The sequence below is a fragment of the Nocardia sp. AB354 genome (assembly GCF_049538315.1).
In the GTDB taxonomy this organism is placed as follows: Bacteria; Actinomycetota; Actinomycetes; order Mycobacteriales; family Mycobacteriaceae; genus Nocardia; species Nocardia nova.
Genome location: NZ_JBMVFU010000007.1, coordinates 230687 through 288357, shown reverse-complemented (window position 1 = coordinate 288357; position 57671 = coordinate 230687). Strand labels below are relative to the sequence as shown.

The window sequence follows — 57671 nt, the reverse complement described above, 5'->3', positions numbered from 1 at the left end:
AGGCGCCGGACGGGTTCGGCGCAGGCGCGGTGCTGTATTTCCACGGCGGCGGTTTCGTCGCCGGAGGCTTGCACACACACCGTCGCCTGGTCGCTGAATTGTCGCGGGCCACGGGGTTGCCGGTCGTGCAGGTGCGCTACCGCTATCTGCCCGAGGCCACGGTTCCGGAGTCGGTGCGCGACTGCCTGGCTGCCTACCGGTGGCTCCTCGACCACGGCGTCGGTAGCGAATCGGTCGTCTTCGCCGGGGATTCGGCAGGCGGATTCCTCGCGCTGAGCACCGCGCTCGGGGTCGCCGGCGAGCAATTGCCGGCCCCGGCGGCGGTGGTCGCGCTGAGCCCGTGGCTCGACCTCGACCTCACCGCCAAACTCGCACACCACAATGCGATGACCGAGGCATATCTGCCCACCGCGGCATTCACGCGCATCGCCGAACTCGGCTGTGCCCGCGACGGCCGCGTCGATACAGCGCTGTCGCCGGTCAACGGCGACCTCCGCGTCCTGCCCCCGACCATGCTGGCCGCCTGCGACGACGAGTTCCTGCGCCTGGATTCCGAAGTCATGGCCGCCGGCCTCGACGCGGCAGGTGTGCCGTGCGAGCTGCACATCTGGTACGGCCAGATCCACGCCTTCCCGGTGGTGTTCCCGTACCTGCCCGAAAGCAGGCAACTCACCGCGGAAATCGCCCGCTTCATCCGCGAGCACGTCCGGACCGCAGCCTCCTCGGCAGCGGCCTGACACTTCAGAAAGGAATCTCGATGACTACTGGAACCTCATCCCGCCGCAGCTCCGGCGCTGCCCGCAGACAACCGACATCGCTGCTCGGGGAGCTGCGTGAACTGGCCGGTTCGGCACCGGCACGCGCCGCCGCGGCGTGCTGGGACTATCTGCGAGGGGCGGCCGACACCGACGACCGTGAGCTGTTGGCAGCTCTGTTCGCCCAAGGCACGGCTCCACAGTTGGACGGCGACTACGAGGGGATGATCGCGGGCAAGTTGTTCGGGATTCCGGAAGCGGCTCTGCTCAATCCGGTAGTCGCCGTCGAACCCGGGTGGGTGGGCAAGAGTTTCGACGCTGCCACCGCGACCGGGTACAACCGCCTGAACCGTATCGCCTACCTCGCGTTACGGGCCGCGGTGCCGCGGTACAGCGGCTGGGTCCGGACGAGTGCGGTCTACCAGGGTTTCCGCTTCGGCTATCGCGTAGAACGTGCTTCGCTCGCACCGTTCGTTCAGGTCGCGGCGGTCACCTACACCGACCCAGCGCTCGGCAACCCCCGTTCGAGGATCGTGCCCATCGAACGAGTTCGCGATGAACTCGTCGAACTGGTGCCCGGGGTGTATCTGGGCCGCGCACTGATGGGTTCGCGAACCGGCGAGATCCGGGTCATCGGCTATTTCGCGCTGCGCGCACCGCTGCGGGAGACGAACCGATGATGCGACTGGACGGGACGGTCGCCTGCGTCACCGGCGGGGCACGCGGAATCGGCCGCGCCACCGCCATCGCGCTCGCCGCGCGCGGCGCCCAGGTCTGGATCGGCGATATCGACCTTCCCGTGGCCGAGGCGACCGCCGCCGAGATCGGCGGACACGCCGCCCAACTCGACGTCACCGATCCGGGCAGCTTCGCCGAATTCTTGAACGCAGCCACCGAAACCGGTCCCGTCGACGTACTGGTCAACAACGCGGGCATCATGCGCCTGGCACCCTTCCTCGAGCTGGACCTGGCCGGGCACCACCGCGAGATCGCCATCAATGTCGGCGGGGTGATCAATGGCATGAGTCTGGCTTTGCCGGGAATGGTCGCGCGCGGACGCGGCCACATCGTCAATGTCGCGTCCATGGCCGCCAAGGTCACTACCCCGGGCGCGGCGGTCTACTGCGCCTCGAAATTCGCCGTCGGCGCGCTGTCCCGCGCGGTCCGCGCCGAACTCGACGGCACCGGCGTCACCGTCACCACCGTGATGCCCGCCGCCGTGCACACCGAACTGACATCGGGGGTGAACCTGAAACTGCAACCCACCTTGCACCCCGCGGAAGTGGGCGAGGCGATCGCCGATACCGTTCGCCACCGGCGTGCCGAAGTGACGATCCCACGATGGCTCGCTCCGATGGGCACCGTCGAACAGGGTATTCCCGAGACGGCTCTGCGCGCGGTCAAGCGCCAATTCGTCGGTCGCGAACCCGGCCGGTACGACCAGCAGCGGCGCCGCGCCTACCTGAACCGCATCGACAGTTGATTTCCGCGGTCGGTGCGGACCCCCGATGCCGCACCGACCACCTGCAATCGCCTTCGTACCCACCACCGAAACTCTTACCGGAGAATCATGTCCGAGCCTTACCGCGGCCGCGTCGCCGTCGTCACCGGCGCCGCATCAGGAATGGGTCGCAGCCTCGCAATCGAACTCGCCCGCCGCGGCGCACACCTGGCATTGTGCGACCTCGACGCCGAAGAGCTCGCCGAAACCGCTGCCCGATGCTTCGCCTACAACGCCCGAGTGGAGACAGCCGTCCTCGACGTCGCCGAATACGAACAGATGCTGCGGTTTGCCGAGACCGTCCTCGCGCGGTTCGGGGCCGTGCACGACGTATTCAACAACGCCGGAATCGGTTTCGTCGGTGCCGTCGAGAACAGCGATATCAAAGATCTGTCCCGCGTCCTCGATGTCGACTACTGGGGTGTCGTGCACGGCACCAAGGCGTTCCTGCCACACCTGATCGCCTCCGGCGACGGCCGCATCGCCAACACCTCGAGCGTCTTCGGCCTGTTCGCCGCTCCCACTCAAAGTGCCTACAACGCGGCCAAATTCGCTGTTCGAGGTTTCACCGAATCGCTACGCCAGGAAATGCTCACCGCCGGACATCCCGTCACCGTGTCCAGCGTGCACCCCGGCGGCGTTCGCACCGCCATCGCGACGAAGGCCACCGGCACCAACCCCGAGGAGCTGCAGCACCTCGTCCAGCTGTTCGACCGCCTCGCTCGCACCACCCCCGAGAAGGCGGCCCGCGTCATCCTGGACGGAACGGCCAAGGGCAAGGCCAAGATCCTCGTCGGCGCCGACGCCCACGTGAGCGACCTCCTCGTCCGCATCCTCGGCTCGTCCTACCAGCGAATTCTTGCCACCCTAGCCACCCGCTACTTCGAGCCCACCCGGCCCACATCGCTGAGCTGATCGGAAGCCCGGACAGACCTCGAGTTCGTGGCTGTGCCACGCCCGGTGCCGGCTCATGCCACGTTCACCGTGGTTCCGGTGATGTCGAATTCGATGCCGACAACCCCGGCAAGAGTCGAGGGCGGCCCTGAACCTCTGGTCAGGACCGCCCTCTGTAGTAGCGGGGACCGGATTTGAACCTGCGACCTCTGGGTTATGAGCCAACCAAGGACGGTCCCGGCTGCGTCCTCACGTGCCATGAAATCCCAATCTGCGCAGGTCAACGGCGGTACAACCGGCCACCCTGTTTGTCCTATCCCGCCGCGTCCAGACTGATCACATCCCGTCGTGATGCCGAATCTGATGCCAAATTACCCGCAGTGACCAGCGGTTTCGGCAACATGGGGAAGATATCGGCGACCACTACATCCACGACATCAACCGGCTTACGCACACGCCGACGCTGATGCATATGCGGCGGGCGGTTCATCCTGCACCATCGACGGGTTCGACGCTGTGTGGCCGATTCGGTCGCTCGCACAACCTCGCGTCACCAGCCCGTCCCCACGCACGGGTTCACATCCCAAGCCCCCAGGCACAGTTCACAGTCCAAACCGATTCAGTTTGGTCGAGGTCAGGGTTCCAGCGCTACGCCGATCTCGTGGTCGGTGACCGAGTCCAGGGCGCGGTTGGGACCGATCAGCCCGTCCGGGCCGCGGCCGTCGAGTTGGTCGACGGTCCTGGCGATGGCGTAGGAGCGACGGCTGTTGGCCGGGCCGATGGAACGCTTCCGCGGCGGTGCGCAGAGTGCGCGGTGACGTGCGGAGCCAGGTCACCGCGGCGGCCATCGGTTCCCTTGTTTCCAGCTTGCCCCGGACAGCGGGACCGCTTCGTGTGGGCGGCGGCGGTCCGCCGCAGGTCGCCTCTCACGCTCCCCCGGATAACAGCCCGTTCTCCGGGGTAACAACTCAACGGCGGACGTCGCAGAGTAGGAGTCAGTTTTCGACGTCGTGTCAAGCGGCTTGCGGGGTTCCGCTGGCTCGTCGCCCAGTGGCCCTCATCGGTCGGCCGAGCTCGATCGTCCGATCTCGCCGAAGTCGATCCCGCCGTCGCGTTAGAGCGATTTGGCGGTTCGCGGGGCGGCTATGAGGACGAGGCGGTGGTGTTCCAGCGCGCGCGGGCGGCGGCGAACAGGTCCACGCACACCGTCACGAGGTCGGCGGGGTCGTCATGGCAACCGTCCATCATCCAGTCGACCAGCAGGTGGTTAACGCCGCCGACCAGTGCGGTCGCGGTCAATCGCTGGCCTCGCGTCAGCGAGAGAGGGCTCTCTGTCGCCCAGATGGCCATCACGGTGTCGACGAAATCGCGCAGAACCCGATGGCGACGCTGTTCCATGTCCGGTGAAACCCCGACGACCTCGATGAGCACTACCCGCGCGCGGCGCGGATCGCTGGTCAGATAGCGGATGAAGGCTTCGAGTCCGGCTGAGGTGAGTGCATCGAGATCGGGATCGGCCTGCTCGAGTGCGGCGATGGTCTCCGCGCGCATCGCCTCGGCCAGGTTGTCGTAGAGGGCGGCCAGGCAGAACTCCTGATTGGAGAACGACTCGTAGAAGTACCGCTCGGTGACGCCGGCGCCGCGGCAGATCTGCTTGATCGAGGCGGCCGCGTAGCCGGTCGTGCCGTACTGCTCCAAAGCGGATTCGAGGATGGCCGCACGGCGCTGACGCACTCGCTCCTCCGGAGCGACACCGGAGTACTTCCGGCCGGAGGGCTTCGGGTCGGAGGGTCCCGGGCGGGTCATTTGGGGCCTTTCCTTCCTGCCGACGAAGTGCAATACTAGCCGAACTAATTCTGACAATCACGATTGCCCAACATTGATCGCTGTGTCGCACCGATGCAGGGAAGGCATCAGACAATGACGGAAACAACGCCGGCCGGGCGCATCGTGGCCGTCACCGGCGGCGCGCAGGGCATCGGGCGCGAGATCGCGCGCCGGCTCGCCGAGGCCGGTGCCCGGGTAGCGATCGGCGACCGCGATATCCGGGCAGCCGAGGCCACCGCGCAGGCCCTACCGGGGCAGGTGCATGCGTTCACTCTCGATGTGACCGACACCGGGTCGTTCCGCCGGTTTCTCGCCGAAGTCACCGTCTTGTGGGGTCCACTCGACGTGTTGGTCAACAATGCCGGTGTCATGTGGGTCGGGGCGTTCGACGACGAGCCGGAGACCGCGACCGAGCGCATGCTCGCGGTGAACCTGCACGGCGTGATCCGCGGCGTGCGCTTGGTCGCGCCGCTGATGCGCGAGCGCGGCCGCGGTCACATCGTCACCATCGCCTCGGCCGCCTCCAAACTGGCCCCGCCCGGGGAATCCACCTACGCCGCGACCAAACACGCCGTCCTGGGCTACCTCACCGGCGTGCGCGAGGAGTTGCGCGGCAGCGGCGTCGAGATCTCGGTGATCATGCCCGGCGTCGTGGACACCGAACTCGCGATCGGCACCGACAGCGGCGCGACCTCGCCGTTGCGGCCCGGCGACGTCGCCGCCGCCGTCGTCGAGGTCTTGCGCCGCCCACGTTTCGAGGTCACCCTCCCGGCCTCGATCGGCCTGCTGGTCCGCATCACCGCTCTGCTACCGCAGTCGATCCGAGACCAGGTATTGCGCCGCACGGTGCCCAACCAAGTCGAAGCAACACGGGATTCGAACACCCGCGCAGGCTATGAAAACCGTGCCCTGACCGAGACCACCGCCCCGAAGGAGTCCTGGTGACCAACATCGAATCCGCCACCGTTCGCCCGATCCCGGAGTTCTCCGGCGTCCACGACATCTGGCCCCGGGGCCGGCGGCTCGACGCCGTTCGCGCGGCGGCGCTCAGCTACCGGGAACGATTTCTGCGCCAGGGGCAGGTAAAAGCGGTCAAGAGTTTCGACATCGCCGCCGCGCCCTATCCGGCGCAGTACGCGTTCCAGAACTACTCGGTCAACCTCAATCCCTTCATCTCGATCATCAACCGCATGTTCGTGATTCAGTTCGAGGGTTTCGACGGCGAACTCAAGACCCTGGTGTGGGAACCCACCGTAGCCGCCGGGTCCGCGGAAGCCCCGTTCTACGGCCAGTTGCAGCGCTTCAGCCGGCGCCTCGGCCTGGAATCGCTGTTCGTCAAGTACTACAACGACCCCGATCAGGTGCTGCCGCGCCTGGGGTTGACCAACGATGACGTGGACTACATCAGCTTCGACCACCTCCACGTCCAGGACCCACGCATGATCGTGGGCAGCAGCGAGCCCATCGAAGGCGAGACCGAACCGCGCAAGCCCCTGTTCCCCAACGCCAAACTGCTCGTGCACCGCCGGGAACTGGGCACCTTCGAGTCCATGCACCCCATGCAATGGGCCTGGTACGTCGACGGCGGCATGAACGGGGTGCCCGCCGAACGGCTCGAAGTCTTCGACGGCGATGTCGAACTCGGGGTCGGGGTCAGCCTGCTGTGGACACCCGGCCACACCGACGGCAACCATTCCCTGGTCGTCAACACGCCCGACGGGGTGTGGGTGTCGTCGGAGAACGGGATGGCCGCCGACAGCTGGCAACCCGAACTGTCGAAGATCCCCGGCGTGCGCCGCACCGCCCAGTTCTACGGCCGCGAGGTCGTACTCAACGCCAACACCCTCGAAGACTCCCTCGACCAGTACGACTCGATGGTGAAGGAGAAGACCCTCGCCAGCCCATCGCCGCGCAACCCGCAGTGGCGCCAGATCATCCCGTCCTCCGAATGCGCGAACTGGAAGCGACAGTGGCCGGTCGTACCGACCTTCAGCCACGGCGGCCTGGACTACGGCACCATCACCGTCCCCACTCGGTAACCCAGGCTCGAACTGCTGGCTGCACCGGAGACCGGACTCCCCGCCCGCACCCGCACACCGCCGGTGCGGGCGGGGATTCGTCCGCACCCTGATCTCGAGGAACCCCATGAACACACCCGATCCGGTCAGCGCCTCGCCCCGCCCGACCGAATCCGGCACACCGCACGCGGCAAGCGATCGCTGCGATGATCCTGTGACCACGGTGCCGCGCTCCTTCGCCGCGCGGCTGACCATCTGGGCGTCGCGAATCTTCGTGCGGCCCACACTATGGCTACTGCCGCTGCATAAACCGCTCGGTGTGCTCGGCTACCGCTTCACGCAGGTCGTGGCCTGTCGGATGTGGTTCGCTCCGATACTGCCACCCATGAGAGTCGATGCCGCAGGACCCAGGGGCCGGACCATCGGAGAATGGGTCGGCGGGCAGGCAGAGCCCGGCGCCCGGGTGATCTACTACATCCACGGCAGCGGATACATCAGCTGCAGAACCTGGACCCACCGCGGCCTGATATCGGAACTATCACGGCGACTGCGCCGACCCGTCTTCGCCGTGCGCTATAGGCGAGCACCGCAATACCGCTTCCCCGCCGCCCACGACGACATTCTCAACGGCTACCTGTGGCTGATCGACCAAGGACACACAGCCGGCGACATCATCGTGATGGGCGATTCGGCCGGCGGCCACCTCGCCCTGGGCTTGTGTACCCAACTTCGCGAACTCGGAGTCGACCAGCCTGCGGCGTTGATCGGATTCTCCAGCCTCGTGGACCCGACCTGGCAGCTCGCGGCGGCCCACAACGCGCACGTGTGGGACCAGTTCGTCTCCGCGCGCACCGGTCGACGGATCACCCAAACCTATTTCGTGGACACCGATTTCAGTGATCCGCGCCTGGATGTCCTCGCCGCGGTCGGACCCGACCTGCCGCCGATGCTGTTGCAGGCGGGCGGCAGCGAAATTCTCTGCTCGGACTCGCAGCACTATGCCGCGGCACTGCGCGCGGCGGGCGGGCGGTGCGAACTCGAACTGTGGTCCGGGATGTTCCATGTGTTCCAGATGGCATACCCACGGCTGTCGGAGGCACGAAGCGCACTCGACAGCGTCGAACGGTTCGTCGAGAACATCGACGCGAACAACGCCCCGAGCGGCTGACGGTCCACCCCGCCACGTGGCCCGACCGACCCCCCACGCGCAACCACACCAGCACCCAGACAACCCGGGGCCGACCCGCCCCGGAGTTGTCCGAGTGGATATCGCAACGCGATCCGAATCACGATTCCGCCGGTCAAGCGCATTTCCACCGAACCTCCATGGTTCAACGCTCCGCATGGGATTCGGCACCGCATTAGATGCATTGACGTATCGAATACACCGACGTATCGTACGGCGAACGTGATCGGCCTCACTTTCCATGGTGAAAGGGCCTCGGCTTCCACCGATCACGCTCGACCGTTGGAACCAAGGACAAGGACATGCCGTCGATGACCAGTTCTCCCGAATCTGTCCGGCCGTCATCGGAATTTTCCTCGAGAAATCGAAATCCGCTGCGATGGAACGGTATTGACCGTCGAGTGGCACGGATGACGACGATCGCGCTCACGTGCACCGCTGTCCTCGGTGTGGTGGGGACGACGGGAGCGTCGGCAGAACCGGTGATGTCCGGTCCGCTGCCGGTGACCTTCGACGTGGGCACCGGGATCGTTCCATTCTTTCTGCCCGAGCAGGTTCCGGCCGGTGCGAACGACCCGGACTGCAAACCCAGTGCCGCACATCCGAATCCGGTTGTCCTGATCAACGGAACCTTTGTCAACCAGGCCGCGAACTGGCAGGCGGGCGCGCCGTTCCTACGCAACAACGGCTACTGCGTGCACACCTTCAACTACGGCAAGCCGACCTGGATCTCCGAGATTCCGGTGCAGTCGGTAGCCGATATCCGTGACAGCGCACGCGAACTCGCCGCGGAGGTCGACAAGGTGCGCGCACAGACCCACGCTGCCAAGGTCGACCTCGTCGGCGCCTCCCTCGGCGGCGGTGTGCTATCGCATTACTACATCAATTTCCTCGGCGGGGATCGGGTCGTCGACAAACTCATCGGACTCGGCCCGGCCAATCACGGCACCACTGTCGACGGGGCCGTCTTCCTCCGCAAGTCGTTCCCGCCGCTGGGCAAGCTCAGCTTCGACCTGCTGGGCGCACTGCTACCCGCCGCGACGCAGCAGGCGCTCGGTTCCGAACTGATGACTCAGACCTATGCGGGCGGCGACACCCGGCCCGGCGTCGACTACACCACCATCGTCACCGAGTACGACGAGGTGACCACTCCGTACACCAACCAGTTCCTCAATGGACCCAACGTCCACAACATCCTCCTGCAGGACGGCTGCGACCTGGACTTCACCGATCACGCCAGTCTCAGCTACAGCGAACGCACCTGGCGTTTCGTTCTCAACGCTCTCGACCCGGACCACACCACACCGGTTCCGTGCGTTCCGGAAGGGTTCCTGTTCCCCGGCCTCAACTGACAGCGCTGTTCCAGCCGAATCAGAGCCCGCCACCGAACGGCACGCGGTGGCGGGCTCGGCCATGTCCCGCACCTTTTCGATCGAGAGCCCCTGCGCGCCGGCGCCAGTCGGTCGTGCGCGTCAGCTCGATCGGTCGGACTCGACGGAGTACGACAGCACGACCCGCAGGAACAGATCGGCTCGGCGTTCGAGGTTGGCGGGGTCGCCGGGCTCCATCAGGCACTGCGTCATCGTGCCGTCGTGGACGGCGATCAGGGCCCGGCCGAGGGGCTCACGATCGGTGACGGAACGGCCGACGCGTTCGAGCAAGGTTTCGATCACCGGCAGCAGGGCCGCGACGATGGACTCCTCCCGTGCGACCATGACCTGCCGCAGTTCCGGATTCCGCAACGCGTGCGCAGTGAACTCGAGACTGATCCGAAACCACTTGTCGTCAGTAGGAACCGCTGCCAGGAAGTGGTCGACGACCTGTCGCACACCGCGAACATCGGTGACCGGTTCACGGTCGAGGACAGCGGTCACATCGGCGAGCAATTGGGCCGATCGTTCGGCCCACATGATGAGAAACAGCTCGTCCATGGAGCCGAACTGGGAATAGAACGCGCCCCGGGTGTAGCCGGCGCGTTCACAGATCTGTTCCGGCTTCGTCCGGCCGAGGCCCTGTTCGGCGAATACCTCGTAGGCGGCCTGCAGCATGCGTTGCCGAGTTTCTGCGCGGCGCTTGGTGACTCGCCGTCCGGACGCCCGTGCGGACGAGCCGGATGCCTCGGCCGCAGTCGACGCTGCCACTGCATGCCCCTTTCGCGGATCGGTGCGTTCGCGCTGTAGGTTACCGGCCCCAGGGACCGCCTCGGCGAACCGGACTCGCAACCGCATCGGCCAAACGTGATGCCAAACCGAACGAAAAACGGCCCCGGAACCATGGTTCCGGGGCCGTTTCCCCTAGTAGCGGGGACAGGATTTGAACCTGCGACCTCTGGGTTATGAGCCCAGCGAGCTACCGAGCTGCTCCACCCCGCGTCGGGTAGGGACAACCCTACGCAACCGCACGGGAAACACCAAAACGGCTGGTGACAGAGGTCGGAGACTACGCGTGAGCCGCTTCAGCGGCCTGCCCACTTGCGAAACAGCCGACGCGACGAGCCGTCCTGGGCGGATGCCGGATGGCCGGCGCACCATTGGTCGGCCGGAACGGCGGCCCGGACCCGAGCGACGTGCCGACCGCAACCGGACCACGTCGTCTTGCCGCACACCCTGCACCGAACGGGACTACACATACCGAGGACCTTTTCCGTTCGTGATCACGCCGGGCCGTCGCCGGCATCGACGGCATCGGCGAACTCGCAGAACGCTTCATAGGCGCGAGCACCGTAGATCGTTGCCGGGCCGCCGTGCATGAGGAAGGTAACGCCGATGGCCTCCGCCGCCTCCTGGCGCGTGGCCCCGGCGCGCGCGGCGGCTTGCCCGTGCGAGGCGATGCAACCGTCACAGCCCTCGACCACGCCGATGGCGAGCGCGATCAGTTCCTTCGTCTTGCGATCGATGGCACCCGGTGCGAACGCGGCTTTGCTGAGTTCGCCGAAACCCTTGTACACCTCGGGGATCGCGTGACGTAACGCGCGATGCTGCGGCGAGAGCTCTTGGAGCACGGCGGCGCCGTGGCGGGACGGGCGCTCACTGAGTACGGACATCCGGCATTCCTTTCATCAGCTGTGGTCCGTCGCGGGCGGGGCGGGAGAACCACGTAGGTGCTATCCCCCCGGGGGGATATGAGACAACCATAGCATCCCCCCGGGGGGATATGATTCATGGGCACGGTCCGCGACGGGCCGGACGAGACGCTGGAGGAACAGATGCAATTCGAACCGGACGAGGTGAAGGCCGTGATCACTCGCATGAAGCGCGCACACGGCCACCTGGCGACCGTCATCCGCATGATGGAAGACGGTGCGGAGTGCGAGGATGTGCTCACTCAGCTCGCCGCGGTCAACAAAGCGCTGAGCCGCAGCGGTTACGCCCTGGTGGCGACCGGTCTTCAGCACTGCCTGACCAACGGCAGCCCGGACGGCGCCGACATGAAGAAGATGGAGAAGCTGTTCCTCTCGCTGGCGTGACGTCACGGCACCTCCCAGGCGAATCCGTTGCGAGCGCGGTGAATTCGGAGGCGTAGCAGTCGGTGTAGGCTTTCGGCCCGTGGGTAATAGCTGGCTGCGTCGTCTGTCCCCCGCTCCGGAGAACGGATCGCATGCCGTGGTCTGCTTTCCACATGCCGGCGGATCCGCCATCTCGTACGGGCCGCTGGTCAAACGCCTGCGATCGGAATACGACGTCCTCGCCGTCCAGTACCCCGGGCGGCAGGACCGACGCCGCGAGCCACTCGTCGACACCATTTCCGGGCTCGTCGACGGGCTGTTCACCGAATTGACCGAGACACTCGCCGACGCCTCGAGTTTCTCCCTGTTCGGCCACAGCATGGGATCCGCGGTGGCATTCGAAACCTGCCGGCGCCTCGAACGCGAAACCGACGCGCGCCCGGCGCTGCTGTTCGCCTCGGGACGCCGCGCTCCGTCACAACAGGGCACCGAGGTGATGCACACGCTGAGCGATCGTGAGCTGGCCGATCATCTCCTGAACTACGGCGGCACCCCGGCGGCCCTGCTCGAGGATCCGGAAATGCGCGACATGATCCTGACCGTCACCCGAAACGACTACCGGGCCATCGAAACCTACGCCTGCGCCCCCGGGGCGACCGTCGCATGTCCCATCGTCGCACTGGCAGGTGATCGCGACGCCGATGCGAGTCTCGCCGATCTCGAGGTCTGGCGCTCGCACACCACCGGAAGTTTCTCCGCCCGAACATTTCCCGGCGGCCATTTCTTTCTCGACGCCAATGGCGATGCGGTCGCGCGGTTGATTTCCGAGCACAGTTCGCGAGCGCTGTCGAGTTAGCCGGGAACGACCGGGCGGGCGTATTCGCCCACCCGGTCGCCGCCCTCAGTGCGCGAGCCAGTCCTCGATCGCCTCGGCGACCTCCGCCGCGCCGTCCTCCAGGATCGTGAAGTGATCGGCCGCCACCGGCACGACGGAATGCGTCGCGTCCCACGGCCGGGTCTGCCAGTCCGCACGTTCCGAGGAGCCGTCCAGGAACGATCGCGCACACTGGACGAACAGCGTCGGCGTGTCGACCGACCCCGGCACCAGCTCGTGCAGCAACTGCACGTAACGGCCCATTCCGGTGAGCCGGGCCTGATCGAAACGACCGAACGTGGCCTCGTGGGACACCATGTGTTCGGCCATCTCTCGCAGCAGCCATTCCGCACCCGCGTGCGCCGGATAGGTGTCCAGCATGACCACGCCGGCGGGCGCCGGACCGCCGGCCGCCTCCAGATACTCGGTGACGAGGTAGGCCAGCAGACCCCCCGAGGAATGCCCGAGCAGCACGAACGGCTCACCCTGCGCGGCCTCGAGCACGCCGCGTGCCAGCGCCGCCAGCGCGGCGACCGGCGTCGCCGGTAGCGGCTCTCCCGCACCGAAACCGATCAGCGGCAGTGCCAGGACATCGCGGCCGGTGCGCAGCTGCGACGCGATCCGGGCGTACTGGTGCGCACCGCCGGTGGCCAGCGGCGGATTGAGGCAGATGATCCGCGGCAGGGCCGAGCCCGCGGCCAGGCGCGCGGGCGTCGGCAACTGTTCCGGTTGCTCGTCCGCGGTGAACTGGTCCCGCAGTTCCGCCACCGCTCGCAGCAGGGCGAAGCCCTTACCGGCCTGACCGTTCGTGACCGCGCTGCGGAACATCCCGTACAGCGAATCATCCTGGACCGCTTGGCTGTTGGTTTGTTGTGGCGCGGCGCCGAGCTCCTCGCGAAGATGCCGGGCCAGTACCGCGGGCGTCTTGTGGTCGAAGATCGCCGCCGTGGACAGCGTCAGTCCGGTGGATGCGTTGAGGGCGCCGCGCAACTCCATGGCGGCCAGCGAGTCGAAGCCCGATTCGAGGAAATCTCGCTCCGGGTCGAGCGCCTCGGTGCTGCCGTGCCCGAGCAGCCGGGCGGCGTGCTCGAGGATGTGCGTCAACAGCCACCGTTCCTGTTCGGCGTCCGGCAGTTGCGCCAGATGGTTGCGCAGTGCCGCGGCGTCCGGCGTCGTGGCGCGCTGCCGGCGTCCCGTCTTCGCGGCCAGATCACCGAGGAGGGCCGGGACCGCATCGCGGGCACGGAGTACGGCGTGATCGATCGCGACCGGCACCTGCACCGGACGACCGGAAGACACTGCCGCATCGAACAATTCGAGTGCGGCGCCGGCGGGCAGCGGTGAAAAGCCTTGGCGTCGCATCCGCTGCCGGTCGGCCTCGCCGAGCCATTGCGACAATCCGGTGTCGATATCCCACATGCCGTAGGCGAGTGACGTCGCCGGCAAGCCTTCGGCGTGGCGATGCGTCGCGAGCGCGTCGAGGAACAGATTGGCCGCCGCGTACCCAGCCTGGCCGGCGGGCAGGATCGACCCCGCCACCGAGGAGATCAGGACGAATGCGGACAGTCCGGCCTCGCGGGTGAGCTCGTGCAGGTACCAGGCGGCGTCGGCCTTGGCGCTCAGGCAGTGGTCGATCCGATCCGGGGTCAAGGTATCGACCAGGCCGTTGTCGGCGACCCCGGCCGCGTGCACGATCGCGCCCAGCGGATGGTCGGCGGGGATCGATCCGAGCAGCTGCCGCACCGCGTCGCGGTCGGTGACGTCGCAGGGCGCGACCCGAACCCGAGCGCCGAGAGCGCCGAGTTCGGCGACCAGATCCGCGGCGGCGTCCGGTCCGCGCCGACCGGCCAGCACCAGATGGCGCACCCCGTGCTCGCGCACCAGGTGCCGGGCGAGGTGGCGCCCGATCCCACCGGTTCCGCCGGTGATCAGGACGGTCCGTTCGGGATCCCACGCGGTAGGCAGCGTCGCCTCGGCAGACGCGGCCCGGACGAGTCGCGGCACCCGCGTGCCGGCCCCGTCGACGGCCAGTTCCGGCTCACCCGTCGCCGCGGCGGCCACGAGGTCGTGCATCGCGACGGCCTCGTCGGCCTCGATGAGCACGATTCGCCCGAGGTTCTCCGCTTGCGCCGCGCGCACCAGGCCCCACACCGCAGCAGTGGCCGGATCTCCGGTCGAGTCGGTGATCACCGCGAGAGTGCTCGAGGCACAGCGTTCGTCGCGCAGGAACTGCTGAAGGACACCGAGGGTGGCGTGTAGCGCCGTGCGCAGCCGCGCCGGCACCGCGACCTCCTCGACCGGAGGGCGGTAGACGAGGACCGAAGCCGATTCCGCCGTACCCCACTCGGCCCAGGAGATATCCGCCGTGCGGCGCGGCTGCGGGCCGGGCCGCCACGCGAGTTCGTACAGCGCGTCGTACGAGGGACGAGACGAGGCCGCGAGCACGTCGGGTGAGATCGGCCGCAAGGCGAGCGATCGCACCGAAAGCAGCGGCGCGCCACCGGAATCGGCGATCTGCACCGTGACCGCCTCGTCCCGTCCGGTCAGCCGCACCCGCACCCGGCGGGCGCCGTCGGCGTACAGACGCACCGACGACCAGGTGAACGGAACCAGGGTCTGTGGCTCGGCCTGCTCGCGCGGAGCGCCGACGGTGAGCGCGTGCAGGGCCGCGTCGAGCAGCGCCGGATGCATGCCGTAACCGTGTGCGGTGGTCTGTTCCGGCAGCGCGACCTCGGCGAAGAGTTCGTCACCGCGCCGCCATACCGCCAGCAGACCGCGGAAGGCCGGACCGTAGTGGTAGCCGTGGTCGGCGAGTTCGTCGTACGCGCCGTCCACCGTGACCGCCGTGGCGCCGGACGGGGGCCACTGCACGAAATCGGCCCAGTGCGCCGGTTCGCCCGTATCCGCGCTCGGGCTCAGCCGGCCCTGCGCGTGATGGGTCCACGGGACTGCCGGATCGTCTTCGTCCCGGCGGGAGTAGATGTCGACGGGCCGATGACCGGCCTCGTCGCCGTCACCCACGACCACCTGGATCTGCACGCCGCCGGGTCCGCTGAACGTCAGCGGCGCCCGCAGTGTGAGGTCCGCGAGTTCCGGACAGCCGACCTGCTCTCCGGCGTGGACGGCCAACTCGACGAAACCGGTTCCGGGCAGCAGGACTACGCCGAGTACGTCGTGATCGGCCAGCCACGGATGCGTGGCCGTGGACAGTCGCCCGGTGAGGCGGACGCCGCCGCCTTCGGGTTGCGCCACCAGCGCGCCCAGCATGGGGTGTTCGGTGGACCGCAGGCCGAGCGCCGACGGCTCACCGGAATGCAGCCGGCCCATGGCCCAGAAGCGGCGGTGCTGGAAGGGGTAGGTCGGCAGATCCGTCCGCCTGCCGCCGGTGCCGGCGTAGTAGCGAATCCAATCCACCGTCGCACCAGCGACATACAGGCGGGCGAGCCCGGTGAGCACGGTCGCGGGGTCCGCGTGGTGGCGCTTGGTGAGCGCGATCGCGGTTGCCGTGTCGTGGGTTCGGGCGATCATGGGCGTCAATACCGCGTCGGGCCCGACTTCGGCGAATCGTGTCACGCCCAGTTCCGCCATGGCGAGGACCGCGTCGGCGAATCGCACCGCGTCCCGAACCTGCCGCACCCAATAGGACGGAGCCGACATCTCGTCGGTCACCCTGGCGCCGGTGGCGGTGGACACCAGCGGCACAGTCGGACGCCCGAACGTCAAAGCCTCGATCGCCGAGGCGAATTCGGCCAGCATCGGCTCCATCAGCGCCGAGTGGAACGCATGCGACACCCGCAAACGATGTGTGCGCCAGCCTCTTTCAGTGCACCTTCCGGCAACAGCCGTCACATCGGCGTCGACACCGGATAAGACCACCGAGGACGGGCCGTTCACCGCGGCGATGGCGACGTCGCCGGTCAGCAGGGCCGAGACGTCGGCCTCGGATGCCTCGACGGCGATCATCGCTCCGTCCGCGGGCAGTGCCTGCATCAGTCGCCCGCGTGCCGCCACCAGCACACACGCGTCCCGGAGCGACAACACCCCGGCCACATGTGCGGCGGCGACCTCACCGATCGAATGACCGGCCACCACATCCGCGCCGAATCCCCAGGATTCGAGCAGCCTGTACAGCGCCACCTCGAACGCGAACAAACCGGCCTGCGCGAACACGGTGCGATCGATCAGGTCGTCGTCCGCCAACGCGTCGTTCAGCGAAACATGTTGTTCCAGGAGCGGATCCAGCATGCCGGCAATCGCGTCGAAATGTTCGGCGAATACCGGATGCGCGGTACGGAGTTCGGCCGTCATACCGGCCCACTGCGCGCCCTGCCCCGAGAACACCACACCCGTCGAACCGGGTAGCACGCGACCGGAGACGACACCGGGCACGGTGTCGCCCGCTGCCAGCGCCCGGACGCCCGCGAGCAGATCGTCACGATCCCGGCCCACGACCACGGCTCGATGCTCGAACACCGCCCGCATGGAGGCCAGCGAGAAGCCGACATCGACGGCATCCGGATCGTGGGCGTCCACATGCGAGGCCAGGCGGGCCGCTTGTCCGGCCAGTGCGTCGTTGCCGCGCGCCGACAGCGTCCACGGCAGGACGGCCGGGACGATTGTCACCGCCGGCGCGGTTTCGGCTGCCGGGGCCTGCTCGACGATGACGTGCGCATTGGTGCCACTGATCCCGAAAGAGGAGACACCGGCCCGACGCGGACGATCCACCTCCGGCCACGCCACCGACTCGGTCAACAACCGGATATTGCCCTCGGACCAATCGACCTTGGTACTGGGCGCATCGACGTGCAGTGTCCGCGGCAATTCCCCGTGCCGCATGGCCATGACCATCTTGATCACACCACCCACACCCGCCGCGGCCTGGGCGTGGCCGATATTCGACTTCAACGATCCCAACCACAACGGACGATCCGCAGAACGATCCTGCCCATAGGTGGCAAGCAACGCCTGGGCCTCGATCGGATCACCCAGCGTCGTCCCCGTGCCGTGCGCCTCGACCGCATCCACATCCGCGGGCGAAAGACCAGCATTGGCCAACGCCTGCCGGATCACCCGACGCTGGGAGGGACCGTTCGGCGCGGAGAAACCATTCGACGCACCATCCTGATTCACCGCCGAACCCGCAAGCACCGCAAGAACCTCGTGACCATTGCGACGCGCATCCGAAAGCCGCTCCAACACCAGCATGCCCGCCCCCTCCGACCAACCCACACCATCCGCCGCATCCGCGAACGACTTGCACCGACCATCCGGGGACAGCCCACGCTGACGGCTGAACTCCACGAAGGTCTCCGGTGTCGCCATCACCGTCACACCGCCGGTCAACGCCAGATCGCACTCCCCCGACCGCAACGACTGCGCGGCCAGATGCATCGCCACCAGCGACGACGAACACGCCGTATCCACCGACACCGCAGGACCTTCCAACCCCAGCGTGTAGGCGATACGCCCGGAGACCAGACTGCCGCCCGCGCTGTTGCCGCTGCCCTGGGCGTAGTCGTGGTACATCACGCCGGCGAAGACACCGGTCGAGCTGCCCCGCAGCACGGTGGGGTCGACACCGGCACGCTCCAGCGCTTCCCATGTCGTCTCCAGCAACTGTCGCTGCTGGGGGTCCATCACGGTGGCCTCGTTGGGGCCGATGCCGAAGAACTCGGGGTCGAAATCGGCGGCGCTGTGCAGGAATCCGCCTTCCCGGGTGTAGGACTTCCCCGCGCGGCCGGGTTCCGGGTCGTAGATGCCGGCGATGTCCCAGCCCCGGTCGGCCGGCAGCGTCGTGATCGCATCGGCGCCGTCGCGCACCAGATCCCAGAGTTCCTCGGGAGAGGTGATACCACCGGGGTACCGGCACGCCATTCCGACCACCGCGATCGGGTCGTCGTCGACGGCCCGGGTCGCGGTGACCTCGGTGTCCCGGCCCGTGCCGGTGAACTCCTCGGCGAGATATCTCGCCAGCGCCTCGGGTGTCGGATAGTCGAACACCAGGGTGGCGGGCAGGGGCAGGCCCGTGACGGCTTTGAGGGCGTTGCGGAATTCGATGGCGGTGATCGAATCGAAGCCCAGTTCGTTGAAGGCCCGGTCCGCGGCGATCGAATTCGCGTTCTCGTGGCCGAGAGTCGCGGCGATCTGTCCACGCACGATCTCGACCAGCACCCCGAAGCGTTCGCTGTCGGGAGTGCTCGCCACCCGGGCGCGCAGCGCCGTGAAGGTGCCGGAGGCCGCGCTGCGGCGGGCCGGCACCAGACCGGAAAGCAGTGCGGGCGTGGCGGTTCCGGCGTTGCGGATGCTCTCGGTGTCGAGCCGGGCGAGCACCGGCGCCGGCACGTCGATACCGGCCGCGGCATCGAACAGCGCCAGGCCCTGATCGGCCGAGAGCGGTAGCAGGCCCGAGCGGGACATGCGGTGCCGATCGACGTCGCTGAGCTGCCCGGCCATACCCCCCTCCCATAGACCCCACGCCAGGGACGTACCGCACCGGGCGGTCGCGGCGCGATGGATGGCGAGCGCGTCCAGGCAGGCGTTGGCCGCGGCATAGTTGCCCTGTCCGGGGTTGCCGAACGCACCGGCCACCGAGCTGAACAGCACGAATTCCCGCAACGGCAGTTCGGCGGTCAACTCGTGCAGATGGAGTGCGGCATCGATCTTGGGCCCCAGCACCGTATCCATCCGCGACGGAGTCAGCGACGCCACGGCACCGTCGTCGAGCACACCGGCCAGGTGGAAGACGCCGGTCAGCGGGTGCGCGGCGGGTATGCCCGCCAGCACGGCGGCCAGCGCGCCGCGGTCGGCGACATCGCAGGCGGCGAATTCCACCTGGGCGCCGAGGTCGCCGAGTTCGGTTCGCAATTCGTTTGCGCCGGAAGCTGATTCGCCGCGTCGGCTCAGCATCAGCAGGCGGCAGACGCCGCGGGTGGTGACCAGATGCCGGGCGAACAATCCGGCCAGCAGCCCGCCCGCACCGGTGATCAGCACCGTCTCGTCCGGATCGAACTCGACCGTCTCGGGGACGGCGGGAGCCGTCCGGACCAGGCGTGCGGCGAGCACTCGCCCGTCCCGCACGGCCACCTGCGGTTCGGCCGCGGCCAGGATGCCGCCGAGCAGATCGTCGAGCGCGGCATCGGTGTCGATCAGCACGAAGCGGCCGGGGTTCTCGGCTTGTGCCGAGCGGACCAGGCCGCCGACGGCGGCACCGGCCAGATTCGTGATGTCCTCTCCGGCCACCGACACCGCACCACCGGTCCGGACCACGAGGACCGAGTCGGTGAATCGCGGGCTCGCCGTCCAGGACTGCAACACCTCCAGAACGTGGTGCGTCGCGGCGTGGATCGCGGCGGGATCGTTACCCGCCGGGCAGTCCAGCACCACGACCGGCGGTATCTCGTCGCCGAGTTCCGGCCATGCGGCCGTGGCGATGTCGGCCGCGTCCACCTCGATCGGAGTCCAGTCGATCCGGAACAGGGCATTGCCCACGGACGCGCCGGTGACGAGCTGCGCGGGATCGACGGGACGGGAGGCGAGGTGGCGGACCGTCGCCACCGGAGCACCGGTGCTATCCGCCAGATCCAGCGCCACACCCCGTTCCCCGACGCGGGTGAGCCGGACCCGCACCGCGTCGGCCCCCGCCGCATGGACGGTGACTCCGGACCATTCGAACGGCAACGCCGGTCCGTCGGGCCGCGCGTCGGCGAATCGCAGCGCATGCATCGCCGCGTCCAGCAGCGCCGGATGGACACCGAACCGCTGTGCGTCGGGCCTGGCGGTCTCGGGCAGTTCCACCTCGGCGTAGAGAACGTCACCGCTCGCTCGCCAGACCGAGCGCAGCGCCTGGAACGCGGGACCGTAGTGGTATCCCTGCGTGTCGAGGGCGTCGTACACCCCGTCGATATCCACGGCGACCGCACCGGTGGGCGGCCAGGTCCGCAATTCGACAGCGGTGCCGGGGGTTTCGGGCGCGAGAACGCCTTCGGCGTGCACCGTCCAGGACGGCGGCGCATCGGCCTCGTCCTCGGGGCGGGAGTAGATCCGCACCGGGCGACGACCGGCCTCGTCCTCGGCGCCGACCACGACGCGCACCGCGGTGCCGGAGGATTCCGGCAGTGTCAGCGGGGCTCGCAGGACGAGTTGCTCGAGGTGATGACACCCGACCTGTTCGCCGGCGTAGAGGGCGAGTTCGACCAGGCCCGTGCCGGGGAACAGGACGCTGTCCATGACCGTGTGGTCCGCCAGCCACGAGTGCGTCCGCAGCGACAGGCGGCCGATGAGATCCGTACCGTCGGAGTCCGGCTGGGACACCACGGCCGAGATCAGCGGATGTTCCGCGGCGACCAAGCCCATCGCCCGCGCGCCGCCGGATGTCGTGGACGCGTCGGACATCCAATACCGCCGGCGCTGGAAAGCGTAGGTGGGCAGATCGATTCGCCGGGCGCCGGTTCCCGAGTAGAAGGCGCCCCAGTCGGCGTCGGCGCCGGTGACGAACAGCGTCGCCAGTCCGGCCGTCAGGGTCGACGCATCCGCTCGGTGTCGGCGGGCGGGCGCCACCACCACCGGGGACGCGGCGTCGAGGGTCCGGGTGACCATCGGGGCCAGCACCGCATCCGGTCCGACCTCGGCGAAACGAGACACCCCCAACTCCGCCATCGTCGTAACGGCGTCAGCGAACCGCACCGAATCCCGAACCTGGCGCACCCAATACGACGGGACCGACATCTCGTCGGTCACCTTCGCGCCGGTCACCGTCGACACCAACGGCACAGTCGGACGTCCGAACGCCAAACCAGCTATCGCGGCCGCGAATTCGTCCAGCATCGGCTCCATCAACGCCGAATGGAAGGCATGCGACACCCGCAAACGATGTGTGCGCCAGCCCTTTTCCGCACAGCGCCCCGCGACCGCCACCACAGCGGCTTCCACGCCGGACAGCACCACCGAGGACGGGCCGTTCACCGCCGCGATCGAGACGTCACCGGCCGCCACCGCGCCGGAATCCACCAGCGCCAGCACGTCGGCCTCGGAGGCACCCACCGCGACCATCGCCCCACCCGCCGGCAACGCCTGCATCAAACGACCACGCGCCGCCACCAACACACACGCATCCTCGAGCGACAACACACCCGCAATATGCGCAGCAGCAACCTCACCGATCGAATGACCCGCCACCACATCCGCCCGCACACCCCACGACTCCAGCAGCCTGTACAACGCCACCTCGAACGCGAACAAACCCGCCTGCGCGAACACCGTCCGATCGACCAGATCCTCGTCGGCCAATGCATCCGACAGCGAAACTTCCTGTCCCAGAGCATTTTCCAGCTCATTCACGATCGCGTCGAAGTGCTCGGCGAACACCGGGTAGGCACCGTGCAACTCGGCAGCCATACCGGCCCACTGCGCACCCTGCCCGGAGAACACCACACCCGTCGAACCCGGCACCACCCGACCGGACACCACACCGGGGAGGCCTTCTCCGCGCCCGAGAGCCTGGGTACCGATTCGCAGGCCCTCGCGCTCGGAGGCCAGCACCACAGCGCGGTGATCGAACACCACTCGTGAGGTCGCGAGTGAGTAGCCGACGTCGACCGGGTGCTGGTCGCCGATCCGGGCGGTCAGGCGCCGGGCCTGTTCGGCCAGGGCCGCGCCGGTGCGGGCCGAGATCACCCACGGCAGCACACCCCCGGCCGGGGCGGTCCTGGTCTCCGGGACGGGGGCCGGGTCGGCCGGCGCCTGTTCGACGATGAGGTGGGCGTTGGTGCCGCTGAGTCCGAAGGACGAGATACCGGCGCGGCGGGGCCGAGTCGCCTCGGGCCACTCGACCGACTCGGTCAGCAGCCGGATATCGCCCTGCGACCATTCGACTTTCGTGCTCGGCCGGTCTACATGCAGGGTCTTCGGCAGCACACCGTGGCGCATGGCCATGACCATCTTGATCACACCACCGACACCGGCAGCGGCCTGGGCGTGGCCGATATTCGACTTCAACGATCCCAGCCACAGCGGGCGATCCGGAGCACGATCCTGCCCATACGTGGCAAGCAGCGCTTGGGCCTCGATCGGATCACCCAGCGTCGTCCCCGTGCCGTGGCCTTCCACGGCGTCGACCTCGGCGGGCGAGAGCCCGGCATTGGCCAGCGCCTGCCGGATCACCCGCCGCTGCGAGGGACCATTCGGCGCGGAGAAACCATTCGACGCACCATCCTGATTCACCGCCGAACCCGCAAGCACCGCAAGAACCTCGTGACCATTGCGACGCGCATCGGAAAGCCGCTCCAGGACCAGCATGCCCGCCCCCTCCGACCAACCCACACCATCCGCGGCATCCGCGAACGACTTGCACCGGCCATCCGGGGACAGCCCGCGCTGGCGGGAGAATTCGAGGAACATATCCGGCGTGGCCATCACCGCGACGCCACCGGCCAGCGCCAGATCGCATTCCCCCGACCGCAGCGACTGCGCGGCCAGATGCATGGCCACCAGCGACGACGAACACGCCGTATCCACCGACACCGCAGGACCTTCCAACCCCAGCGTGTAGGCGATACGCCCGGAGACCAGACTGCCGCCGGCGGTTCCGGCCTTGCCGGTGCCCTGGGCGTAGTCGTGGTACATCACACCGGTGAACACACCGGTGGCGCTGCCGCGCAACACGGCCGGTTCGATACCGGCCCGTTCCAGCGCCTCCCATGAGGTCTCCAGCAGCAACCGCTGCTGCGGATCCATCGCCATGGCCTCGTTCGGGCTGATCCCGAAGAAGTCGGCATCGAAATCCGCTGCGGAATAGAGGAATCCACCGTTGCGCGCGTAGGTCTTGCCGGGCTTTCCGGGCTCCGGGTCGTAGATATCGTCGACATCCCAGCCGCGGTCGACCGGCCAATCGCCGTTGGTGTCGATACCTTCGGCGACCAATCGCCACAAATCCTCCGGCGACGCCACACCCCCCGGATAACGACAACTCATCGCCACGATCGCGATCGGATCATCATCCACCCGGACCCGGCCGACCGGCTCGGCGTCGGCAATCGCCACACCGGCCAATTCCGACCCGATGAACTCGGCCACCACCTCCGCATTCGGATAGTCGAAGATCAACGTGGCCGGAAGTTTCAAACCCGTCGCCGCGTTCAACCGATTCCGAAACTCCACCGCCCCCAGCGAATCGAATCCCAGCTGCTGGAAAGCCCGCTGCGGCTCCACCGCATCCACCGACGCATGCCCCAACACACCCGCGGCCACCGACCGGACCAGATCCAGCACAGCCGCATGCCGATCCGCATCCGGAAAACCGGCCGGCGTCCGGGCGAACGCGTGATCGGGACCCTGGTCTCGTGCCCGGCGCCGGATCGGGGCCGGGGCCATCGCGCGCAGCAGTGCCGGCAGCTCGTCGCCGCGGTCGCGCAGGGCCGCCGGATCGACGCGCAATGCCACCACCTGCGCGGATTCGGTGGCGATCGCCAGATCGAACAGCGCCAGCCCTTCGGTCTCGCTCAGCGGCGGAAGTCCCTGCCGCCGGATCCGCTCGACATCACCGTCGGACAGCATCGACCCCAGGCCAGTCGAGGTCGCCCACAATCCGTAATCGATGGCGGTCGCGGGCAGACCCGCGGCGCGACGGTGGGCGGCCAGCGCGTCCAGAAAGACGTTGGCCGCGGCATAATTGGCCTGCCCGGCCGCCAGCACCGAACCACCCGCCGACGACACCAGCACGAACAGCGACAGCGGTCGATCACGGGTCAACTCGTGCAGATACCACGCCGCGTCGACCTTCGGCGCGAACACCGGCCCGAATCGATCCGCCGTGAGGGATTCGATCAACCCGTTGTCGCCGGTGCCCGCCGCATGCACCACACCGATCAGCGGATGCTCGTCCGGAATCTCGTCGATCAGCGCCGCCAACGCATCGCGGTCGGACACATCGCAGGCCGCGATCCGCACCTGCGCGCCGAGCGCTGCCAGCTCGTCACGCACCTGTTCGGCACCGGTTGCGTCCGGTCCGCTGCGCGATGCCAGAACCAGCTGCGCCACACCGTGATTCACGACTAGGTGGCGCGCCATCAACGCACCGAGACCACCCGTTCCGCCGGTAATCAGCACGGTGCCGGGCTCGATCGAGCGACCCACCGCACCGGGGGCGAGCCGGCGCAACCGCGGAACCAGCACATCCGCCCCGCGCACCGCGACCTCCGGCTCGGTGGCGGCCGGTGTCGTCGTAGTCAGCGCGGTGACGGCATCGCGGTCGTGGTCCAGGTCGAGGAGCTGGAATCGGCCAGGGTGCTCGGCCTGCGCCGCCCGCACCAGACCCCACACCGGCGCCTGGGCCGGATTCACCTGCTCGGCTCCGTCGACGGATACCGCATGTCTGGTGACGACCACCAGGCGAGAGCTTGCGAAATACGAAGTGCGCAACCATCTTTGCACGGCCTCGAGGACACCGGCGACCATCTGCCGGGCCGCGACCGGCGGTGCGGATTCGTCCTCTGGGCATTCGAGAACGACGACCTCGGGGACGACGGTGTTCCCGGCCGCATCCAGGTCGGCGATCAATGCCGCGAAGTCGCGATGCCGTGGCGCACCTTCGGAGCTTCGTCCGGAACCCACCACCGCGATGCGGTTCGGTTCGAGCGTCGCGGATGCCGTCGAGGCGGCCGTCCACTCCACGCCGAACAGCGAGTCCGCGACCGGATTCGCAGCGAGTCGCTCGGCCGATACCGGCCGCGAGACGAGCGCACCGACCGACAGCACCGGGCGCCCCTGCTGGTCGGTGATCCGCACGCCGAATCCGTCCGCGTCCGGTGAAATCCGCACGCGCACCACGGCGGCTCCGGTCGAATGCACCGCGACCCGATTCCACATGAACGGCAACGCCGGGGAATCACCGATTTTCCCGCCGCGGAAGCCGTCCACGATGCCCGGATGCAATGCGGCATCGAACAGCGCCGGATGGATCGCGAACCCGTCGGCGCGCCCGGAGTCCGGTAGCGCGATCTCGGCGAAGAATTCGTTCCCGCGCTGCCACATCGCCCGCAAGCCCCGGAAGACCGGGCCGTACCCGTAGCCGACGGATGAGAGCTCGTCGTAGACGCCGTCGACGTCGACAACGGTGGCGCCGGCCGGGGGCCAGGAGACCGGTTCGGATCCGTCGATTTCCTCCGACGTGAGAGCACCTTCGGCGTGCATCGTCCACGACGGCATCGTGTCGACATCACGGTCGGGGCAGGAGAAGATCCGGATTCCGCGCCGTCCCGTCGCGTCCGGCTCACCGAGCACTACCCGTACCGCGACCCCGCCGGTATCCGGCAACACCAGCGGCGCCTGCAGCACCAACTCGTCGAGCATGGGCAAACCGACTCGTTCCCCGGCGTGCAGGGCGAGTTCGACGAAGCCGGTTCCGGGGAACAGCACCGTATCCATCACCCGGTGATCGGCGAGCCACGGGTGGGTCTGCACGGACAGGCGCCCGGTGAGGGTCACGGTGTCGGAATCCGGGTGGGACACCATCGCCGAGACCAGGGGATGTCCCGTGGACGCGAGGCCGATGGCCCGCAGGTCGCCGCCGTCGCCGGTCGCCCCCGCCCAGTAGCGCCGACGTTGAAAGGCGTAGGTGGGCAGGTCGATTCGCCGGGCTCCGGTGCCGGCGTACAGACCGGCCCAGTCCACCTCGGCGCCCGCGACGAACAGTCCGGCCACCCCGGCCGTCAGCGTCGCCACATCGGCCCGATGCCGGCGCACCGGCGCGACCACGGCAGGCACCGCCGTCACGGCCCCCGCTGTCGCCCTGTTCTCGAGGGTTTGGGTGACCATCGGCGCGAGCACCGCATCCGGCCCAATTTCGGCGAAGCGGGAGACTCCCAGATCCGCCATCGCGGTAACCGCGTCCGCGAACCGCACGGTGTCGCGAACCTGCGCGACCCAATACGCCGGGGACGACATCTCATCGGTCACCCGGGCGCCGGTCACCGTCGACACCACGGCGATCTCCGGGCGGCCGAACGTCAAACCTTCGATGGCACGGGCGAATTCGGCGAGCATCGGTTCCATCGACGCCGAATGAAACGCATGCGACACGCGCAACCGGGTCGTACGCCATCCACGCTCTGCGGCGCGAGCGGCGACCGCCATCACCTCGGATTCGACACCGGACACCACCACCGACGACGGACCGTTCACCGCCGCGATCGAGACCTCACCGCTCAGCACCGACAGCACATCCGTCTCGGACGCCCCGACCGCCACCATCGCGCCACCGGCAGGCAGGACCTGCATCAGCCGGCCGCGCGCGGCGACCAGCGCACACGCAGCCGTCGACGACAACACGCCCGCCACATGCGCGACGGCGACTTCACCGATCGAATGACCCGCCACCACCCCCGCGGTCACACCCCACGATTCGAACAGCCGGAACAGCGCCACCTCGAACGCGAACAATCCCGCCTGCGCGAAGACGGTGCGGTCGATCAGACCATCGTCGGCCAGCGCATTCCGCAGCGAAACCGTCTGTCCCAGAGCGGGTTCCAGCTCGGCCACGATCGCGTCGAAGTGTTCGGCGAAGACCGGGTAGGCGGCGCGGAGTTCGGCGGCCATCCCGGCCCATTGCGCCCCCTGCCCCGAGAACACCATGCCGGTCGAACCCGGCAGCACCCGACCGGACACCACACCCGGCGCCTGCTCACCGCCGGCCAATGCCCGCACGCCCGTGAGCAAGTCGGTACGGTCACCGGCCGCCACGACAGCACGGTGTTCGTGCACCCCACGGGTGGATACGAGGGAGAACCCGATGTCGATCGGATCGTGCTCGTCGCCGATCGCGGACGCGAGCCGGTCGGCCTGACCGGCGAGGGCCGCGGCACTGCGCGCCGAGATCACCCAGGGCACGACGCCGCCGACCGGAGCGGTGAGCGCGGCCTGCACCGGCACCGCCACGCTCGGCGCCTGCTCCAGGATGAGGTGGGCGTTGGTGCCGCTGATCCCGAACGAGGACACACCGGCCCGCCGCGGCCGATCCCTCTCCGGCCATTCGACCGGCTCGGTCAACAACGCGATATTGCCTGTGGACCAGTCGACTTTCGTGCTCGGCCGATCGACGTGCAAGGTCTTCGGCAACACGCCGTGGCGCATCGCCATGACCATCTTGATCACACCACCCACACCGGCGGCGGCCTGGGCATGACCGATATTCGACTTCAACGACCCCAGCCACAACGGACGATCCGCAGAGCGGTCGCGGCCGTAGGTCGCCAGCAATGCCTGGGCCTCGATCGGATCACCCAATGTCGTGCCGGTGCCGTGGCCTTCGACCGCGTCCACCTCTGCCGCGGCGAGTCCGGCATCGGCCAGCGCCCGGCGGATCACCCGCTGCTGCGAGGGACCGTTCGGCGCGGTGAAACCGTTCGACGCGCCGTCCTGATTCACCGCGGAACCCGCGATGACCGCCAGGACCTGATGGCCGTTGCGCTGCGCGTCGGACAGTCGCTCCAGCACGAGCACACCTACGCCCTCGGACCAGCCCACACCGTCAGCGGCGTCGGCGAAGGCGCGGCACCGGCCATCGGGAGAGAGACCGCGCTGGCGGGAGAACTCCAGAAACATGTCCGGCGAGGCCATCACCGCGACGCCACCGGCCAGGGCCAGATCGCATTCTCCCGATCGCAGCGATCCCGCCGCCAGATGCACGGCCACCAGCGAGGACGAGCACGCCGTATCCACCGATACCGCAGGGCCTTCCAACCCCAGCGTGTACGCGACTCGGCCGGAGACCAGACTTCCCCCGGCGCTGTTGCGGCTCTCCGTTCCCTGCGCGTAGTCGTGGTACATGACGCCGGTGAACACACCGGTGGCGGTCCCCCGCAATTCGGCCGGGTCGACACCGGCGCGTTCCAGTGCTTCCCACGAGGTCTCGAGCAGCAATCGCTGCTGCGGATCCATGATCGTGGCCTCGTTCGGACTGATCCCGAAGAAGTCGGCGTCGAAATTCGCTGCCTCGTAAAGGAATCCACCACGGCGCGTGTAGGTCTTCCCCGCCTTACCGGGCTCGGGGTCGTATACGGCGTCGATATCCCACCCACGATCGACCGGCCATTCCCCGTTGGTGTCGACGCCTTCGGCGACCAACCGCCACAGCTCCTCCGGCGACGCGACACCACCCGGATAGCGGCAACTCATCGCCACGATCGCGATCGGATCGTCATCGACCCGAACCCGCCCGACCGGCTTCTCCTCCACCACTGCTACACCGGACAGCTCGGCACCGATGAATTCCGCGACGACCTGGGCGTTCGGATAATCGAAGATCAAGGTCGCCGGAAGCTTCAAACCCGTCGCGGCATTCAACCGGTTCCGGAACTCCACCGCACCCAGCGAATCGAAACCCAGCTGCTGAAAAGCACGCTGCGGTTCGACGGCATCCACAGACGTGTGCCCGAGCACACCGGCGGCCACCGAACGCACCAGATCCAGCACGGCCACTTGCCTGTCGGCCTCCGACAGCCCGGCCGGCGTGTCCAGGAAGGCGTGCGTCGCCGCGGAGGTGTTGCGACGTGTGCTCACCGGGGCGACGATTCCGCGCGCGAGTGCCGGAACGCTCTCGCCACGGGCCCGGAGCGCGGCGGAATCGATCCGCAGCGCGACCAGTTGAGCGGTCTCGGTCGCGATCGCCGCATCGAAGAGCGCGAGGCCCTCGTCCTCAGCGAGCGCGGGGAACCCCTGCCGGCGCATCCGTTCGAAATCGGCTTCGGACAGCTCCGTGCCGAGTCCGCTCGAGCGCGCCCACAGCCCGTAATCGATCGCGGTCGCCGGCAATCCCGCTGCCCGGCGATAGGCGGCCAGCGCATCCAGAAAGACGTTCGCCGCAGCATAATTCGCCTGGCCGGCCGCCAACACCAGTCCGCCGGCGGACGACACCACCACGAACAGCGACAAGGACCGATCACGGGTCAACTCGTGCAGATGCCATGCCGCGTCGACCTTGGGCGCGAACACATGATCCACCCGATCCGCCGACATCGCCTCGACCACACCGTTGTCGGCGGCACCCGCGGCGTGCACCACACCGACCAAGGGATGTTCGTCCGGAACGCTGGCGATCAACGCCGCCAACGCATCCCGATCGGACACGTCGCACGCGACAATCCGCACCTGCGCACCGAGCTCCGTCAACTCGTCACGCAACCGCTCGGCGCCGGGCGCGGCCGGCCCACGACGCGACACCAGAACAAGCCGCGGCACGGCGTGGTTCACGACCAGATGCCGCGCGATCGACGCACCCAGACCACCGGTGCCACCGGTCACCACCACGGTGCCGGGCTCGTCCAGCCGAACGGTGTCGCCGGCCGGGTGACGGCTCAATCGCGGAACCGATACGGCCGCACCGCGCACGGCGACTTCGGGTTCGCCCGCGACCGCGGCGGCCGACGACGCCACAGCCAGCGGGGTGCGAGTCTCGGCGTCCTCGCGGTCCAGATCCAGCAGCTGGAATCGATCGGGATGCTCGGCCTGCGCGGCCCGCAGCACACCCCACACCGGCGCCTGCGCCAGGTTCACCGACTCCGAATCGCGGACGGGCACAGCGTTTTCGGTGACCACGACCAACCGGGAGCCGGCGAACCGGGAATCGCTCAACCACCGCTGCACGGTCTCGAGCACACCGGTCACGACCTGCCGTGCCGCCGCGGGCGGCGCGCCCTCCCCTCGCGGACATTCGAACACGACGATCTCCGGGACAACCGGCTCCGCGGCCGCATCCAGATCGGCGACCAGCGCCGCCAGATCGTTGTATCCGCGCACCTCGCCCGTATCGGCGCCGGCGCCGAGCACCGCCACCCGTTCCGGGTCGACAACCACCGCCGATCCCGCCACCGGGACCCACTCCACGCCGAACAGGTCCTGCGGCACCCGGGGCGCGTCGAGCTGGCGGGCCGTGACCGGCCGGGACACGAGGGCGGCCACCGACAGCACCGGTTCACCCTGCGCATCGGCTATCTGGACGCCGAACTTCTCGCCCTCGACCGCGATCCGCACGCGCACCACCGCGGTCCCGGCCGCGTGCAACGCCACCGTGTTCCAGGTGAACGGCAAGGCCGGGGACGTGCCGCCTCCGCCGCGCAGCGCGTGCACGATCCGGACATGCAGCGCGGCGTCGAACAAAGCCGGATGGATGCCGAAGCTGTCGGCGTCGGCCGGGTCGGGCAGCGCGACCTCGGCGAACAGTTCGTCCCCACGCTGCCACGCCGCCCGCATACCCCGGAACGCCGGACCGTAGCCGTAACCGAGATCGAGCAGTTCGTCATAGATGCCGTCGATATCCACCGGCCGCGCGCCGCTGGGCGGCCACGACCTCAGATCGAAATCGGCGACCACGCCACCCGAGGCGAGAACGCCTTCGGCATGGATCGCCCAGGGTTCCTCGGCGGCCCGGCGGGAATGGATACTCAGCCGCCGACGGCCGGTGTCGTCCGCGGCGGCCACCACCACTTGCACCGACACACTGCCCTGCGCCGGAAGCGTCAACGGGGTGTGCAGGACGAGTTCTTCGAGCACATCGCAGCCCAGCAGGCCGCCGACGTGGCCGGCCAATTCGACGAATCCAGTGCCGGGCAGCAGTACCACGCCGAAGACGCTGTGGTCGGCCAGCCAATCGACGGAATCCACCGACCAGCGACCGGTGAAGCTCACCCCGCCGGATTCCGGATGCGGTACGGCCGCGCCGAGCAGCGGATGCGCGACGGCATCGAGGCCGACCGCCGTGACGCCGCCGAGTTCGGCTCCCAGCCACGACTGCGCGAGTACCTGCCGGGCGTCGAGCCAGAAGCGTTCGTGCCGGAAGGCGTAGGTGGGCAGGTCGATTCGCTGCGCTCCGGTCCCGGCGTACCAGCCGGCCCAATCCAGCTCCGCGCCGCGGACGAACAACCCGGCGGCACCGGCCGACAAGGTCGCTGCGTCCGCCCGGCCGCGACGCGCCAGGGCCACCACCATCGGCGTCGTGCCGGCCGCAGCGTCGTCGAGGGTTCGGGTGACCATCGGGGCCAGTACGGCATCCGGTCCGACCTCGGCGAAACGAGTCACCCCCATGCCCGCCATCGTCGTGACGGCGTCGGCGAATCGGACGGTATCCCGAACCTGGTTCACCCAATAGGACCGATCACGCATCTCATCGGTCACCCGGGTGCCGGTCACCGTCGACACCACGGGCAGAGTCGGACGGCTGAACGTCACATCGGCGATGGCAGTGGCGAATTCGGCGAGCATCGGCTCCATCGACGCCGAGTGGAACGCGTGCGAGACCCGAAGGCGCGTGGTCCGCCACCCGCGTTCGGCGCAGGCAGCCGCGACCGCGTCCACGTCGGCACCGGATACCACCACCGAGGACGGGCCGTTCACCGCCGCGATCGAGACCTCACCGGTCAGTAGCGGGAGCACATCCGCTTCGGAGGCACCCACCGCGACCATCGCCCCACCCGCCGGCAACGCCTGCATCAAACGACCACGCGCCGCCACCAACACACACGCATCCTCGAGCGACAACACACCCGCCACATGCGCAGCAGCAACCTCACCGATCGAATGACCCGCCACCACATCCGCCCGCACACCCCACGACTCCAGCAGCCTGTACAACGCCACCTCGAACGCGAACAAACCCGCCTGCGCGAACACCGTCCGATCGACCAACGCCTCGTCGACCAACGCATCCGACAGCGAAACCGATTGCCCGAGGCCACGTTCCAGCTTCGCGACGATCGCGTCGAAATGCCCGGCGAACACCGGGTAGGCACCGCGCAACTCGGCAGCCATACCGGCCCACTGCGCCCCCTGCCCCGAGAACACCACACCCGTCGAACCCGGCACCACCCGACCCGACACCACACCGGGCACGGACTCACCCGCCGCCAGCGCCCGCACACCCGCGAGCAGGCCGTCACGGTCACCGGCCAGCACGACGGCACGATGCTCGAACGCGGACCGCGTGGAGGCCAGCGACAGACCGATATCGAGCGGATCCGGTTCGTCCGCAGACGCATGTGCGATGTACTCCGCCAGGCGAACGGCCTGATCCGCGACTGCGGGGCCGCTGCGCGCGGAGACCACCCACGGCAGCACGCCGCCCGCGGGCGCGCTTCGCACCACCTGGTCCGCCACCGCCTCGGTCGCGGGTGCTTGTTCGACGATCACGTGGGCGTTGGTGCCGCTGATGCCGAACGAGGACACCCCCGCACGACGCGGACGGTCCCCCTCCGGCCACTCGACCGGCTCGGTCAACAACCGGATATTGCCCTCGGTCCAGTCGACTTTCGTACTCGGCCGATCGACATGCAGTGTCCGCGGCAATACGCCGTGCCGCATCGCCATGACCATCTTGATCACACCACCGACACCCGCCGCGGCTTGAGCGTGACCGATATTCGACTTCAACGAGCCCAGCCACAACGGACTGTCGGCATCCCTGTCCTGGCCATAGGTAGCGAGCAGAGCCTGTGCCTCGATCGGATCACCCAGCGTCGTTCCCGTGCCGTGCGCCTCGACCGCGCCCACGTCGGCGGCCGAGATACCGGCATTGGCCAGCGCCTGCCGGATCACCCGCCGCTGCGACGGACCGTTCGGCGCGGTCAGACCATTCGACGCACCGTCCTGATTCACCGCCGAACCCGCGAGGACCGCCAGAATCCGATGACCGTTGCGCTGTGCGTCGGAAAGCCGTTCCAGCACAAGCACTCCGACGCCCTCGGACCAGCCCACACCGTCGGCCGCATCTGCGAACGACTTGCACCGGCCGTCCGGGGCCAAGCCGCGCTGGCGGCTGAACTCGACGAAGGTCTCCGGTGTCGACATCACCGTCACACCGCCGGCCAGCGCCAGATCGCACTCCCCCGACCGCAGCGACCCCGCGGCCAAATGCATCGCCACCAGCGACGACGAACACGCCGTATCCACGGTGACGGACGGCCCCTCGAAGCCGAGCACATACGAAACCCGGCCGGAGGCAATGGATCCGGCGTTCGCGTTGGCCGGATAGTCGTGATACATCAGGCCGGTGAAAACGCCGGTCGCGCTGCCCCGCAACGACCTCGCGTCGACGCCGGAGCGTTCCAAGGCCTCCCACGAGGTCTCCAACAGCAAGAACTGCTGCGGATCCATCGTCGCGGCCTCGTTGGGGCTGATGCCGAAGAACGCGGGGTCGAATTCACCCGCCGTATGCAGGAAACCACCCTCACGGCTGTAGGTGCTGCCCGGCGTTTCCCCGGTCGGATCGTAGAGTCGCTCGATGTTCCACCCGCGGTTCACCGGGAATTCCGAGGTGGCGTCGCCGCCCTCGGCCACCAACCGCCACAGATCCTCCGGCGATTCCACCCCGCCCGGATACCGGCACGCCATACCGACGATCGCGATCGGCTCCCGAAGGGCCGCGTCGAGCTTGCGGTTGCGCGCCCGCAGGCGCTCGGTCTCCTTGAGCGAGACACGCAGGGCCTGCGCCAGCTTCTGCGTCTTGTCATCGGGGTTCGTCATTCTCAGTCCTCTGATGAGCCGTTGTAGGCCAGGTCGATCAGGTCGTCGATGTCCAGGTCGTCGATGGACTCGTCCGCGACGCTGTGATCGGTGCCGTCTGATTCATCGCGCGATGTCCGCCCGTCCTGCGCGAGTTCCATCAGCGCATCCAGCAGCCCCGCCTCCCGGAGCCGGGAGAGCGGGATCGTCCGAAGGGCCCGACGAATCTCGTCCTCCGGCAACGCTTCCGACTCGCCGGAGTCGCTCTCGGTAAGCATCTCGACGAGACGGTCGGCGAGGGCCTGGGGCGTCGGATAGTCGAATACCAGGGTCGCGGGCAGCGGCAGACCCGTGACGGTTTTCAGAACGTTGCGGAACTCCACGGCGGTGACCGAGTCGAAACCCAGCTCGTTGAACGCCTTGTCCACGTCGACGGCATGCGCGTGGTCGTGGCCCAGAATCGTTGCGACCTGGCCGCGCACGATCTCCACCAGTACCGCGAGACGCTCGGAGTCCGGGGTGTCGGCCAGCCTGGCACGCAACGACGCGGCCGCGCCCGACGCCGCGGTGCGACGCTGCGGGAGCACGTCGGTGAACAGGCGCGAAACCATTCCGGCGGCGCGCACCGCGGTCGGATCCAATCGGGCCAGGACCAGCGTCGCGGCGTCGATCCGTGTCGCGGCATCGAACAGGGCGAGACCCTGTTCCGCCGACAGCGGCAGCACACCGGAACGAGCTATCCGCTGCCGCGCGGCGGCATCGAGCTCGGCGGCCATTCCGCCCTGCGCCTCCCACAGACCCCACGCCAGGGATTGCCCGGGCCGGCCGGCGGCCCGGCGATGCACGGCCAGCGCATCCAGACACGCGTTGGCCGCCGCGTAGTTTCCCTGCCCGGCATTGCCGAAGGTGCCGGCCACGGAACCGAACAGCACGAACGCCTTCAGCGGGAGATCCCGGGTCAGGTCGTGCAGATGCAGGGCGGCATCGACCTTCGGACGCAACACCGTGTCCAACCGGTCGGGAGTGAGCGAACCGATCGCGCCGTCGTCGAGCGCACCGGCCAGATGGAAGACGCCGGTGACCGGATGCTCCGCCGGGACGGTGGACAACGCCGCGGCCAATGCCTCGCGGTCGGCGACGTCGCAGGAGATGAAGTCGACCCGAGCGCCGAGCTGTTCCACCTCGGCGCGCAATTGCGCTGCGCCGTCGGCGGATTCACCGCGACGACTCACCAGCAGCAGCCGGCGCACACCGTGCGCGGTGAGCAGGTGCCGGGCGAGCAACCCGCCGAGATAGCCGCTCGCACCGGTGATCAGGACGGTGTCGTCGGCGGCGAAGAGATCGTCCGCCGCCGGAGCCGCAGCGGGGGTGACGCGGGTCAGACGGGTGGCGTATGCCTGTCCGGCGCGGACGGCGATCTGCGGTTCGTCCACGGCCGCCAGTCCGGCCGGCACGCCGGAGTCGGTATCGAGCAGGACGATCCGGCCCGGATGTTCGGTCTGCGCGGAACGAACGAGTCCGCAGACCGCCGCGCCCGCGAGGTTCGTGATCTCCTCGCCCGCAACGGATACCGCGCCCTCGGTCCGGACCACCAGCACCGAATCGGCGAAGCGGGAGGTGGTCGTCCACTCCTGAAGGGTGTGCAGCACGGCGTGAGTCGCGGCACGGACGGCGGCGGGATCGTCACCGGCCGGGCAGTCCCACACGACGAGGCCTGGGACATCGTCAGCCGGCTCTGCCCATCGGACGGTGGTCGTCGCGATTTCGGGGATCGCTATCGGTGTCCAGCCGACCTGGAACAACGCATTCCGTCCGGCGGCCGCCCCGGTGGTGAGTTGTGCGGGATCGATCGGCCGAGACGCGAGGTGGCGCACGGACGCCACGGGCATGCCCGTCGAATCGGCGAGCTCCAGAGCCACGCCGTGCTCGCCCTGCGGAGTGAGCCGAACCCGCAGCGAGTCGGCGCCGCCCGCGTACACGGTGACGCCCGACCATTCGAACGGCAGGGCGATGCCGGTCGTGGGCACCTCCGTCGTGGCCGTCTCCGAGGCCGAGCGCACGGCGTGCAAGGCCGCGTCGAGCAGGGCCGGATGCAGCCCGAATCCGGCCGCGTCGGCGCGCACGTGTTCGGGTACCGCCACCTCGGCGTAGATGCCGTCGGGCCCGCGCCAGACCGAGGTCAATGCCTGGAATACGGGCCCGTACCGGTAGCCCTGGGCATCGAGTGCGTCGTACACACCGTCGATGTCGACAGCCCTGGCGCCCGCCGGGGGCCACGACACCAGGTCGAAATCGGGCGTCGTATCGTCCTGGGCGACAACGCCTTCGGCGTGCAATGTCCAGGACGGGGTGGAATCGACCTCGGCATCGGGACAGGAAAAGACCCGGACGGCTCGGCGTCCGGTGTCATCCGGTTCGTCGACCACCACGCGGATCGCGACCCCACCGGTTTCCGGGAGCGCCAAGGGCGCCCGCAGCACCAGCTCGTCGAGGACCGGGCAGCCGACCTGGTCGCCGGCGTGCAGCACGAGTTCGACGAACCCGGTTCCGGGAAACAGCACCGTATCCATCACCCGATGATCAGCCAGCCACGGATGGGTACGGACCGAGAGACGACCGCTGAGGGTGACGGCGCCGGAGTCGGGATGCGGCACCATCGCCGAAATCAGCGAATGCCCGGTATCGACGAATCCCAGTGCCCGAGCGCCACCGTCGGCGGCCGCGGGCGCGACGTTCGCCCAATACCGCCGATGCTGAAAAGCGTAGGTGGGCAGATCGACTCGACGGCTTCCGGTACCGGCGTAGAGACCGGCCCAGTTCACCTCGGCACCGGCGACGAACAGCGCGGCCACGCCGGCGGTCACGCTCGCGGCATCGGCCCGGCCCCGGTGAGCCAACGCCACCACGGCGGCAGCGCGGCCCGCGGGCGCGGTGCGCCCGTCCAGGGTCTGATCGACCATCGGATACAGGACGGCGTCCGGTCCGACCTCGGCGAAGCGGGACACCCCCAGATCCGCCATCGCGGTGACCGCGTCCGCGAAGCGCACCGTGTCGCGAACCTGCCCCACCCAGTACGACGGATCGCACATCTCGTCGCCGACCTGCGCACCGGTCACGGTCGACACCAGCGGGACGATAGGGCGTGTGAACGTCAAACCCACTATCGCCGAGGCGAATTCGGCGAGCATGGGTTCCATCAGTGACGAGTGGAAGGCATGGGAGACGCGCAAGCGCTTCGTCCGCCAACCGCGCTCGGCACTCGCCTCGACCACGGTGGTGACGGCGGATTCGGCACCGGATACCACCACCGAGGACGGGCCGTTCACCGCCGCGATCGAGACCTCACCGCTGAACAACGACAGCACGTCGGCCTCGGAGGCACCCACCGCGACCATCGCCCCACCCGCCGGCAACGCCTGCATCAAACGACCACGCGCCGCCACCACCACACACGCATCCTCGAGCGACAACACCCCCGCAATATGCGCAGCAGCAACCTCACCGATCGAATGACCCGCCACCACATCCGCCCGCACACCCCACGACTCCAGCAGCCTGAAGAGCGCCACCTCGAACGCGAACAAACCCGCCTGCGCGAACACCGTCCGATCGACCAACGCCTCGTCGACCAACGCATCCGACAGCGAAACCGATTGCCCGAGGCCACGTTCCAGCTTCGCGACGATCGCGTCGAAATGCCCGGCGAACACCGGAAAAACGCGCAGCTCGGCCGCCATACCGGCCCACTGCGCACCCTGCCCCGAGAACACCACACCCGTCGAACCCGGCACCACCCGACCCGACACCACACCGGGCACGGACTCACCGCGGCCCAGCGCTCGGATCCCGGCCAGCAGGCCCTCGCGCTCGGAGGACAACACCACCGCACGGTGGTCGAACGCCATCCTCGTCGCCATGGAGAAGCCGATGTCGGCCGAGTCGTATTCACGGTCGGCGAGATGAGATGCCAGCCGCCGGGCCTGGTCGGCGAGCGCCGCACCCGTGCGCGCCGATACCACCCACGGCAGCACGCCGCCGGCCGGTGCCGTCGTGGTTGCCGGTCGCGAGTCGGTCTCCGGGGCCTGTTCGAGGATGACGTGCGCGTTGGTGCCGCTGATACCGAACGAGGACACACCCGCACGACGCGGACGATCCACCTCCGGCCACGCCACCGACTCGGTCAACAACCGGATATTGCCCTCGGACCAATCGACCTTGGTACTGGGCGCATCGACGTGCAGTGTCCGCGGCAATTCCCCATGCCGCATGGCCATGACCATCTTGATCACACCACCCACACCCGCCGCGGCCTGGGCGTGGCCGATATTCGACTTCAACGATCCCAACCACAACGGACGATCCGCAGAACGATCCTGCCCATAGGTGGCAAGCAACGCCTGAGCCTCGATCGGATCACCCAACGTCGTCCCCGTGCCGTGCGCCTCGACCGCATCCACATCCGCGGGCGAAAGACCAGCATTGGCCAACGCCTGCCGAATCACCCGACGCTGCGACGGACCGTTCGGCGCGGTCAAACCATTCGACGCACCATCCTGATTCACCGCCGAACCCGCAAGCACCGCAAGAACCTCGTGACCATTGCGACGCGCATCCGACAACCGCTCCAACACCAGTACACCGACACCCTCGGACCAGCCCACACCGTCGGCCCCCTCGGCGAACGACTTGCACCGGCCGTCGGGAGACAGGCCACGCTGACGGCTGAACTCCACGAAGACATCCGGTGTCGCCATCACCGTCACGCCACCGGCCAGCGCCAGATCGCATTCACCCGACCGCAGCGACTGCGCGGCCAGATGCATCGCCACCAGCGACGACGAACACGCGGTATCCACGGTGACCGCCGGGCCCTCGAAGCCGAATGCATACGAAACCCGCCCGGACACAATGGATCCCGTATTCGCGCTGGCGGGATAGTCGTGGAACGACACCCCGGTGAAGACCCCGGTCGCACTGCCGCGCAACGCGTTCGCGTCGACGCCGGAGCGTTCCAAGGCCTCCCACGACGTCTCCAGCAGCAGCCGCTGCTGCGGATCCATCGCGGTGGCCTCGTTGGGACTGATTCCGAAGAAGTCGGCATCGAAATCTGCTGCGGTATAGAGGAATCCGCCGTTCCGGGTGTAGGTACAGCCCGCCTTTCCCGGTTCCGGATCGTAGAGGGTGTCGATATCCCAGCCTCGATCCGCCGGCAGCACCCCGGTGGTATCGCTGCCCGCCGCGACCACGTGCCACAGGTCTTCCGGTGAGGCAACCCCGCCGGGATATCGGCAACTCATCGCGACGATCGCGATCGGGTCGCCGTCGTTCCGAATGCGTTCGGGCACACCGGTATCGGCGGTCCCCACGCCGTCGAGTTCCGAACGGACGAACTGCGCGACGGCTTCGGGAGTCGGATAGTCGTAGATGAGCGTCGCCGGTAGTTTCAGACCGCTCGCGGCGTCGAGCCGGTTCCGGAACTCGACCGCACCGAGGGAATCGAAACCCAACTCCCGAAACGCTCGCCGCGGTTCGACCGCATCCGCGGACGGATGCCCGAGAACACCGGCAGCCACCGATCGAACCAGGTCGAGCACCGCTGCCGCACGATCGGAGTCCGACGAACCAGCCGGCAGCCGCAGGAATGCCGGTCCCGCCGCGGGTGTCGACTGCCGGCGTGGGGTGACCGCAACGATCGAGCGGACCAGCGCCGGAATCCCCGCACCGCGGGTGCGCAGCATCGCCGGATCGATCCGCAGCGCCACCAGTTGAGCCGTATCGGCGGCCAACGCCGAATCGAACAGCGCCACACCCTGCGATTCGGTCAGAGGCGGGAACCCCTGCCGGCGCATCCGTTCGAAATCGGCCTCGGACAAGTCGACGCCGAGCCCGCTCGACCGCGCCCACAGACCGAAATCCACCGACTTCGCGGGCAATCCCGCACGGCGGCGATGTGCCGCCAGCGCATCCAGGAACACGTTCGCCGCGGCGTAATTCGCCTGCCCGGCCGCCAGGACGAGCCCGCCCGCCGAGGAGAACAACACGAACAGCGACAGCGAACGATCGCGCGTGAGCTCGTGGAGGTGCCACGCCGCATCGACCTTCGGAGCGAAAACCGAGTCGATCCGTTCCCCGGTCATCGATTCGATCACACCGTTGTCGACCGTTCCGGCCGCGTGCACCACTCCCGTGAGGGGATGTTCGCCGGGAATGCCGTCGATCACCGCGGCCAGCGCGGCCCGATCGGATACGTCACACGCGGCGATAGTCACCTGCGCGCCGAGTTCGACCAGTTCGTCGCGCAACCGCATCGCGCCGGGGGCCACCGTTCCGCGACGTGAGATCAGAAGCAGTTGCCGCGCACCGTGGTTCGCGACGAGGTGCCGGGCGATCAACGCACCGAGCCCTCCCGTCCCACCGGTGACCAGCACCGTGCCCCGCTCCACGGTCCGAACGAGTGCGCCGGACTCACGGCGACGCAACCGCGGAACCAGCACCTCCGCGCCGCGCACCGCGACCTCGGGCTCGTCCGCAACCGCGGCGGACAACACCGCCACAGTGCTCGGGTCCCGCTCCGAATCCGCCCTGTCGAGGTCGAGCACCTGGAACCGGTCCGGGTGTTCCGCCTGTGCGGCGCGCAACAAACCCCACACCGGGGCGTGGCTCAGGCTCACCGGGTCGGACTTATCGACGGCCACGGCGAATCGGGTCACCACAACCAGACGCGACCGTTCGAAGCGAGAATCGCTCAACCAGCGTTGGAGCGTGCCGAGAACACCGGTGACGACGCGCCGGGCCGCCTCCGGCGGCGCACCCTCGAACTCGGGGCACTCCCACAGAACGATCTCCGGAACTACCGAATCCTCGGACGCGGCCAGAGTGTCGATCAGAGTCTCGAGGTCGGGATGGCCGGCCGGCGAACCTATTACCGCCACCCGTTCGGGCACAACGGTCGCCACCGAGGACCGCGCGGCGGCGACCCACTCCACATCGAACAGATTCCGATCAGCCAGGCGCGCACCCAGCTCCTCGGCCGAAATCGGCCGGGGGGCCACGGCGGCCGCCGACAACACCGGCTGCCCGCGATCGTCGGCGATCCGCACCCCGAACTCGTCGCCGTCGACGACGATCCGCACCCGCACCACCGCGGCCCCCACCGAATACCGGGTCACCCGAGTCCATGTGGCCGGCAACGCCGGGGACGCTGCGTCCGCGCCGCGGACCATCCCGGGCTGCAGCGCCGCGTAGAACAGCGCCGGATGAATGCCGAAACCCTCGGCTGCGGCCGAGTCGGGTAACGCGACCTCGGCGAACAACTCGTCTCCACGCCGCCAGGCCGCACGCACCCCCTGGAACGCCGGGCCGTATCCGTAACCGGCATCGAGCAATTCGTCGTACATACCGTCGACGTCGACAGCGGCGGCGCCCACCGGCGGCCACGACATCAGGTCGAAGCCGGCGGCCCGGCCCTCGGCGAGAACACCCTCGGCATGCAATGTCCAGGACGGATTCGCCTCGAAATCACCGTCGGGGCCGGAGAACACCCGCACCGTCCGGCCGCCCTCCTCGTCCAGGCCGCCGACCACGACCCGGAGGGCGACGCCGCCGGACTCCGGCAAAACCAGCGGTGCCCGCAACCCCAGTTCGGTCAGCGTCGAACAGCCGATCCGCATCCCGGAATGCAGCGCGAGCTCGACGAAGCCGGTGGCGGGGAACACCACCACCCCCGCAATCGTGTGGTCGGCCAGCCACGGCTGGGTCGCCACCGACAGCCGGCCCGTCAACAGCAGACCATCGGATTCGGGGACCGAGATCACCGCGCCCAGTAGCGCATGGTCGACCGCACCGAGACCGGCCGCCTCGACGTCGGCGGTGTGGGAGCCGGACGCGAGCCAGTAGCGGTGACGCTGAAAAGCGTAGGTGGGCAACGGCACTCGCGAGACCGATCGTCCGGCGAAGAACGCGGGCCAATCGACCTCGAAGCCCACCACGTGCGCGTGGGCCAGGCAGTGGACCAGCTGCTCGACCTCCGGCCGCCCCCGACGCGCGCCCGCGACGACCGACGACTGCGATTCGATATTCTCCGGCAGGCATTCGCGGACCATCGCCGTCAGGACGGCATCCGGGCCGACTTCCAGGAACCGGCGGACACCCGCTGCCACCAGGGCGTCCACGCCCGGAGCGAACCGCACGGCCGCCCGCACCTGCTCGACCCAGTACCGGGGTTCCAGTAATTCGTCGCCGACAATCCGGCCCGACACGGTGGACACCAGCGGAATCCGCGGACGGTGATAGGTCAGATCCCTTGCGACGGACTCGAATTCGGCCAGCATGGGTTCCATGCGATGCGAATGGAACGCATGGGATACCGCCAGCCGCGACGTCTTGCGCCCACGGTCGGCGAACCACCGGCCGACTGCCGAGACGGCATCGTCGTCGCCCGAAACCACGACGGAGACAGGGGAATTCACCGCCGCGATGGACACCCGGCGCCTATCGCCGGCCACCGCCGCCAGCACCTCCGACACCTCGGCTTCGCTCGCCGCGACCGCGAGCATGGCGCCGCCCCGTGGCAACCGCCCCATCAGCCGCCCGCGGGCCGCCACCAATCGGCAGGCGTCGGGCAGCGACCACACGCCGGCGAGACAGGCGGCCGCCACCTCGCCGATCGAATGTCCGATCAGCACATCGGGTGTCATGCCGTAGGAGATCAGGAGCCGGCCCAGCGCGACCTCGTACGCGAACAGCGCGGGCTGGGTGAATTCGGTCCGATCGAGCACATGGCCGTCGGCCTCGTCGAGACCGCCGCCCGACCACCGTCCGGTGAACATCAGCTCGGCGAGCGAGCCGCCCAGCAGCGGATCCAACTGCGCACAGATCTCGTCCACCGCGGCAGCGAACACCGGGAACGCCGCGTACAGTTCCCGCCCCATCCCGACCCGCTGCGCGCCCTGACCGGTGCACAGGAAGGCCGCCTTCCGGGTGGCCGCCTGCCCCGTCACCACGCCGCCCGCTGTGGTCGCCGAACCGTGTTCGGCGAGTGCTGCCAGGCCGGCGAGCATCGTCTCCCGGTCGGCGGCGACGACCGAACCCCGGTACTCCAGCTGAGCACGGGTCGTCACCAGCGACCAGCCGATGTCGCCGACTTCCAGGTCCGGCTGTTCGGTCACCCAATTCAGTAACGCGCCCGCCTGCGCCCGCAGGCCCGCCTCGGTCTTCGCCGAGATCAGCCACGGCGAGACAGCGGATCCCACGGCCCGCACACGATCGGCGCCGTCGTCCACCGGGTCGGCGGATGCCGCCTCCGGAACAGGAGCCTCCTCCAGAATCAGATGCGCGTTGGTGCCGCTGGCACCGAAGGAGGACACCGCCGCGCGACGCACCCGCCCGCCCGCCGGCCACGGTTCCGCGGTGGTGAGAAGCCGCACTCCGCCGCCCGACCAGTCCACATGCGGGGACGGAGCGTCGATGTGCAACGTCGCGGGCAGCAGGTCGTGCCGTAGCGCCTGCACCATCTTGATGACCCCGCCGACCCCGGCGGCGGCGGAGGTGTGCCCGATGTTCGACTTCAGCGAGCCGAGCCGGAGCGGGCCCGCGACGCGCTCGCGGCCGTAGGTGGCGATCAACGCCTGCGCCTCGATCGGGTCGCCGAGCGTCGTGCCGGTGCCGTGCGCTTCGACCACGTCGATGTCGGCGGGTGTCAGACCGGCGTTGGCGAGCGCATCGGTGATCACCTTCTCCTGCGACGGGCCGTTCGGCGCGGTCAGGCCGGCACTCGCGCCGTCCTGGTTGACCGCGCTGCCTCGGATGAGCGCGAGAACCTGATGACCGTTGCGACGCGCATCCGACAAGCGCTCCACGACGAGCATGCCGAGCCCTTCGGAGAATCCGGTCCCGTCCGCTCCCGCCGCGAATGCCCGGCACCGTCCGTCCGGGGACAGCGCGCGCTGCCGGCCGAAGGCGATCAGCAGGGTGGGATCCGACATCACGGTGACTCCGCCGACCAGGGCGAGCGAGGTGTCGCCCTGACGCAGTGCCTGACAGGCGAGGTGCAGCGCGACCAGCGACGACGAACACGCGGTGTCCACCGAGAGCGCGGGGCCCTTGAATCCGAAGGTGAAGGCGACCCGCCCGGACAGGACGGCGGACGAAACACCCGGGTAGGCATGGCCTTCCGACTCCGCGGTCAGGCCCGGCGAACCGACGCGGGGCCCGTAGTCCTGATGGATCACACCCGCGTACACCCCGGTGTCGCCACCGCGCAGCGCGATCGGATCGATCCCGGCGTCCTCCAGCGCCTCCCAGGCCGCTTCCAGGAACAACCGCTGCTGCGGATCCATGGCCGCGGCCTCGCGCGGGCCTATGCCGAAGAATCCCGCATCGAAATCGCCTGCGGCATCGAGGAATCCCCCTTCGCGCGTGTAGACGGTTCCCGGTGTACCGGGGTCGGGGTCGAACAGACGCTCGAGGTCCCAGCCACGATCGGCCGGGAACGGACCGACGGCGTCGGTGCCGGCGGCGACCAGCTCCCACAACCGCGCCGGAGTGTCGGCACCACCCGGATATCGGCAACTCATCCCGACGATCGCGATCGGTTCGCCGGCCCGGTCTTCCAGGTGCTGAATATGTTTCCGGGCGGCGCGCAGGTCCGCGGTGACCTTTCGCAGATACCGGCTGAGCCGTGCCTCGTTGCTGGTCTCGGGGTTGCTCATGCCGGGCCGAACTCCTTGTCGATCAAATCCAAGAGCTCACTGTCGGAGGTAAATTCGAGGTCGTCGTACTCGTGCGCGGTCGCCTCGGCACCGAGGAAGGTACGCAGGCGCTCGTCGACCCCGCGCAATCCGGCGCGGATCTCGTCGTTGCCGGCGCCGGCGGCGATGATCCGCTCGAGCAGTGCCTCGAGCCGGGCAATATCGTCCGACGCCGCGGGCGTCACCGGGGCAGGCGCGACCGTCGCGATCTGTGCCAGCACGTAGTCGGCGACCTCGCGCGCGGTCGGATAGTCGAACACCAGGGTCGAGGGCAGCGACAGTCCGGTCGTCTTCGACAGCCGGTTCCGGAACTCCACACCGCCGAGGGAATCGAAGCCGAGTGCGTCGAACCCGCGATCGGGCCCCACGTCGTCGGGCGAGTCGTAGCCCAGCACCGCGGCCACCTGTTCGCGCACCACGTCCAGGACGACGCCGGGGCGCTTCGCCTCGGCTACGCCGTGCAGCCGCTCCTCCAGTGGCGGTTCGGCGGCGACCGCGGTGACCGAACGGTCGCGGGCGCGCACGAATCCGCGCAATACCGGCGGTACCAGGCCGTCGTACGCCTCCGACCGCAACTTCCCGGTATCCAGATGCATCAGCACCGAGAACGATTCGGCCGCGGCGAGGGCTTCGTCGAACAACCGCAGGCCCTCGGTGCGGTCCAGGGGCGCCAGACCCAGGCGCTCCAATCGACCGAGAGCGGCGCGATCCAGCCCACCCGTCATACCGATGTCCGGCTGCCACGGACCCCAGGCGAGTGCGTCGGCCGGTAGCCCTTCGGCGCGGCGTCGCGCGGCGAGCGCGTCCAGGAAGGCGTTCGCGGCGGCGTAATTCGCCTGCCCCGCCGACCCGATGATCCCGGAGATCGAGGAGAACATCACGAACGCCTCGAGATTCATCCCCCGGGTGAGCTCGTGCAGGTACTCGGCGGCGGCCGCCTTGGGCGCGAACACCCGATCCACCTGTGCACCGGTGAGCGTGTGGACAGTGCCATCGTCGAGGACGCCCGCCGCGTGCACGATCCCGGTGAGCGGATGCTGGGCGGGAATGCCGGCCAGCACCTCCCGCAGCGCGTCGCGGTCGGTGACATCGCAGGCGGCGATCCGCACGTCGGCACCGAGACGCGCCAGATCGTCGGCGAGTTCGATTGCGCCGGGGGCACGTTCGCCGCGGCGCGATACCAGCAGCAGTCGTCGCACGTCGTGCGCGGTGACCAGATGTCGTGCCAGCAACGCGCCCAGCCCCCCGGTGCCGCCGGTGATCAGGACGGTTCCGGAGCCGAACGAAACCGGCTCGGCCGCAACGGACGTCACCGGCTCGAGGCGCGGCGTCAGGAGGCGGCCGGCGCGCAGCGCCATCTGGGGTTCGCCGGTCGCGATCGCGGCGGCGATCCGCTCGGCCGAGATGTGGTCCGTGCCCTCGGCGGCGTCGAGGAGGACGAACCGTTCCGGATATTCGGTCTGGGTGCTGCGGATCAGTCCCGCGATCGCCGCCGATCCGGTATCCGGAGCTTCGCCGGGCAGCGCCGCCCCACGGTCGGTCAGCACCACCAGCCGCGACCGCGCGAAGCGAGCCTCCGCCAGCCAGTCGTGCACCGTGCGCAGGGCCGTTTTCACGCGGTCGTTCGCCGACAACGGCGAATCACTCTGCGCCCCCGAGAATTCGGGCCACACGACGACATCCGGGACGGCCGGCGCCGATGCGAGGGCGGCGAGATCCGGATACCGCTCCTCGATTCCGCGCACCCGCGCGGTCCCGAGCAGGGCGATACGGCCCGGAAGCGGTTCGCCGGGCTCGACGACCGTCCAGCCCAACCCGTACCGGCTCGCAGGCGCACCCGGCAGCGTGGCGCGCAACTGCGAGGCATCGTAGGAACGCATCACCACCTCGTCGACGGAGAACACCGGATTTCCGTCCTGATCGACGGCCACGACGCTGGTCGTCTCGCTGCCGCGCCGGACGGCCATCACCCGCAGGGTGGTCACCCGTGCGGTGGTGTGGAATCGCGTTGCGCCCCAGCGGAACAGGAGCTTGCCCTCGCTACGGTCGCCAGGGTCGTCGGACCAGATCAAACAGACGAGTCCGGCATGGAGCGCCATATCGAACAGGGCCGGATGCAACTGGAACCGATCGGGCGAGACCTCGCGGTTCAAGGTGACCTCGGAGAAGATCGTGTCGCCCCGACGCCATGCGGCGTCGATGCCGATGAACGAGCTCCCGTATTCCAGGCCGGCGACCCGGGCGACCTGGGCCGGGATCCATGCGGGATCGACCGGTTCGGCGTCGGCCGGCGGCCACGCCTCGGCGCGCAGGATGTCGGTGAGTTCGGGGCCGGCCGGTTGCTCGCCGCTCAGCACACCACTGGCGTTGCGCGCCCATTCCAAGTCCCGAGCGGGCAGCCGGTAGTGGAGGGTGAACGGTCGCCGGCCCGTCGGATCCGGTTCCCGCACCAGCACTTGCAGCTCGACATCGCCCTGCGCCGGCGGGAGGATCGGCGCCTCGAGCGTGAGCTCGTCCACGGCGCCGCATCCGATCCGCCGACCGGCGACCACCAGCATCTCCATCAGCGCGGCGCTCGGGACGAGCACCACTCCGTAGCTGGTGTGGTCGGCGATCCAGGGCTGGGTGCGCAGCGACAGCCGCCCGGTGAACAGCCACTCGTCGCGATCGCCCACGCGCACCACGTCGGTGAGCAGCGGATGCTCCGAAGTATTCCGGGCGTCCCCGGCGGCGGGGTCGAGCCAGTACCGGCGATGTTCGAAGGCGTAGGTGGGCAGAGCGACCCGGGTATTGCGGCGGTCGGCGAACAGCCGAGTCCAGTCGACCGGCAGTCCGGCGGTATGCGCTCGGCCGAGCAGTGTCAGGAACTGCTCGACCTCGTCGTGCTCCCGGCGAGCCGCCGCGGCGATCGCGGAGCGCTCCTCGATCTCCGCGGGAAGGGTCTGCTGCGTCATCGCCGCCAGCACCGCGTCGGGCCCGACTTCCAGGAAGCGGCGCACGCCCGCCGCCACCAGAGTCTCGACACCCGGCGCGAAACGCACCGCGGCACGCACCTGCGACACCCAGTACCCCGGATCCGAGATCTCCTCGCCGGCAATGCGGCCCGAAACGTTCGACACCAGCGGAATGCGGGGGTCGCCGAAGGACACACCGGCCGCCGCCTGCTCGAATTCGGCCAGCATCGGCTCCATCCGCGCGGAATGGAACGCGTGCGAGACCCGCAATCGGCTCGTCCGGCGGCCCCGCTCGGTGAACTGCCGCTCGACTTCGCCGACGGCGTCTTCGTCACCCGAGACCACCACGGCCGCCGCCGCGTTCACCGCCGCGATGGCCACTCGATCACCGAATTCGACGGTTGCCGAATCGACTTCGGCTTCCGATGCGGCGATCGCGAGCATCGCGCCGCCCTCGGGCAGCTCTGCCATCAACCGCCCGCGCGCTGCGACCAGTGCGCAGGCATCGTCGAGCGACCACACGCCGGCCACATACGCCGCGGCCAACTCGCCGATCGAATGGCCGATCACCAGGTCGGGGCTCAGACCGAACGACTCCATGAGCCGGCACATCGCCACTTCGAAGGCGAACAGGGCGGGCTGGGTCAACCGGGTCCGATCCAGCATCCCGGTCTCCGCGGCGGCCGCGTCACTTCCGCGCCCGGTGAACATCGCCTGCCGCAACGAACATCCCACCAGGGGATCGAACCGGGCGCACACCTCGTCCAGCGCTCGGGAGAATACCGGGAACGCCGCTGCCAGCTCCGCGCCCATTCCGACGCGTTGCGCACCCTGGCCGGTGAACAGGAAGGCCGTCCTGCCCGTGCACACCGTGCCGGAAATCACTGCGGGCGAGGATGTTCCGGACGCGAGCGCCGCGAGTCGCGCCGACATCTGCTCACGATCACCACCGAGCACCACCGCCCGGCACTCGTGCTGCGTGCGCGCGGTCGCCAGGGAATACGCCACATCCGCCGGATCGGCATCCGGATGGTCGAGCAGCCAGTTCCGCAGCTTGGCCGCCTGCGCCCGCAGGGCGGTCTCGTTCTTGGCCGAGACCAGCCACGGCATCGGCGGTCGGTGGTCGGCGGCGGCCGGCGCCGAGACGCCCGACGGGGTGGCGGGCGCCTCCTCGAGGATCGCGTGCGCGTTGGTGCCGCTGACACCGAACGACGACACACCGGCCCGGCGCACCTTCTCCCCCGCGGGCCACGGTTCCGGCCGGGTCAGCAGCCGCACCTCGCCCGCGGACCAATCCACATGCGGGGACGGCAATTCCGCGTGCAGGGTGCGGGGCAGGGTTTCGTGCCGCAGCGCCTGCACCATCTTGATCACGCCACCGACACCGGCCGCGGCGACGGTGTGGCCGATATTCGATTTGATCGAGCCGATCCGCAACGGCTCCCGGTCCCCGCGGTCCTGCCCGTACGCGGCGATCAACGCGTTGGCCTCGATCGGATCACCGAGCGGGGTGCCGGTCCCGTGCGCCTCCACCGCGTCCACGTCGGCGGGTGCGAGCCCGGCATTGGCGAGTGCCTGCGCGATCACTCGTTCTTGCGACGGACCGTTCGGCGCGGTCAATCCGTTGCTCGCACCGTCCTGGTTCACCGCCGTCCCGCGCACGAGCGCGAGCACGTCGTGCCCCCGGCGCCGGGCATCGGAGAGCCGCTCGAGCACCAGCACACCGACACCCTCGGCGAAGGCGACGCCGTCGGCTTCCGCGGAGAAGGCCTTGCACCGGCCGTCGGGCGAAAGACCGCGCTGCCGCGCGAAATCCACGTACAGATAGGGGCTGGCCGCGACGGTGACACCACCGGCCAGCACCAGCGAGCTGTCACCCTGGCGCAGCGCTTGGCAGGCCAGATGCAGCGACACCAGCGACGACGAGCACGCGGTGTCCACGGTCACCGCCGGCCCCTCCAGCCCGAGCACGTAGGCCACCCGCCCGGATATCACGCTGCTGGTGTTACCGGTGAGCCGATAGCCCTCGAGTTCGCCCTCGACGCGGTCGACATAGCCCGAGGCGCCGGCGCCGGTGAACACTCCGGTATCGCTGCCGCGCAGGGATACCGGGTCGATACCCGCCTGCTCCAACGCCTCCCACGACACTTCCAGCAGCAATCGCTGCTGCGGATCCATCGCGACGGCTTCGCGGGGGCTGATCCCGAAGAATCCCGGATCGAAATCCGCTGCGTCATAGAGAAATCCACCGCGGGTGGTGTAGACGGTACCGGGTTTGTCCGGGTCCCGGTCGAACAGTCGCTCGAGCTCCCAGCCGCGATCCGACGGGAACTCGCCGGTCGCATCGGTTCCGGAGGCGACGAGGTCCCACAGGTGGTCCGGTGACTCCACACCGCCCGGGAAGCGGCACGCCATCCCCACGATCGCGATCGGTTCGTCGGTCCGCACCCGGCGCACGGGCTCGACGGCGGCTCCGCCGGCCGCGACCGGCGCGATGCGGGAGTGCACGAGTTTCGCCACCGCCGACGGGGTCGGGTGGTCGAACACGAGAGTCGATACCAGCTGCACGCCGGTGGCCTCGGCCAGGCGGTTGCGGAACTCCACCGCGGCGAGGGAATCGAAACCGATCTCGTCGAAGGGCTGGTCGGGCCCGATATCGTTGCCCGAGTCGTGCCCCAGCACGGCGGCCACCTGCTCGCGCACCACCTCCAGCACGACATCACGGCGTTGTGCCTCCGGCACCCCGGCCAACCTCGCGCCCAGCGACAACGCGGCCGATTCGGTGCGCGCCGGTCGCGCCGAGCGGGGCAGGAATCCACGCAGTACGGCGGGAACCGCGACGGCGTCGGATGCGCGCCGCAGGACGGTCGCGTCGAATCGCAGGGGTATCGGTCGAACGTGCGCGAGGGCCGCATCGAACAGGCGCAGACCGTCGGCGTCGGCGAGCTGCCCCAGGCCCAGGCGCGCCCAGCGGCGCAGCGCAGCATCGTCCACCGCGCCGGTCATTCCGCTGCCCTGATGCCAGGGCCCCCACGCCACCGAGGTCGCGGCCATCCCCGCCGCTCGCCGCGATTGGGCGAGGGCGTCCAGAAATCCGTTCGCCGCCGCGTAATTGCCCTGCCCCGGAGATCCGAGCACTGCGGCGACGGAGGAGAACAGCACGAACGCCGACACATCGCGGTCGCGGGTCAACTCGTGCAGATGCCATGCCCCGTCGACCTTCGGCGCCAGCACCCGATCCACCTGCTCGGGGGTCGACGACTCGACGGTGCCGTCGTCGAGCACCCCGGCGGCATGCACGATCGCGATCGGCCCGCCGGCGGGATCCAGGGTGTCCACCAGCTGTGCCACCGCCTCGCGATCCGCGATGTCGCAGGCGATCACCCGGACGTCGGCTCCGGCCCGCATCAGCTCGGCGGCCAGGACGTCGGCACCGGGGGCCGCAGGTCCGCGGCGCGAGGTCAGCACCAGCCTGCGCACACCGTGTTCGGCGACCAGATGGCGGGCGAACAGGGCGCCCAAGCCACCGGTGCCACCGGTGATCACCACCGTCGCATCCCACGGCGACACCGCGACACCGGTCTCGTCCGCTGCCGAGGCGCGCGTCAACCGCGGAACCAGCAGCTGCCTACCGCGCACGGCGACCTGCGGTTCACCCGATCGCACCACCTCCGCGATCAGATCACCGTCCACCGCCACGGCAGGGTCGGTGTCGAGTAGAACGAACCGCCCCGGATTCTCCGACTGCGCACTGCGCACCAGTCCCGACAGCGCGGCGGCGGCCGGATCCGGTTGCGCCTCGGGCGATCCGGCACCGCCCGCCGTCACCACGACCAGCCGGGCGTCGGAGAGAGATCGCTGCGCGAGCCAGGACTTCAGTACCGTCAGCGTGCCCTGCACGTGCGCCCGCACCGCCGCCGCGACATCGGTAGCGTCGGCGCTGGCCTGCGCTGCGGCCCGCCACACTACTACATCCGGAACCCGTTCGGCCGCAATGACTTCGGCGACGGAACCGTAGCAGGCGCCGATCCCCGGTAGCGGCGCGCTCCCGAGTACCGCCATCGACGGGGCCTGCGACGCGGCCGGGCTCGCCGGCGCGGACTCCCACCGCACCTCGTAGAGGCCGACGTCGTCGCGCGCCAGGATCCGCCGGAACTCGCCGAGGTCGTACGGGCGCATCACCACCGCGTCGACCGAGACGATCGGGTCGCCGTTCGGATCGACCGCCGCGACGGAGATGGTTTCGGTCCCGCTCGCGATCGCGACGACCCGCAGCGAGGTCACCTCGGCCCGGCGTTCACCCGCCTGCCGGTGGAATCGCGCACCGCCCCACCGGAACAACAACCGGCCCGTATCGGGAGGGAAATCCGCGTCCCGCCACATCAGCCGCGAAAAGCCCGCGTGGAGCACCAGATCCAGCAGGGCCGGATGCAGATCGTGGCGAGCGGCCTCCGGTGCGGCGGCGGTATCGAGGACGACCTCGGAGAAGACCGCGTCGCCGCGCTGCCATGCGGCGCGCACCCCGATGAACGCCGGACCGTATTCGAGCCCGGCATCCCGGTAGATCCGCTCGGCCAGTCCCGCGGTATCGACCCGTTCCGCGTCGGCCGGCGGCCACGGCTCCGCCCGCAACCGCGCCGACAACTCCGAGTCATGGTCCCCTTGCGCCGCCAGTGCGCCGGTCGCGTTGTGTACCCAGTCGTCGTCCGCCGAGGTCCGGAAATAGAACTCGAACCGGCGACGCCCGGCCTGGTCGGTCGCTTGCACCAGGACCTGCAGCTCGATCTCGTCGTCCGCGGTCGGCAGAATCGGCGCCTGCAGGGTGAGGTCGTCGACCACCCCGCAGCCGATCCGGCCGCCCGCGACGAGCAGGAACTCGATCAAGGCCGCGCTCGGCACGACCACGACACCGTAGGTCGTGTGGTCGGCGATCCACGGATGAGTGCGCAACGACAACCGGCCGGTGAACAGCCACTCGTCGCTGCCCGCCAGCCCGACCACGCCGGTCAGAATCGGATGATCCGACGCCGGCGACACCTCGCCGGCGGGCTGCAGCCAGTACCGCCGGTGCTGAAACGCATAGGTGGGCAACGGAACTCGCCGCACGTTCCGGCCCGCGAACCACGGGGCCCAATCCACTGCCGCACCCGCCACCTGAAGCTCAGCCAACGCCGTGGCGAACCGCACCACCTCGTCGACCGAGCGCCGCGCTGTCGCCACCACCGAAGCGGCCGGCTCGACCTCCGGAAGTTCGGCCAGACATTCGCGAGTCATCGCCGCCAGCACCGCATTCGGGCCGACCTCGACAAAACGGCGCACTCCCGCCGCCACCAGCGCCGCGACTCCCGGCGCGAACCGCACACAGCCGCGTACCTGGCGCACCCAGTACTCCGGTTGTGTCACCGCGTTTCCGGCGACATCGCCCAATTCGTTCGACACCACCGGCAGGTTCGGCGGGCGGTACGTGACGCTCTCGGCGACGGACCGGAACTCGGCCAGCATCGGATCCATCCGCGCCGAATGGAAGGCCTGCGTGACCCGCAACCGGTTGGTCTCGACACCGAGAGCGCCGAGTCGCCGCTCGATCTCCGCGATGGCGTCGACATCTCCGGACAGCACCGTCGAGGACGGGCCGTTCACCGCCGCGACCTCCACCGCGCCGCCGGAATCGGCGGCGATCTCGACCGCCCGCGCCTCCTCGACCGCCACGGCGAGCATCGCGCCGCCCGCGGGGAGCGCACCCATCAACCGGCCACGCGCGGCCACCAGGGCGCACGCGTCCGAGAGTGACCACACCCCGGCCACATATGCGGCCGCCAACTCTCCGATCGAATGCCCGATCACCACGTCCGGTGTCACACCGAAGGATTCGACCAGCCGGAACAGCGCCACTTCGAACGCGAACAGCGCGGGCTGCGTGAACTCCGTCCGATCCAGCACCGCATCCGGACCGGCGAACATCACCTCCCGCAGCGAACGGCCGAGCAGCGGATCGAACTCCGCGCACAACTCGTCCAGCGCCGCCGCGAACACCGGAAACGCCCGGTACAAACCGGCGCCCATACCGGCTCGCTGGGCACCCTGCCCGGTGAACAGGAAGGCGGTCTGTCCCGCAAGCACTTTCGACTCGATCGTGTTCGGCGCACCCGTCGCCAGATCGGCCAGGCTCGCGAGCAGTTCGTCGCGGCCGCGGCCGAGGACCACACCGCGGTGATCCAACAGCGCCCGCGAGGTCGTCAGCGAATGGGCGACGTCCCACGGATCGGCGTCGGGATCGCCGAGCAGCCACTGCCGCAAGCGATCCGCCTGTGCCCGCAGCGCGGCGCGGGACTTGGCCGAGATCACCAGCGGGACCACATCGGATGCGATGGGATCGAGATCCGGCACATCCGCACTCGCCGGGTCCGCGACCGGCTCGGCGGGCGCTTCCTCCACGATCAGATGGGCATTGGTACCACTGGCCCCGAACGAGGAGACCCCCGCCCGGCGCACCCGCTCCCCCGCCGGCCACGGTTCGCCGCTGCGCAGCAGTCGTACCGTTCCCGCCGACCAATCCACGTGCGGCGACGGCGCATCCACATGCAATGTCTGCGGCAACATCTCGTGCCGCATCGCCTGCACCATCTTGATCACGCCGGCCACCCCCGCGGCGGCCTGCGTGTGCCCGATATTCGACTTCAGCGAGCCCAAACGCAGCGGTCCGTGTGCGCGCCCCTTCCCGTAGACGCCGATCAGTGCGGTCGCCTCGATCGGATCGCCCAGCTTGGTGCCGGTGCCGTGCGCCTCCACCACGTCGACATCCGAGGCGCCCAGACCCGCGTTCGCCAACGCCTGCGCGACGACTCGTTCCTGGGACAGTCCGTTCGGAGCGGTCAGGCCGTTGCTCGCGCCGTCCTGATTCACCGCGCTCCCACGCACCACCGCCAGCACGGTGCGGCCGAGCCGGCGGGCCTCGGACAGCCGCTCCAGCACCAGCATGCCGACGCCTTCGGAAAAGCCGGTGCCGTCGGCGGCCGCCGCGAACGCCTTGCAGCGGGCATCGGGGGAAAGCCCGCGCTGGCGCGCGAACGAGATCAGCAGGGACGGATCGGACATCACCGTGACGCCACCGGCCAGCGCGAGGGTGGCGTCCCCGTTGCGCAACGCCTGACATGCGAGGTGAATGGCCACGAGGGACGACGAGCACGCGGTGTCGACGGAAATCGCCGGGCCCTTGAAGCCCAAGGTGTAGGCGATCCGGCCGGACAGCACGCTGTTGGCGACGCCGAAGTAGGCGTGGCCTTCGGTTTCACCGGTGGTCGCCGACGTGCCGATGCGCGGACCGTAGTTCTGGTGGATGACACCGGCGAAGACGCCGGTTCCGCTGCCGCGCAACGACATCGGATCGATGCCGGCGTGCTCCAGGGCCTCCCAGGACACCTCGAGCATTAGACGCTGCTGCGGATCCATCGCCGCGGCCTCACGGGGGCTGATTCCGAAGAAGGCCGCATCGAAGTCACCGACGGCATCGAGATATCCGCCTTCGCGGGTGTACACCGTGCCCGGCACATCCGGATCCGGATCGTAGAGCCGCTGCAGATTCCAGCCGCGGTCGGTGGGGAAGCCGCCGACCGCGTCCACACCGTCGGCGGTCAGGCGCCACAGGTCCTCGGGCGAGCGCACACCGCCGGGATACCGGCAGGACATGCCGACGATGGCAATGGGTTCGGTCGACCGGTCGGTGAGCTCGCGGAGTTGTTGTTTGGTCTCGTACAGCTCTTTCGCGGTCTTCTTGAGGTATTGCCGCAGCTCGTCGTTGTCGGCCATCGGTTGGGGAGCTCCTAAGAACGTCGGCTCAGCTGAGGTTGTCGATGAAGTCGAAAAGCTCGCGGTCGTCCGCGGTGTCGAGGCGGTCGACGGCGCGATCGGGACCGCTGTCGTCGGCGCCGTCCTCGAGTTGCCGCAGGAGTGCGGTCAGTCTGCGCGCCACGTCCGACCGGTCCTCCGGCGACAGCTCGGCGGCGGCGCAGCTGCGCGTCAGCGCGTCGATCTCGGCCGCGATCCGTTCCGCGGGATCCTGCGCCGGAGCGATCTGCCGGTACACGAAACCGGCCAGCTCCTCCGCGGTCGGATGGTCGAAGACCAGCGTCGCGGACAACTGCAGACCGGTCGCCCGGACCAACTGGTTGCGGAACTCCATGACGCTGAGCGAATCGAAACCGATGTCCTTGAACGGCATATCCGGTGCGATCGCCCCCACATCGTCGTGGCCCAGCACCGCCGCGGCCTGCGTCCGGATCACGTCGAGGACCACACGTTCCTGCTCGGCCGGCGGGCGACCCGCCACCAGCGCCGCCAACGTCGACGATTCGCTCGCGGCCGCAGCGGTCACGCGACGACGAGTCGGCCGCACCAACCCACGCATGATCGAGCGACCGTCCGCGGCGAGCGCCGAACGGTCGATCCGGACCGCGGCCACGTCCGCACGGCCACTCGCGACGGCCGCGTCGAACAGCGCCATACCGTCGTCGATGTCCAGCGGCGGGAAGCCGTCCCGGCGCAACCGGGCGATATCGGCGGCCCCGAGGCCACCGGTCATTCCGGTGCTCTCCGCCCACAGTCCCCACGCCAGCGACGTCGCGGGCAGCCCGTGGACGTGCCGGTACTGCGCCAGCGCGTCGAGGAAGACATTGGCGGCGGCGTAGTTCGACTGGCCCGGGTTGCCGATCACACCCGCGATCGACGAATACAGGACGAAGATCGACAGATCCAGGTCCTTCGTCGCCTCGTGCAGATTCCATGCCGCGTCGACCTTCGGGCGCAGGACCTCCGCGATCCGCTCCGGTGTCATCGTGGCCAGGAGACCGTCCGACAACACACCGGCCGCGTGGACCACACCTGTCAACGGGTGGTCCGCCGGTACGGCCGCCAGCACGCGGTCCAGGGCGGCACGATCGGCGGCGTCACACGCCACCACCTCGACCTGCGCGCCCAGCCCGGCGAGTTCGTCCCGCAACTCGGCCGCACCGGGCGCCGCCGGGCCGCGCCGGCCGGCGAGCACCAGTCGGCGCACCCCGTATTCGGTGATCAGCTGTCGTGCGACCACGGCGCCCAAACCGCCCGTACCACCGGTGATCAGCACGGTGCCCTCCGGCCGCAGCGGGGCCGGCACGGTGAGCACGTTCTTGCCGATATGCCGAGCCTGACTCATCTGGCGGAACGCTTCCGGCGCCTGGCGTAGATCCCACGCGGTGATCTCCGAGGGCGCCAGGGCACCGGCGTCGAAGAGCTCGACGACGGTGGTGAGGATCTGCCCCAACCGTTCCGGCGGCACGTCCAGGAGCATGAAGTGGTGGTAGTCCACGCCGGGGTGATCGGCGGCCACCTGCTCGGGGTCACGCTCGTCGAGGTGACCCATCTCGATGAATTTGCCGCCGCGCGGCATCAACCGCAACGACGCGTCCACGAATTCGAGCGTCAGCGAATTCAAGACGATGTCCACGCCGCGGCCGGCGGTGGCGTCGAAGAACTTCTGCTCGAACTCCACGGTGCGCGAATCACCGATCTCGGAATCGTCGAATCCGAGCCGGCGCAACACCTCCCATTTCGGCCGGCTCGTCGTCGGCAACACCCGCAACCCCAGATGTCGAGCCAACTGGATCGCCGCCAGGCCGACGCCACCGGTGGCCGCGTGCAGCAGCAGCGTCCGGCCCGGTTGCGCGCCGGCCAGATCGACGAGGCCGTAATAGGCGGTGGCGTACACCACCGGAACCGCGGCGGCATGGGCGAAGGACCAGCCGCGCGGCATCCGGGCGAGCAGTCGCCGATCGGTGACCGTCACCGCGCCCGCCCCCGACGTGAACCCGAAAACCCGGTCGCCCGGGGCGAATTCGGTGACGTCCGGCGCAACCTCCAGCACTACGCCGGCGCCCTCGACACAGATGGTCGCGCTGATCGACTGAGATCCGGCAGTCGCATCCGACACCATGCCCAAGGTGATGAGCACA

16 protein-coding genes, 1 tRNA gene and 1 pseudogene (2 of these 18 running past the window's edge) are annotated in these 57671 nt (G+C 69.0%); 10 read left to right on the top strand and 8 right to left on the bottom strand.

Going from position 1 to position 57671, the window contains the following annotated elements; translation table 11 throughout:
• From ACPCUW_RS13125 to ACPCUW_RS13110, 4 genes are all read left to right on the top strand, one after another.
• Window positions 1-737: the 3' portion of an alpha/beta hydrolase gene (locus tag ACPCUW_RS13125; protein ID WP_423425010.1), read on the top strand. Its footprint begins 43 nt before the window's first position; the window shows 737 of its 780 coding nt (coding positions 44-780); its start codon lies off the left edge, out of view; it ends in the stop codon at window positions 735-737.
• 20 nt (window positions 738-757) lie between these two features.
• On the top strand, window positions 758-1435 hold the full coding sequence (locus ACPCUW_RS13120) for a hypothetical protein (RefSeq protein ID WP_063010360.1): 678 nt from the start codon (window positions 758-760) through the stop codon (window positions 1433-1435).
• The gene (locus tag ACPCUW_RS13115; protein WP_104363811.1) at window positions 1432-2238 is read left to right on the top strand and encodes an SDR family oxidoreductase; all 807 of its coding nucleotides are present in this window, start codon (window positions 1432-1434) and stop codon (window positions 2236-2238) included. Before ACPCUW_RS13120 ends, ACPCUW_RS13115 begins: the two co-directional genes overlap by 4 nt.
• Before the next feature lie 87 nt (window positions 2239-2325).
• On the top strand, window positions 2326-3171 hold the full coding sequence (locus ACPCUW_RS13110) for an SDR family NAD(P)-dependent oxidoreductase (protein ID WP_423425007.1): 846 nt from the start codon (window positions 2326-2328) through the stop codon (window positions 3169-3171).
• 1122 nt (window positions 3172-4293) lie between these two features.
• Here ACPCUW_RS13110 and ACPCUW_RS13105 read toward each other — a convergent pair.
• Complete coding sequence (locus ACPCUW_RS13105) at window positions 4294-4956, bottom strand: TetR/AcrR family transcriptional regulator (RefSeq protein ID WP_423425006.1); 663 nt, start codon at window positions 4954-4956, stop codon at window positions 4294-4296.
• Window positions 4957-5070: 114 nt separating this feature from the next.
• On the opposite strand from ACPCUW_RS13105, the gene ACPCUW_RS13100 reads away from it, so the two are divergent.
• From ACPCUW_RS13100 to ACPCUW_RS13085, 4 genes are all read left to right on the top strand, one after another.
• Window positions 5071-5922, top strand: coding sequence for an SDR family oxidoreductase (locus ACPCUW_RS13100; protein ID WP_423425005.1), 852 nt, complete (start codon window positions 5071-5073; stop codon window positions 5920-5922).
• Window positions 5919-7016, top strand: a complete 1098-nt coding sequence (locus ACPCUW_RS13095) for a hypothetical protein (RefSeq protein WP_423425004.1) — start codon at window positions 5919-5921, stop codon at window positions 7014-7016. Before ACPCUW_RS13100 ends, ACPCUW_RS13095 begins: the two co-directional genes overlap by 4 nt.
• Window positions 7017-7122: 106 nt before the next feature.
• On the top strand, window positions 7123-8163 hold the full coding sequence (locus ACPCUW_RS13090) for an alpha/beta hydrolase fold domain-containing protein (RefSeq protein ID WP_423425003.1): 1041 nt from the start codon (window positions 7123-7125) through the stop codon (window positions 8161-8163).
• Window positions 8164-8591: 428 nt separating this feature from the next.
• On the top strand, window positions 8592-9533 hold the full coding sequence (locus tag ACPCUW_RS13085) for an esterase/lipase family protein (protein ID WP_423425002.1): 942 nt from the start codon (window positions 8592-8594) through the stop codon (window positions 9531-9533).
• Window positions 9534-9653: 120 nt separating this feature from the next.
• Here the strand turns inward: ACPCUW_RS13085 and ACPCUW_RS13080 are convergent, their stop codons facing one another.
• From ACPCUW_RS13080 to ACPCUW_RS13070, 3 genes are all read right to left on the bottom strand, one after another.
• Window positions 9654-10322 (bottom strand): TetR/AcrR family transcriptional regulator, encoded by a 669-nt coding sequence (locus tag ACPCUW_RS13080; RefSeq protein WP_423425001.1) that lies wholly within the window; start codon window positions 10320-10322, stop codon window positions 9654-9656.
• A 157-nt stretch (window positions 10323-10479) separates the two neighbouring features.
• A tRNA-Met gene (locus tag ACPCUW_RS13075) sits at window positions 10480-10553 on the bottom strand.
• A 281-nt stretch (window positions 10554-10834) separates the two neighbouring features.
• Window positions 10835-11224 (bottom strand): carboxymuconolactone decarboxylase family protein, encoded by a 390-nt coding sequence (locus ACPCUW_RS13070; protein WP_030517992.1) that lies wholly within the window; start codon window positions 11222-11224, stop codon window positions 10835-10837.
• Window positions 11225-11386: 162 nt separating this feature from the next.
• On the opposite strand from ACPCUW_RS13070, the gene ACPCUW_RS13065 reads away from it, so the two are divergent.
• A complete protein-coding gene (locus ACPCUW_RS13065) occupies window positions 11387-11647 on the top strand; it encodes a metal-sensitive transcriptional regulator (protein WP_030517993.1) in 261 nt (86 codons plus the stop codon).
• A gap of 79 nt (window positions 11648-11726) precedes the next feature.
• Window positions 11727-12482 carry a thioesterase II family protein gene (locus ACPCUW_RS13060; RefSeq protein WP_423424999.1) on the top strand — a complete coding sequence of 252 codons (756 nt, stop codon included), beginning with the start codon at window positions 11727-11729 and terminating at the stop codon, window positions 12480-12482.
• Between the two features lie 45 nt (window positions 12483-12527).
• Here ACPCUW_RS13060 and ACPCUW_RS13055 read toward each other — a convergent pair whose 3' ends face one another.
• The 4 genes and pseudogenes from ACPCUW_RS13055 to ACPCUW_RS13040 form a co-directional block, all read right to left on the bottom strand.
• On the bottom strand, window positions 12528-34004 hold the full coding sequence (locus tag ACPCUW_RS13055) for an SDR family NAD(P)-dependent oxidoreductase (protein ID WP_423424997.1): 21477 nt from the start codon (window positions 34002-34004) through the stop codon (window positions 12528-12530).
• Window positions 34005-34006: 2 nt separating this feature from the next.
• Window positions 34007-44692, bottom strand: a complete 10686-nt coding sequence (locus ACPCUW_RS13050; protein WP_423424995.1) for a type I polyketide synthase — start codon at window positions 44690-44692, stop codon at window positions 34007-34009.
• A pseudogene (locus ACPCUW_RS13045) lies at window positions 44689-55479 on the bottom strand (type I polyketide synthase); the annotation flags it as partial. The pseudogene ACPCUW_RS13045 and the gene ACPCUW_RS13050, both read right to left, overlap by 4 nt.
• A 40-nt stretch (window positions 55480-55519) precedes the next feature.
• Window positions 55520-57671: the final stretch of an SDR family NAD(P)-dependent oxidoreductase gene (locus ACPCUW_RS13040; protein WP_423424994.1), read on the bottom strand. It continues 12068 nt past the right edge of the window; 2152 of the gene's 14220 nt are visible here — the last part of the coding sequence; its start codon lies off the right edge, out of view — the gene reads right to left on this strand; its stop codon occupies window positions 55520-55522.

Coding starts and splice junctions, on each gene's coding strand:
- ACPCUW_RS13070 (WP_030517992.1), bottom strand. CDS start 11,224: ATGTCCGTACTCAGTGAGCGCCCGTCCCGCCACGGCGCCGCCGTGCTC.
- ACPCUW_RS13090 (WP_423425003.1), top strand. CDS start 7,123: ATGAACACACCCGATCCGGTCAGCGCCTCGCCCCGCCCGACCGAATCC.
- ACPCUW_RS13085 (WP_423425002.1), top strand. CDS start 8,592: ATGACGACGATCGCGCTCACGTGCACCGCTGTCCTCGGTGTGGTGGGG.
- ACPCUW_RS13055 (WP_423424997.1), bottom strand. CDS start 34,004: ATGACGAACCCCGATGACAAGACGCAGAAGCTGGCGCAGGCCCTGCGT.
- ACPCUW_RS13065 (WP_030517993.1), top strand. CDS start 11,387: ATGCAATTCGAACCGGACGAGGTGAAGGCCGTGATCACTCGCATGAAG.
- ACPCUW_RS13105 (WP_423425006.1), bottom strand. CDS start 4,956: ATGACCCGCCCGGGACCCTCCGACCCGAAGCCCTCCGGCCGGAAGTAC.
- ACPCUW_RS13050 (WP_423424995.1), bottom strand. CDS start 44,692: ATGAGCAACCCCGAGACCAGCAACGAGGCACGGCTCAGCCGGTATCTG.
- ACPCUW_RS13100 (WP_423425005.1), top strand. CDS start 5,071: ATGACGGAAACAACGCCGGCCGGGCGCATCGTGGCCGTCACCGGCGGC.
- ACPCUW_RS13110 (WP_423425007.1), top strand. CDS start 2,326: ATGTCCGAGCCTTACCGCGGCCGCGTCGCCGTCGTCACCGGCGCCGCA.
- ACPCUW_RS13120 (WP_063010360.1), top strand. CDS start 758: ATGACTACTGGAACCTCATCCCGCCGCAGCTCCGGCGCTGCCCGCAGA.
- ACPCUW_RS13115 (WP_104363811.1), top strand. CDS start 1,432: ATGATGCGACTGGACGGGACGGTCGCCTGCGTCACCGGCGGGGCACGC.